This is a genomic window from Bifidobacterium imperatoris (assembly GCF_002860405.1).
GTDB lineage: Bacteria > Actinomycetota > Actinomycetes > Actinomycetales > Bifidobacteriaceae > Bifidobacterium > Bifidobacterium imperatoris.
In genome coordinates, this window is record NZ_NMWV01000001.1 from 57,672 (window position 1) to 112,365 (window position 54,694).

At 54.8% G+C, this 54,694-nt stretch carries 40 protein-coding genes, 1 other RNA gene and 2 pseudogenes (1 of these 43 running past the window's edge); 29 read left to right on the plus strand and 14 right to left on the minus strand.

Features of this window, described 5'->3' with window-relative positions; translation table 11 throughout:
* A protein-coding gene (locus tag Tam1G_RS00270; protein WP_165781839.1) for a GTP pyrophosphokinase crosses the window boundary here: on the minus strand, positions 1-223 show its beginning. 515 nt of this gene lie to the left of the window's left edge; 223 of the gene's 738 nt are visible here — the first part of the coding sequence; it begins with the start codon at positions 221-223; its stop codon lies beyond the left edge, outside the window.
* A 137-nt stretch (positions 224-360) separates the two neighbouring features.
* On the opposite strand from Tam1G_RS00270, the gene miaB reads away from it, so the two are divergent.
* Positions 361-1,815, plus strand: coding sequence for a tRNA (N6-isopentenyl adenosine(37)-C2)-methylthiotransferase MiaB (gene miaB / locus Tam1G_RS00275; RefSeq protein WP_165781840.1), 1,455 nt, complete (start codon positions 361-363; stop codon positions 1,813-1,815).
* A gap of 11 nt (positions 1,816-1,826) precedes the next feature.
* Complete coding sequence (gene miaA, locus Tam1G_RS00280) at positions 1,827-2,813, plus strand: tRNA (adenosine(37)-N6)-dimethylallyltransferase MiaA (RefSeq protein ID WP_101625026.1); 987 nt, start codon at positions 1,827-1,829, stop codon at positions 2,811-2,813.
* On the opposite strand, the gene Tam1G_RS00285 is transcribed toward miaA, so the two are convergent.
* Positions 2,814-3,560 carry a Fic/DOC family protein gene (locus Tam1G_RS00285; RefSeq protein WP_242689729.1) on the minus strand — a complete coding sequence of 249 codons (747 nt, stop codon included), beginning with the start codon at positions 3,558-3,560 and terminating at the stop codon, positions 2,814-2,816.
* A 135-nt stretch (positions 3,561-3,695) separates the two neighbouring features.
* On the opposite strand from Tam1G_RS00285, the gene Tam1G_RS00290 reads away from it, so the two are divergent.
* From Tam1G_RS00290 to rnpB, 8 genes are all read left to right on the plus strand, one after another.
* Entirely contained in the window at positions 3,696-6,617 is a 2,922-nt protein-coding gene (locus Tam1G_RS00290; protein WP_101625027.1) for an FtsK/SpoIIIE family DNA translocase, read from the plus strand.
* 66 nt (positions 6,618-6,683) lie between these two features.
* A complete protein-coding gene (gene pgsA, locus Tam1G_RS00295) occupies positions 6,684-7,352 on the plus strand; it encodes a CDP-diacylglycerol--glycerol-3-phosphate 3-phosphatidyltransferase (protein WP_101625028.1) in 669 nt (222 codons plus the stop codon).
* A 153-nt stretch (positions 7,353-7,505) separates the two neighbouring features.
* Positions 7,506-8,072: a CinA family protein gene (locus Tam1G_RS00300; protein WP_101625029.1), complete on the plus strand. Its 567-nt coding sequence runs from the start codon at positions 7,506-7,508 to the stop codon at positions 8,070-8,072.
* A 113-nt stretch (positions 8,073-8,185) separates the two neighbouring features.
* Entirely contained in the window at positions 8,186-8,695 is a 510-nt protein-coding gene (locus tag Tam1G_RS00305) for a helix-turn-helix domain-containing protein (protein ID WP_033890098.1), read from the plus strand.
* A 190-nt stretch (positions 8,696-8,885) separates the two neighbouring features.
* Complete coding sequence (locus Tam1G_RS00310) at positions 8,886-9,119, plus strand: DUF3046 domain-containing protein (RefSeq protein ID WP_033890184.1); 234 nt, start codon at positions 8,886-8,888, stop codon at positions 9,117-9,119.
* A 301-nt stretch (positions 9,120-9,420) separates the two neighbouring features.
* Positions 9,421-10,626, plus strand: coding sequence for a recombinase RecA (recA, locus tag Tam1G_RS00315; protein ID WP_101625059.1), 1,206 nt, complete (start codon positions 9,421-9,423; stop codon positions 10,624-10,626).
* Positions 10,627-10,628: 2 nt separating this feature from the next.
* Positions 10,629-11,318 (plus strand): regulatory protein RecX, encoded by a 690-nt coding sequence (locus tag Tam1G_RS00320; protein ID WP_423220490.1) that lies wholly within the window; start codon positions 10,629-10,631, stop codon positions 11,316-11,318.
* Between the two features lie 54 nt (positions 11,319-11,372).
* An RNA gene (gene rnpB, locus Tam1G_RS00325) (RNase P RNA component class A) lies at positions 11,373-11,746 on the plus strand.
* A gap of 96 nt (positions 11,747-11,842) precedes the next feature.
* Here the strand turns inward: rnpB and Tam1G_RS00330 are convergent.
* Both Tam1G_RS00330 and Tam1G_RS00335 read right to left on the minus strand, forming a co-directional pair.
* Positions 11,843-12,172 (minus strand): transcriptional regulator, encoded by a 330-nt coding sequence (locus Tam1G_RS00330; protein ID WP_165781841.1) that lies wholly within the window; start codon positions 12,170-12,172, stop codon positions 11,843-11,845.
* A 2-nt stretch (positions 12,173-12,174) separates the two neighbouring features.
* The gene (locus Tam1G_RS00335; RefSeq protein ID WP_101625030.1) at positions 12,175-12,954 is read right to left on the minus strand and encodes a hypothetical protein; all 780 of its coding nucleotides are present in this window, start codon (positions 12,952-12,954) and stop codon (positions 12,175-12,177) included.
* A 235-nt stretch (positions 12,955-13,189) separates the two neighbouring features.
* On the opposite strand from Tam1G_RS00335, the gene hpf reads away from it, so the two are divergent.
* Complete coding sequence (gene hpf, locus Tam1G_RS00340; RefSeq protein WP_033890100.1) at positions 13,190-13,852, plus strand: ribosome hibernation-promoting factor, HPF/YfiA family; 663 nt, start codon at positions 13,190-13,192, stop codon at positions 13,850-13,852.
* Between the two features lie 153 nt (positions 13,853-14,005).
* On the plus strand, positions 14,006-16,951 hold the full coding sequence (gene secA / locus Tam1G_RS00345; protein WP_101625031.1) for a preprotein translocase subunit SecA: 2,946 nt from the start codon (positions 14,006-14,008) through the stop codon (positions 16,949-16,951).
* A gap of 110 nt (positions 16,952-17,061) precedes the next feature.
* Here secA and Tam1G_RS00350 read toward each other — a convergent pair whose 3' ends face one another.
* Positions 17,062-19,317 (minus strand): extracellular solute-binding protein, encoded by a 2,256-nt coding sequence (locus tag Tam1G_RS00350; protein WP_101625032.1) that lies wholly within the window; start codon positions 19,315-19,317, stop codon positions 17,062-17,064.
* Positions 19,318-19,505: 188 nt separating this feature from the next.
* Here Tam1G_RS00350 and Tam1G_RS00355 point away from each other — a divergent pair, with 188 nt between their 5' ends.
* From Tam1G_RS00355 to Tam1G_RS00380, 6 genes are all read left to right on the plus strand, one after another.
* Positions 19,506-21,521 (plus strand): glycosyl hydrolase 115 family protein, encoded by a 2,016-nt coding sequence (locus Tam1G_RS00355; protein WP_165781842.1) that lies wholly within the window; start codon positions 19,506-19,508, stop codon positions 21,519-21,521.
* Between the two features lie 76 nt (positions 21,522-21,597).
* Positions 21,598-23,163: an MFS transporter gene (locus Tam1G_RS00360; protein ID WP_165781843.1), complete on the plus strand. Its 1,566-nt coding sequence runs from the start codon at positions 21,598-21,600 to the stop codon at positions 23,161-23,163.
* Between the two features lie 199 nt (positions 23,164-23,362).
* A complete protein-coding gene (trpD, locus tag Tam1G_RS00365; RefSeq protein ID WP_101625035.1) occupies positions 23,363-24,409 on the plus strand; it encodes an anthranilate phosphoribosyltransferase in 1,047 nt (348 codons plus the stop codon).
* A 195-nt stretch (positions 24,410-24,604) separates the two neighbouring features.
* Positions 24,605-25,537, plus strand: a complete 933-nt coding sequence (locus tag Tam1G_RS00370) for a carbohydrate ABC transporter permease (protein ID WP_207553050.1) — start codon at positions 24,605-24,607, stop codon at positions 25,535-25,537.
* A complete protein-coding gene (locus tag Tam1G_RS00375; protein WP_242689634.1) occupies positions 25,530-26,510 on the plus strand; it encodes a carbohydrate ABC transporter permease in 981 nt (326 codons plus the stop codon). The genes Tam1G_RS00370 and Tam1G_RS00375 overlap by 8 nt, the downstream gene beginning before the upstream one ends.
* Positions 26,511-26,533: 23 nt before the next feature.
* On the plus strand, positions 26,534-27,823 hold the full coding sequence (locus Tam1G_RS00380) for an ABC transporter substrate-binding protein (protein WP_165781844.1): 1,290 nt from the start codon (positions 26,534-26,536) through the stop codon (positions 27,821-27,823).
* Positions 27,824-28,003: 180 nt separating this feature from the next.
* Here Tam1G_RS00380 and Tam1G_RS00385 read toward each other — a convergent pair whose 3' ends face one another.
* A complete protein-coding gene (locus tag Tam1G_RS00385; protein WP_101625038.1) occupies positions 28,004-28,615 on the minus strand; it encodes a hypothetical protein in 612 nt (203 codons plus the stop codon).
* A gap of 51 nt (positions 28,616-28,666) precedes the next feature.
* On the opposite strand from Tam1G_RS00385, the gene Tam1G_RS00390 reads away from it, so the two are divergent.
* Positions 28,667-29,377, plus strand: a complete 711-nt coding sequence (locus tag Tam1G_RS00390) for a lysophospholipid acyltransferase family protein (protein ID WP_033890108.1) — start codon at positions 28,667-28,669, stop codon at positions 29,375-29,377.
* A 125-nt stretch (positions 29,378-29,502) separates the two neighbouring features.
* Here Tam1G_RS00390 and Tam1G_RS00395 read toward each other — a convergent pair whose 3' ends face one another.
* Positions 29,503-31,776: a Stk1 family PASTA domain-containing Ser/Thr kinase gene (locus tag Tam1G_RS00395; protein WP_101625039.1), complete on the minus strand. Its 2,274-nt coding sequence runs from the start codon at positions 31,774-31,776 to the stop codon at positions 29,503-29,505.
* Positions 31,777-31,884: 108 nt separating this feature from the next.
* A complete protein-coding gene (locus Tam1G_RS00400) occupies positions 31,885-32,988 on the minus strand; it encodes a polyprenyl synthetase family protein (RefSeq protein ID WP_101625040.1) in 1,104 nt (367 codons plus the stop codon).
* 191 nt (positions 32,989-33,179) lie between these two features.
* Between Tam1G_RS00400 and Tam1G_RS00405 the strand changes: the two genes are divergently transcribed.
* The 6 genes from Tam1G_RS00405 (at position 33,180) to Tam1G_RS00430 (ending at position 45,595) form a co-directional block, all read left to right on the plus strand.
* Positions 33,180-33,920 carry a DUF4192 domain-containing protein gene (locus tag Tam1G_RS00405; RefSeq protein ID WP_242689633.1) on the plus strand — a complete coding sequence of 247 codons (741 nt, stop codon included), beginning with the start codon at positions 33,180-33,182 and terminating at the stop codon, positions 33,918-33,920.
* Between the two features lie 200 nt (positions 33,921-34,120).
* Positions 34,121-35,575, plus strand: a complete 1,455-nt coding sequence (locus Tam1G_RS00410; RefSeq protein ID WP_101625041.1) for an RNA polymerase sigma factor — start codon at positions 34,121-34,123, stop codon at positions 35,573-35,575.
* Between the two features lie 65 nt (positions 35,576-35,640).
* Entirely contained in the window at positions 35,641-37,938 is a 2,298-nt protein-coding gene (locus Tam1G_RS00415) for a DNA gyrase/topoisomerase IV subunit B (protein WP_101625042.1), read from the plus strand.
* 280 nt (positions 37,939-38,218) lie between these two features.
* Positions 38,219-39,409: an MFS transporter gene (locus Tam1G_RS00420; RefSeq protein WP_165781845.1), complete on the plus strand. Its 1,191-nt coding sequence runs from the start codon at positions 38,219-38,221 to the stop codon at positions 39,407-39,409.
* A 181-nt stretch (positions 39,410-39,590) separates the two neighbouring features.
* Entirely contained in the window at positions 39,591-40,556 is a 966-nt protein-coding gene (locus Tam1G_RS00425) for a ribokinase (RefSeq protein WP_101625043.1), read from the plus strand.
* Between the two features lie 164 nt (positions 40,557-40,720).
* On the plus strand, positions 40,721-45,595 hold the full coding sequence (locus tag Tam1G_RS00430) for a DEAD/DEAH box helicase (RefSeq protein WP_101625044.1): 4,875 nt from the start codon (positions 40,721-40,723) through the stop codon (positions 45,593-45,595).
* Positions 45,596-45,695: 100 nt separating this feature from the next.
* On the opposite strand, the gene Tam1G_RS00435 is transcribed toward Tam1G_RS00430, so the two are convergent.
* Positions 45,696-46,835, minus strand: coding sequence for a 4-hydroxybutyrate dehydrogenase (locus tag Tam1G_RS00435; protein WP_101625045.1), 1,140 nt, complete (start codon positions 46,833-46,835; stop codon positions 45,696-45,698).
* A gap of 756 nt (positions 46,836-47,591) precedes the next feature.
* Here Tam1G_RS00435 and Tam1G_RS12065 point away from each other — a divergent pair.
* Positions 47,592-47,739: pseudogene (locus tag Tam1G_RS12065) on the plus strand (hypothetical protein); the annotation flags it as partial.
* 574 nt (positions 47,740-48,313) lie between these two features.
* On the opposite strand, the gene Tam1G_RS00445 reads toward Tam1G_RS12065, so the two are convergent.
* Genes Tam1G_RS00445 through Tam1G_RS00460 form a run of 4 tightly spaced genes read right to left on the minus strand, consistent with a single transcriptional unit; the run spans position 48,314 to position 51,990 of the window.
* On the minus strand, positions 48,314-48,703 hold the full coding sequence (locus Tam1G_RS00445; RefSeq protein ID WP_101625046.1) for a DUF1304 domain-containing protein: 390 nt from the start codon (positions 48,701-48,703) through the stop codon (positions 48,314-48,316).
* Between the two features lie 40 nt (positions 48,704-48,743).
* Entirely contained in the window at positions 48,744-49,385 is a 642-nt protein-coding gene (locus Tam1G_RS00450; protein ID WP_101625047.1) for a PIN domain-containing protein, read from the minus strand.
* Positions 49,382-49,738 carry a hypothetical protein gene (locus Tam1G_RS00455; protein ID WP_101625048.1) on the minus strand — a complete coding sequence of 119 codons (357 nt, stop codon included), beginning with the start codon at positions 49,736-49,738 and terminating at the stop codon, positions 49,382-49,384. The genes Tam1G_RS00450 and Tam1G_RS00455 overlap by 4 nt, the downstream gene beginning before the upstream one ends.
* On the minus strand, positions 49,735-51,990 hold the full coding sequence (locus Tam1G_RS00460) for an N-6 DNA methylase (protein WP_101625049.1): 2,256 nt from the start codon (positions 51,988-51,990) through the stop codon (positions 49,735-49,737). Before Tam1G_RS00460 ends, Tam1G_RS00455 begins: the two co-directional genes overlap by 4 nt.
* A 274-nt stretch (positions 51,991-52,264) precedes the next feature.
* Between Tam1G_RS00460 and Tam1G_RS00465 the strand changes: the two genes are divergently transcribed.
* Positions 52,265-52,927 (plus strand): hypothetical protein, encoded by a 663-nt coding sequence (locus Tam1G_RS00465; protein WP_101625050.1) that lies wholly within the window; start codon positions 52,265-52,267, stop codon positions 52,925-52,927.
* An 18-nt stretch (positions 52,928-52,945) separates the two neighbouring features.
* Complete coding sequence (locus Tam1G_RS00470; protein ID WP_101625051.1) at positions 52,946-54,007, plus strand: DUF2442 domain-containing protein; 1,062 nt, start codon at positions 52,946-52,948, stop codon at positions 54,005-54,007.
* A 144-nt stretch (positions 54,008-54,151) separates the two neighbouring features.
* Here Tam1G_RS00470 and Tam1G_RS00475 read toward each other — a convergent pair whose 3' ends face one another.
* On the minus strand, positions 54,152-54,361 hold the full coding sequence (locus Tam1G_RS00475) for a GNAT family N-acetyltransferase (protein WP_101625065.1): 210 nt from the start codon (positions 54,359-54,361) through the stop codon (positions 54,152-54,154).
* A 120-nt stretch (positions 54,362-54,481) separates the two neighbouring features.
* On the opposite strand from Tam1G_RS00475, the pseudogene Tam1G_RS00480 reads away from it, so the two are divergent.
* Positions 54,482-54,694: pseudogene (locus Tam1G_RS00480) on the plus strand (integrase catalytic domain-containing protein); the annotation flags it as partial.

The following is a 54,694-nucleotide window of genomic DNA, read 5'->3' on the forward strand; positions in this document are numbered from 1 at the left end:
TGTGATGAATCGGGTCGTGGCTGAATCGCACCTGGAACTCATCGTCGAGAATTTCCAGTTTGGTGCTGATCTCATACATCGCACCCTCATACACCTGCATCTGATCGATGAATTCGGTGATCTCATCAGCGTTGAAGTTGCCCTCCGGCAGATCGATCATCTTCAGACGGGCTTTGAGATCGGCGGTATTGAGTCGGTTATGTCGGTCAAGTATCACGCCCATTAATATACCCGGCTTGTTTCCCTGAAACTGAGTGAAGACGGGGAATCTTCTAAAATGCTTCATCGTTTCGTGCTTGTCGGTAGCTTTACCGGTGCGACGCGCCCCATGACGAACCCGGCCGTTAGAATCTAGAACTTATGAATGAAGACATGATGACCGAGGCGGAGCGTGCCTCGATTGAAGCCAGCGGGGCTGAAACCGCAGCAGGGGAGCGAGGCAAAGGCGTATTCCACATTCATACGCTGGGATGCCAGATGAATGTGCACGATTCCGAACGCATCGCCGGCGTATTGAAAGCGGATGGTTATGTGCCGGCCACACAGGAGCAGATTGACTCCCATGATTTCGATGTGATTGTGCTCAACACCTGTGCTGTGCGTGAAAACGCTGCCGAGCGCATGTATGGCACGATTGGCTTGTTCAACCGTATTAAGATGCAGCGTCCGAACCTGCAGATTGCGGTAGGTGGTTGCATGGCTCAGCTTGACCGTGAACGTATCGCCAAGAAGAAGCCGTGGGTTGCTGCCGTATTTGGTACCAAGAACATCGAGGATTTGCCGAAGCTCCTCGATCAGAATCGCGTTACCGACAAGCCTCAGGTGAGAGTCACCGACCAGTTACAGGAATTCCCGAGCCAGCTGCCGGCTGCACGCGCATCTCGAGTGAGCTCGTGGGTGGCGATTTCCGTGGGCTGCAACAACACCTGCACGTTCTGCATTGTGCCTACCACGCGAGGCAAGGAGAAGGATCGCAGGCCGGGCGATGTGCTGGCGGAGATTCGCAAGTGCGTGGCTGATGGAGCCAAGGAGGTGACGCTGCTTGGTCAGAACGTGAACTCCTATGGTTACGGTATTGGCGACCGATACGCGTTCAGCAAGCTGCTGCGCGCCTGTGGCGAGATTGAGGGATTGGAACGTGTGCGATTCACGTCACCGCATCCGGCCGCGTTCACTGATGATGTGATTGCTGCAATGGCTGAGACGCCGAACATCATGCATCAGTTGCATTTCCCGTTGCAATCCGGTTCCGATCGGATTTTGCGCGCCATGCGCCGCTCCTATCGTTCCGCCAAATTCCTAGATATTCTGGGACGTATTCGCGAAGCTATGCCGGATGCGCAGATTTCCACCGATATCATCGTTGGCTTCCCCGGCGAGACGGAAGAGGATTTCCAAGCTACGTTGGATGTGGTGCGTAAAGCGCGATTCTCCACCGCGTTCATGTTCATCTACTCGCCGCGCCCCGGCACTCCGGCTGCCTCAATGGAGCAGATTCCGCGTGACGTGGTACAGGAGCGTTTCGACCGACTGGTGGCTCTGCAGGAAGAGATTACGCAGGAGAACATGGAAAGCTTCGTAGGTCGTGACGTTGAGGTGATGATTACCGGCAAACTTGGCAAGAAGGATTCCGATACACATCGCGTGTCCGGCCGTGAGAAGACCGGCGTTCTGGTACATATCGGTGTGCCGGAAGGTCAGCCGGTGCCAGAGGTTGGTGACTTCGTGACCGTAACCGTAACACACGCCGGCCGCCACAACCTGCTCGCCGACCCTGACCTCGCCGCCGGCCAAACCTATTCCGTCCGTCACTGAAGGAAGTACTCATGGATCAACGAGTGGTATCCATCGTCGGCCCAACCGCATCCGGCAAAACCGGCCTCGGCATCGCCATCGCCAAGCGTCTGGCGGAACAGGGAGAGCGAGCTGAAATCGTCAACGCCGATGCCTACCAGATGTATCGCGGCATGGATATCGGCACCGCGAAGCCGACTGCCGAAGAGCAGGCCGCCGTACCGCATCATTTGATTGACATCATCGATCCGGAAGAATCGATGAGTGTGGCCCGCTTCCAAGAACTGGCTCGTAAGACGATCGCCGATTTGCAGTCCCGCGGCATTCGGCCGATTTTGGTAGGCGGCTCAGGACTGTATGCTCGTGCAGCCATCGACGACATTTCCTTCCCTGGCACAGACCCTGATATTCGTAGGAAATATGAGGAGCGGGAGAAGACTGAAGGTGCAGGTGCGCTTTTCGAGGAACTTAAAGCCAAGGATCCTGCAGCCGCTGCTCGCATGGATCCGCATAACCCTCGCCGTACCATCCGCGCATTGGAGGTTATTGAGCTTACCGGTCGCCCGTATTCGGCCAGCCTGCCGCGCTATCGGTATGTGATTCCCTCAGTGCAGATCGGTTTGGATTTGAGCCGTGAGGATTTGGACCGGCGCATCGATGTGCGCACCAAGCAGATGATGACCAACGGTTTCGTTGAAGAAGTGGAACGTCTGCGCCCGCGTCTCGGTGCCACAGCCGTGCGCGCACTCGGCTACCAGCAGATTATTGACTTGCTGGACGGCATCTGGGATGAATACGATGCGTTCGCCGATATCGCGCAGAAAACCAAGCGTCTTGCCCGCAAACAGATGGGCTGGTTCGGCCGTGATCCGCGCATCCATTGGCTACAAGCATTGAATCCGAAACTAGTGGACAATGCGATGGCCATTATCGCGCATGCGGATGCCGGTGACTACGATCCCATTGACGCCCAAGCCGACGCATACGTTCAACATCATCTCGGCGACATCGCCGCATAATCAGTGTGCAGGGCCCTGATCCCAGCCGGCAATCAGGAACACGCGCGTCGGATTAGCCGGGCGCAACATGGCTTCGAACATACGCTCGAACGCGGCAATATCCCCGCGATACGCCGTGTGCTTGGCCGTGCGATACGCTTCGCGCGTCACCAAACCCCAATCCAAATCCCAACCGGCATCATGCGCGAGGCGGGAACCGAACATGCGCAGCACCATCGCATTGCCGCCACGGAACGGATGCAAATAGCCGAGCTCATCATAAATCGTGGCGAACTTGTGGATGAATACATCTCTATCCAGTGCATGCAGATTACGGTTCTCCGCCAGCTCCATCGCAATGTTATGCGCGCCGGTTTCAATCAAACCTGCCGGGAAGAACGCCTCCGGATTATTCGCGCGCGCACGGTCATTAGTCACCTCGCGCGTGGTATTGGACGTGCGCAGTTTGCCGGCATCATCAAACACGCCTTCAAATAGGCCCCGATGAATAGCCACTAATTCATCCAAATCGCCAGAAGGATTCCAACGGCGTTCAGCCAACAATACCGTGCGCGCGAATACTGCGTCCGCACGGTTTGCAGCATGATCATCCAAGGAACCATCCGAAAGCCGGTTTTCACCAGTCGGACCGACTGCGTTGATACGCATGGTGGTTTGCTCATCGGCCACGTCGATGAGATGGCTCACATCCTGGGTGCCTTGCTCGTAAGCTGCCGCGGCTCGCATCGTTGCTTCGCCCGGCGTCATGGCTTCCAGTGCGCAGTTCTTGAGTGCAAATGCGACTGCGCTCGCACGCTCTGCGGGTGTCATGCAACCCATGATAAGCCATGAATCGTGTCTGGAGTGGTCATGAGACCCCATACATGTAGAATCAAACGCGATATGGCACGTACAGCATCTTCAAACAGCAATAGATCACGCAAGTCCAAAAGCGGCGATGATGGATTCACGCATGATGGCGAGACCAAAGTCCAGCCGGAAATCGATCTTGAACCTGAGCCGCTATGGCAAAAGGTTCTGCTTGCTATTCCGCGCGCATTCGGTTCCGGTGTGCGCGCTGTTACTGGCGTAGGCGAATATGATCCTGCGTATAGACGTGATGGTCTGTGTTTCCTGCTGCTGATACTCGCAATCCTGTTTTGCGCATCCGAATGGTTCCGCGTGAATGGGCCGTTCGGGCAACTCCTGCATGCACTAGCCTCCGGTGTGCTTGGCATAATGAGCGTCGTACTGCCTGTGCTGCTCGCCGCCGTGGCCTTCCGGTTGATGCGTAACTCTGGCCGTGGCTCCAGCAATCCGCGTGTCATCACCGGTTGGGTGCTGCTGATGTGGTCGATTTGCTCGATCATCGATGTAGCGGTTGCCTCCAGTCACACCACGTTCGATATCACTGTGCTGCAATCGGCTGGCGGATTGTTTGGATTCTTCTTGGGCTCTCCGCTGGCTTGGGGACTTTCTGCCGCCTTTGCCATTGTGGTGTTCGTAGTATTCGGCCTGTTTGCCTTGATGATGATTACCGGCACGCACGTTACGGATTTGCCTGAGGATGCACGCAAATTGATGGCGTTCATCCAGCGCAAGCCTTATACGCCTAAGGGCGAGGAATCGGATGATAGCAGCAGCCCGAGCGGTCAGTTCCCCAATGAGGTTCGGTTGGGAGATGCCACGCTCGCATTTGCTGACGGTGTGCCTGCTCACGACGGCTCGGATGATGAGACCGACGATGAGGGGGAGGGCAGTGGCAAACTCAGCTGGTTCTCTCGTTTGTTCGGGCACAAGCCCAAGGATGAGGACGATAAGACACTTGACCGATATGCCGCTGACGATCCGTTCGACCGTGCGGCAAGTCAGCATGGTGCTACTGCGGAGACGCCGGTGGTGGATTCCGCGACAGGTGAGATTCTCGATGGCGCTGGGAACTCTGGTATGGGCGGGCGCACAATTGCCTCGTCCTCTTATGATGGTCGCCCGCATGTGGCGGGAAACGCTCCGTTCTCCGATGATGCGGCGCCGCGCGTTATCTCCGGTGGTGCGACTGTGGCTATGCCTTCAGACTCCGGCCCGGACGGTACTACGGTGATGCCCTCGGGCAATGCTGCGAGCGATCCGTGGGCGCCGAGTGCTGCGGCTGCTGCCGGAGCAGCTGGGGCAGCAGCCGCAGGTGGGAATGCTACGGCACCATACGCTGGTGCTGATGCGGATGGCAGCGGCGTAGGCCAGTCCGGTGCCGTTGCCGATGGTGACGCGTCTGCTGATGGTGATGATGAGATGACCCGTCCGTATCAGCTGCCTGATTTGAACCTGTTGACCAAGGGACAGCCGCATGCGATGCGTACGCCTGCCAATGACCGTGTAATTCGTGCGCTGACTTCCACGTTCGAACAGTTCAATGTGGATGCCAAGGTGGTGGGCTTCCTGCGTGGCCCGTCCGTAACCCAATATGAGGTGGAGCTCGGTCCGGGTGTCAAGGTGGAGAAAGTTACCAACCTGCAGCGCAATATCGCGTATGCGGTGGCCAGCTCCGACGTGCGCATCCTTTCTCCTATCCCGGGCAAGTCCGCTATCGGTATCGAGATTCCGAACGAGGACCGTGAAATCGTGCATTTGGGCGACGTGCTGCGTTCCGACAAGGCCGTGAACGATCCGAACCCAATGCTTTCCGGTATTGGCAAGGATGTGGAAGGCCATTTCGTCACCGCCGATCTGACCAAGATGCCGCATTTGCTGGTGGCTGGTGCCACCGGTTCCGGTAAGTCCAGTTTTATCAATTCGATGCTGACTTCCATCATCATGCGTGCCACACCTGAGCAGGTGCGTTTGATCATGGTCGACCCGAAGCGCGTGGAACTCTCCGCCTATGCCGGTATTCCGCACCTGTTGACTCCCATCATCACCGATCCGAAGAAGGCTGCACAGGCCTTGGAATGGGTAGTCAAGGAGATGGACGCCCGCTACTCTGATCTGGAATACTTCGGATTCCGCCACGTCAAGGACTTCAACGAAGCCGTACGTGCTGGCAAGGTACATGCGCCGCTTGGTTCCAAGCGTAAAGTGGCCCCCTATCCGTACATCCTTGTGGTGGTGGACGAGATGGCTGATTTGATGATGGTCGCCAAGAATGATGTGGAAAGCTCCATCCAGCGCATCACCCAGCTGGCACGAGCTGCAGGTGTGCATCTGGTGCTCGCCACGCAGCGCCCGTCCGTGGACGTGGTGACCGGCCTCATTAAGGCTAATATTCCTTCCCGCCTGGCATTCGCTACATCGTCTGCCACCGATTCCCGAGTCATCTTGGATACGGTTGGTGCGGAAACCCTGATTGGTCAGGGTGATGCTCTCTTCCTGCCGATGGGTTCCGCCAAGCCGATTCGTGTGCAAGGCTCATGGGTTTCCGAATCCGAGATTCGCAAGGCTGTGGAATTCGTGCGTACACAGCGCAAACCGAAGTATCGCGAAGACATTGAGGAGATGGCCAAGGAAGCCGAGAAGAAGGGCGGCGCCGATATAGACGAGGAAATCGGCGACGATATGGACGTGCTGCTGCAGGCCGCTGAACTCGTGGTCACCTCGCAATTCGGTTCCACTTCCATGCTGCAGCGTAAGCTCCGCGTCGGTTTCGCCAAGGCTGGTCGACTCATGGATTTGCTGGAATCCCGCGGCGTGGTTGGACCATCGGAGGGTTCCAAGGCTCGTGAAGTGCTCGTGCAGCCTCAGGACCTGCCACAGGTCCTCGCCTTCATTCGTGGCGAAACCAACTCGCTCACTCCATCCGCTCCTGCCCAAGGTGAACTTGGCGGAGAGTAGTCAAATCCCAGAGAATATTCAGCTGGTAGTCACTCAAGGTATAAGTGTAGGGGTAACGTGAACAGTATGAGTAGTGAATCAACGGAAAAGCAGGCTGAAGTGCAAGCCAAAGCCAAGGCATCGATTTTTGATGGTTGGAATGCGCCGCCGAACTTGGTCACGTATTCGCGCATCGTGCTAGTGGTTATCTTCCTTGTATTGGATGTTATGGCTGGCGAATGGGGAGCGGACAACACCACGTTGCGTTGGGTTGCGGCAGTGCTGTTCATCATCGCCGCATCCACCGATAAGATCGACGGCTGGATGGCCCGCAAATACAATCAGGTCACCGAAATGGGCAAGCTCATGGACCCGATTGCAGACAAGCTCCTGACCTGTGGCGCCATGATCGTATGCTCTGTATTCGGCGAGCTCGGCTGGTGGGTCACCATTCTGTTTCTGATTCGCGAGATTGGTATCACTGTGATGCGTTTCTTCGTGATGGAACGTCCGGGTGGCAAGGTTATTGCCGCCGCATGGCCCGGCAAACTCAAGACTGTATTCCAGTGTGTGGGTCTTTCCATGCTGCTGTTGCCGATGTGGACGTTTGAGACAGGCGCTAGCACTCCGTTGTGGCTCACCGCCTATTATTTCCTGACCTACACCATCATTTACGTGGCGTTGGTTCTGTGCTTGTATTCCGGTGGCGTGTACCTGTACAACACGTTCGTAGCGCCGAAAAAAGCTGAACAGTAAAGCGGTATTCAGCTTTGGCTTGGTAGACGAATGAGATGGGATGCGGCATGGCTGCATCCCATTTTCATAGCAAGATGTTGCATAGAGGCAAGTCGCTCAAGTGCGTTGTTTGAGATGAATTGCCGGAAAGATCGCTTGAGAAGGGTTAAGGCAATGTGCAATACTGCGAATTTGGATTCGAATCAGCTGCGCCAAGCTTGCGATGATGTGGCAGCGCGGATTTTGAAGATTTGCGAGGTGTCCAATGTGAAAATCGCCTGCGCAGAATCGCTGACCGGTGGTTTGCTTGCGGATGCTTTCGTGCGTATTCCCGGTGCTTCGAACGTGTTCCTTGGGTCTGCGGTTACGTATGACATTAAAGCCAAAGCATCGGTGTTGGGCGTTGACCGTGACTTGCTGGAGCGCGAGGGTGCCGTGCATCCCGAAGTTGCGCGGCAGATGGCGGCGGCAACGGCGCAGCTGTATGATCAGTCGGAGTATTGCAGGCGAGTCATCGGCCTTTCCACCACGGGCGTGGCAGGACCCGGGCCAGATGGCGATAAGCCAGCAGGATTGGTGTATATCGGGTTCTGTATTCCAGCCGGGCTGTCCGCAGCGAGAGCGGCCGGTGTGGAGCCGCGAATCGAAGCCGTGGAATTGCGACTATCTGGCACTCGCGAAGAAGTCCGTGAGCAGACGATATTGAATGTGCTGCAACACCTCAGCACGCTGCTACTGTAACCGCCTCAGCCAAACTTGAGTCTATTCACAGCAACTTTTCAGGAATAAAAACAGGGGTAAGCGGTGTTGAACCTTATGGAAACACTGAACAGGCCTGGAAGGGGGCTAAGGCGATGGAAACGATGACGCGAGCAGATGAACAGATGGATGTTGCCGTCAAGAACCCGATGAAAGTACAGCCGGGAGTTGCCCGTATGCGTGAATTGACGCCGGCCCAGCGCCGTGCGGTGATGTTTGCGCAGCAGCAGGTGCTCAAGGCTCAGGCTGCGAAGAAAGCCAAAGATGAGCGTACGGCGGCTCGTATGCGCATGTGGCAGGAGGAAGAGGCCGGTACCAAGGCGCATGCTGCCGTAAAGAGTGTGGCGGCCGAATCTGAGACCCATGATGTGTCTTTGCGTGAGGCCATTGGTCATGTGTTGCGCGAACTGCGCACCCGTGACCGTCGTACGTTGCGTGAGGTGTCTGAGAAGGCCGGAGTCTCTTTGGGATATCTTTCCGAGGTCGAGCGCGGGCAGAAGGAAGCCAGCTCGGAATTGCTGAGTTCGATTGCTGATTCTCTCGGCGTAAGCACTGCGCAGATGTTGCGTATGGTGGCCGATTATCTGGATTCGGTCAATGAGTAAGTGATGACATGTGTCTGATGCGGCGATGGTTGTTGCGATGAATGGGCTTGTGATGCTGTGCGTCACAAGCCCATTCGTTTTATGGGGTGGAATTGCGGAGCTTTGCAGATTGCTGAGGAATCATGACAATAGGTTTTGGCTGCAAGGCGCGTGTGGCTAAGTGTTGCAGGGTGGTGGCACACTGGCGGGTATGCGCGAACGTGAATTTTGGGAACTTCTTGAGGAAGTATTTGGCCGTAGTTATGGACGGTCGCTTGCTAGAGACCAGCGAATGCCGAAATTGGCGAACATGACTGTGTTGGAAGCGCTGGATGCGGGTGAAGAACCTCGCGTGGTTTGGAATGTACTGTGTGATCAAATGGAGGTGCCGGATTCCAAACGTTGGGGCCGAGACCATAATGCTCCGCCTCTGCCGGCAGCCTAAAATGCTAGGCGACGCGCCCGAACATAGTTGTGACAGCAGGGTTTTCGACTATTCAAATCACTAGTTCGAACAAATGTTCGTGTGTTGGTCTATAGTTATCCACAGTGAGATAAATGCGTAGCCGTATACACAATCTGTCTGCGACTGGCGCAAAGGCTTATGGCAGTAGTGCTGAGCTGCTGTTGCATGAAAGATGCAAGAAGCTCGGACCACATAGGTCGTTTGCGCTTGCCGTATGCTGATGCTTTTGCGTACGGTGGAAAGCAATCGACCGCAACAGGACTTCAATAAGGAGAAGATCATGGCACAGGAGACCAAGTCGGCGCAGAAACCGTCAGGTACTGCCGAACACGAGCTTGATCCCAAGCGCAAGGCGGCGCTTGATGCCGCACTGGCCCAGGTTGAAAAGAGCTTCGGCAAAGGCTCGGCAATGAGGCTGGGGGATAGGCCGGAACAGAATGTTGAGGTGATTTCCACCGGCTCGTTGGCGCTTGATATGGCCCTCGGCATTGGCGGATTGCCTAAGGGCCGTATTGTGGAGATTTATGGTCCTGAGTCTTCAGGTAAAACCACGCTTGCACTGCATGTGGTGGCCAATGCGCAGAAGAAGGGCGGTGTTGCTGCATACATCGATGCTGAGCATGCGCTTGATCCCGCGTATGCGCGAAAGCTGGGCGTTGATACGGATTCGTTGATTGTTTCTCAACCAGACAATGGCGAACAGGCTCTGGAAATCGCTGATATGCTGATTCGTTCCGGTGCTTTGGACGTGATTGTTATTGATTCGGTGGCGGCCTTGGTGCCGAAGGCTGAGATTGATGGCGATATGGGAGATAGTCACGTTGGTCTTCAGGCGCGACTGATGAGCCAGGCGTTGCGTAAGATGACCGGTGCGCTGTCGCAGGCTGGCACCACCGCCATTTTCATCAACCAGCTGCGCGAAAAGATTGGCGTATTCTTCGGCAATCCGGAAACCACCACGGGTGGTAAGGCACTGAAGTTCTATGCGTCTGTACGTATGGACATTCGTCGTATTCAAACCATCAAGAATGGTGATGAAGCGGTCGGCAATCGTACGCGCGTCAAGGTGGTAAAGAACAAGATGGCACCGCCTTTCAAGTCTGCCGAATTCGACATGCTTTATGGCGAGGGCATCTCGCGTGAAGGCTCGGTTATCGACATGGCACAGCAGGTCGGTGTGGTCAAAAAGTCCGGTTCTTGGTTCACCTATGAGGGTGATCAGCTCGGCCAAGGCCGCGAGAAGGTTCGTCAGTTCCTGAAGGACAATCCGGCAATTACCGAAGAAATTGAGAACAAGGTCAAGGCTCAGTTTGGCTTGATTGCGCCGTCCGATCAGTTTGCGGAAGATGAAGAGGCTGCGGCGGCTGCGGCGGCTAGTGAGGCTGCGGCGGCGGATGCGGCTAAAGATAGCAAGGCTGCCGCTGCCAAGTCTGGTACTCGGGCGCCTAAAACCGCATCCGATAAGGCGCCGGCAGCTAAGGCCTGAATGTGATTAGTGCTGAAGCGTTCCTGCAGTGCAACCCGGTTGTGCTGCAGGATGTTGGTGAGCGAGAGCCGGAAAACGATTCTTCTCTAAACGCAGTTGAGGGTATGCCTCCTCGAGATCGCAGCGTATCCAATAATTCTGGGTATGAGTCTGAAGTGTTGTCTGATGCAACGCACATGCGGAAGGCATCTTCGTGGAGATCGCGATCCGTTCAAGCCGCAGTTGTCGAAGATTCTGGTGACGTGGATGCATGCCATGAGGCGGCGTTGCGATTGCTGGATGCGGCACCACGTTCGTCCGGCGCATTGCGTGATCGTTTGTTGGGCAAAGGATACGCTGAAGATGTGGTTGAAGGTGTGATTGATCGCCTGATTGCCGTACATCTGATTAATGACCTCGACTATGCAGAGTCGGTGGTTCGTGTATGCGCAAATCGTATGATGGGCCGTCGTGGCACCATGATGGAACTTGCCCGTAAGGGTGTCGACCGCAAGCTAGCTGAGCGGGTGTGCGGCGAAGCCGAGCAAAACGGCATCTTTGAGGAAGCCGCATGGGAATTGGGCCGCCGTGTGGCGCGCAAGACGGAAGGCTTGGAACGTCAGGTGCGTCAGCGCCGGTTCTGGTCGGCGGGCGGGCGTAAGGGCCATAATCCGGCAACCTTGCGTGAAGTCGCAGCTGAGCTACTGGGATAAGTGGTGCCGCCCTTGTTTCCACTCTTCTCCACACCATATGTATAATTGCACGCTTGAGACCTCTTGATGGCCGCGGCCGTGAACTTCATTGGGAACGGCTGAGGAACTTCCGGGCTCCATAGAGCACGATGGCGGATAACGTCCGCCCAGGGTGACCTGAGAGATAGCGCAGCAGAGAACAGACCGCCTGCGTAAGCGGGTAAGGGTGAAACGGCGGTGTAAGAGACCACCGGGCCTCTGGTAACAGCAGGCCGCATGGCAAGCCTCATCGGGAGCAAGGCCAAGCAGATGGCGGTAAGGGCTGCTCGCCCGTGCCATCGGGTAGGCTGCTAGAGCCTGGCGGCGACGTCAGGTCGAGATGGATGGCCATCCGTGTTACGCGTTCACGCATAACACGACAGAACCCGGGGTATAAGAGGTCTCATTTCCTTTTTTCATTCTGCACAGAAGAAATCTCTTGAAATCGCATTGCCGATCTGTTTGGCTTGTACAACACAACAACACGGAATCAGCGGTAGTCGATATCAGCTGGCAATGCCGGCGGCTATGCGCTTGAGCTCGGCGATATGGGCGTCAAATGCGGCATGGCCCGACGATGTCATGGCATACCATCGCACCAGATGCTCGCTGTCCGCTGCCTTGCGCTTGTCGACAACAACGTAACCGCAGTCGATAAGAGTTTTTAAATGCTTGGAACATGCGGCATCGTTAATGCACAACGTATCGCGAATGGCGGCGAAAGATAAATCTTCCGTCACCGACAACATGCCGCAAATGCGTAATCGCATCGGCTCATGAATCACCGGATCGAAACGATGTGCTGCTGGGTGTGATGGAATTATGACGTCGGGCATGGTTACAGCTCCGTCAATGTTTTTGCGGCAAGCCGGTCATATGCTGTCTCGCTCACCACGAAAACCATTGACCACAGTGCGGTTGCCACCATAACCCACCATGTACTGCGGAATGGATTATTGCTGTTCCAATTGATATATGTAAGCAATCCCGCATACAAGGCAAGTGCGATGTACATGAAAAATTGCAGTATATGCATTCGAGTGTTCATTGGCTTTACTCCAAAGGTGAGGAACCAAGGCCATAGCAGTGGAACGCGAATGCCTTGCTGGCTACCAGCCCCCTGCGCATTGGCCAACCAACGCATCAGTTGATATGCGATGATGATGCAGAACAGGTCGATGACCAGACATAGCCAAACGCACCATTGGCTGTATTCGCTGTATCTCAGCATGTCGTTGATTAATGGCTGAAAATAGGCGTCGATTTCTTCGGTGGAAATGTTCCGGGATGAAGCCTGACCGAGGGCCATGTCATATGCATTTCTCAGGGAGGAAAGCTGATTCCATGTCCAGGAGTCGAATGCGCTGCTGATGTGAAGACTCAGCACATCAAAAGCGATAAGCAAAGCAATGGTCGGATACAGCCACCGTGGAGGGGTTAACCGTGCCGTCAATGCTGAACGGTCCTGCTTGATGCTATCCAACATGTGTTGTGCCGCTGAGGCATCCAATGAGTTGATTTGTGCGGTGACTTGTGATTGTGGAATGGGCTGAGTCATGACAAGTTCCTTTTTCTTGATAATCATCGTCGCATCGACATTGATGGCGATATTCATCATCAGGATGTTTTCCTTATAGGAAAGTATAAGTCTTTCCTATAAGGAAAACAAAACCAGACGCTCAGCTTATGTTGCAAGGTGTTTCAGGATTATGTCGACAAAGAGTGAGTTTGCTCTGGGCGAGTTGCCAAGGATTTACGCATTGTTCGTCTACAATGAAACTTACCCAAGCGGTGATGATGCCGTTTGGACCACACATAGCGGGCAACACCGCTTGAGTCATTAGGAGGTCAACATGGAAATCGTCGTTACCGGACGTCACACGCAGATCAAGCAAAGGTTCCGTGATGTTGTTGAGTCCAAGATGAATCGTGTGACCGCTATCGCCCCGGATGCTCAGCGTGCACAGATTGTGCTGACTCATGAGGGCAACCCGCGTCAGGCTGATACCGCCAAGCGCGTGGAGATCACTGTTATCGCAGGCCGTACCGTGGTGCGTGCTGAAGCGTCCAGCACGGATGAGTTCAGCGCACTGGATATGGCACTCGACAAGCTGACGCTTCGCCTTCGCCGTACTCGCGATCGTCGCAAGGATCATCGCCGTGGCTACACCAACCCGGTGCCGGTCGATTTGGGTGTCGCAGCTCCGGAGCCTGAGGTCGAGGAGGCTGAGGAAGAGCCGAACAACAGCCCGGCCGCTGCAGTTGCTTCCGATCTTGGTCCTGGCGAGTCCGTGGAAGTCCAGGTTGGTGATACGCCGATTGTCATCCGCCGTAAGTTGCACATCGCCGAGCCGATGAGCATCGATGAGGCTCTGTATGAGATGGAACTCATCGGGCATGACTTCTTCCTGTTCGTCAACAAGGAAACCGGTCGTCCGTCCGTGGTCTACCATCGTCACGGTTGGAGCTACGGTGTTTTCGAAATTGACACTCCGGAGAACGTCAAGAAGGACTGACTCCCGCTGTAAAGCAATAATCGAATAGCTGATAGGCCGCTTCCCCGAATAGGGAAGCGGCTTTTTCGTAATTTGGCCGAAAAAATCGCGCAAGCTAGAGGACAGGCGGTATTCTGATACGCGGAACCACCGAAATCAATCAAGGGAGAACTAGTGGTCGATATTGTTGACAAAGCCCTACGTATGGGCGAAGGTCGCCAGATCAAGAAGCTTGAGAATGTCGCCAAGGCAGTGAACGCTCTGGAAGACGAGATTTCCGCCCTGTCCGACGAGGACCTCAAGGCCCAGACCCCGAAGTTCAAGCAGCAGCTGGATAACGGCAAGAGTTTGGACGAGATTATGCCGGAAGCCTTCGCCACCGTGCGTGAAGTCTCCAAGCGCACCCTTGGCCAGCGCCACTTCGATGTGCAGCTTATGGGTGGCGCCGCTCTGCACTGGGGCAATATCGCCGAAATGAAGACCGGTGAAGGTAAGACCCTTGTGGCCACCCTGCCGAGCTACCTCAACGCCCTCGAGGGCAAGGGCGTGCATGTGGTCACCGTCAACGACTATCTGGCCAGCTACCAGAGCGAGCTGATGGGTCGTATCTACCGCTTCCTCGGCATGAACGTCGGCTGCATCATCACCGAGCAGAAGCCGCCGGAGCGCCGCAAGCAGTACAACGCCGACATCACCTACGGCACCAACAACGAATTCGGCTTTGATTATCTGCGCGACAACATGGCTTGGGAGAAGGCCGACCTGGTGCAGCGCGGTCACCACTATGCCATCGTCGATGAGGTCGACTCCATCCTGATCGATGAGGCCCGTACCCCGCTGATCATCTCCGGTCCGGCAGAAGGCGACGTGACCCGTTGGTACCGTCAGTTCGCCAAGCTGGTGCTGAAGCTCACCCGCGACGAGGATTATGATGTCGACGAGAAGAAGAAGGTCGTCGGCATTCTTGACCCAGGCATCACCAAGGTTGAGGACTTCCTCGGCATCGATAACCTGTACGAGCCGGCCAACACTGCTCTGATCGGCTACCTGAACAACGCCATCAAGGCCAAGGAACTGTTCATCAGGGATAAGGATTACGTCGTCACCCAGGGCGAAGTTCTCATCGTCGACGAGCACACCGGCCGTATTCTGCCGGGCCGCCGCTACAACGAGGGCCTGCATCAGGCCATCGAAGCCAAGGAAGGTGTGGAAGTCAAGGCCGAAAACCAGACCTTCGCCACCATCACCCTGCAGAACTACTTCCGTATGTACGACAAGCTCGCAGGCATGACCGGTACCGCAGAAACCGAGGCCGCCGAGTTCATGAACACCTACAAGCTGGGCGTGCTGCCGATTCCGACCAACAAGCCAATGATTCGTAAGGATCAGGACGACCTCATCTTCCGCACCAAGAAGGAAAAGCTCGCCGCCATCGTCAAGGACGTTGCCAAGCGTCACGCTTCCGGCCAGCCGGTGTTGCTCGGTACCGCTTCCGTGGAAAGCTCCGAAGTGGTCTCCACCCTGCTTGACGTCGCCAAGATTCCTCATCAGGTGCTCAATGCTAAGCAGCATGAGAAGGAAGCCGCGGTCGTGGCCGTGGCAGGCCGCAAGGGCGCTGTGACCGTGGCCACCAACATGGCAGGCCGTGGTACCGATATCATGCTCGGCGGCAACGTCGAATTCCTTGCCGATGCCAAGCTCAAGTCTGAAGGCTACTCGCCGGAAGACACTCCGGAAGAGTACGAGAAGCGTTGGCCGGGCACCTTGAACGAAATCAAGGCTCAGGTCAAGGACGAGCATGAGGAAGTCAAGAAGCTTGGTGGCCTGTACGTGCTTGGCACCGAGCGCCACGAATCCCGCCGTATCGACAACCAGCTGCGTGGCCGTTCCGGCCGTCAGGGCGATCCGGGTGAATCCCGCTTCTACCTGTCCCTTGAAGACGACCTGATGCGTCTGTTCAACACCCAGCTTGTGGCACAGGTCATGGCCAAGGGCATGGAGGAAGGCCAGCCAATCGAATCCAAGTCCGTGACCAAGGGCGTGCGCACCGCACAGAAGGCCGTGGAATCCCGCAACTACGAGATTCGTAAGAACGTGCTGAAGTACGACGACGTGATGAACAAGCAGCGTACTGTCATCTACTCCGAGCGTCAGGCCGTGCTGAAGGGCGAAGACATTCACGAGGATGTTGAGCGTTTCATTGCCGATACCGTTGAGTCCTACGTCAAGGGTGCTGAAAAGGGTTCCGACAAGCCCAAGGATTGGGATTGGGAAGGCCTGTTCAAGGCGCTCAACACCGTGGTGCCCACCAAGGTAACTGTTGAAGAAGCCAAGGAAGCTGCCGGTAAGCTCAAGGGTGAAAAGGCCGTTGAAGCCGTGCGCGACCTGATCGTTGAGGACGCCAAGGAAAAGTACAGCGAGCTGGAGAAGACCATTGGCGAGAGCGGTCTGCGTGACCTCGAGCGCCGCGTTGTGCTTGCTGTGCTCGACCGCAAGTGGCGTGAACACCTCTACGAGATGGATTACCTGAAGGACGGCATCGGTCTGCGTGGCATGGGTCAGCGTGATCCGCTGGTCGAATATCAGCGTGAAGGCTACCAGATGTACAACTCCATGATCGAAGCCATCAAGGAGGAATCTGTCCAGCTGCTGTTCCACATCGACGTCAAGCAGGTTGCCGCCACCCAGGATGACAACACCACCGATGATGAGGATGCCGCTGTGGCCGCCGCTGAAGGTGCAACCGGTGTGACCGCAAGCTCCGATGGTGCTGATTCCGCCGCAACCGTGGCTGCCGGTCCGGATGAGGATGGCGAGAGCGAAGAGGAAGCCGCCGAAGGCGAAACCGAGGAAGAATCTGAAGAGGATTCCGAGGAGAAGCAGGCCATCGCTGATTCCGCCGCTGCATCTGCTGCCGGCGACGCCACGCTGCCGGTGGCGGGTCCGGCTCCGATTAGCCACGCTGAGGGCAAGGTTCCGGCTGCCAAGCGTCCGAAGAGCGACGAACTGAAGACCCCGTGGGCCGACGGTCGCACCTTCCCGGGCACTGGCAAGAACGCTCCGTGCCCGTGCGGTTCCGGTCGCAAGTACAAGATGTGCCACGGCCAGAATGAGCAGTGATCTGCTGAGCTCTACAGCGCAGTAAGACAGAAGACTGAGGGGAGTTCTCGCATAATGCAAGGCTCCCCTCAGTCAGTTTTGCTGGTAGCTCCCCAGCTAGTAATGAGTGATTACTTCACTGCGAAGCCTTGGGAGACCGCATAGATTTTCAAGCGTCGTTCCCATTCATCAAACAGATCCTGACTGCGGCCTCCCGGCTTCAAAGCTGGAACAATCAGACGGGCGAATTCTGCATCAAGTTGACTATAGAACGGCAGATTCTCCCAATCCCTGTTAACTCGTGCGGCCGATTTGGCATAGACGTCATAAATCGGCTGATCGAAATACGGATCGATGGTGCCGCGGCGAGTCAAATCTTCTACATATCCGGCTGCTGCGGATACGCCACCAGGCGCGCGCAATTCCACCGAAACTGGATCGAGCTGGAACCATTTCAGGAATGTCATTGCGGCACTCAGTCGTTTGGGGGACAATCCGGCACTGATGGCCAACGTTGAGCCGCCGATTTCAGCAGTGGCCACTTGGCTCGGATCGGCGAATGCGGGCGGTAGCGTAACTTTCCACAACCCCTGATCAGCTGGATATGACATCGAAAGAATCTTGCCAAGCCAATTCGCATACGTCACTGTTAAATACGTGCCGGATTTGGCGCGCATGTACCGGTTATCCCACATGGGTTCAGTGTTCAGCACCCCATCGTCAATACACTGTTGAATGAATGTGGCTACGTTGCGTACCAAATCATTGCGCATATGGAAAACAATCGTCGAATCATTCTCCACTGTCCAAGGTCTCACTCTTGCCGAGCGGAAGAATGAAAGATAGTGCTGCACGTCGGTGGTATCAAGCACACCCATATATCGGTTGGGATTTCGTTTATGCAATGTCACGCCGGTCTCGTAGAAAGCATCCCAGGTATCCGGTACTTCGAGCTGATAATGATCGAACAAATCGGCTCGGTAGAACATGGCAGTTTGTGATTGATCACCTGGAACACTGTAGAGTTTGCCAGCATAATGAGCCGACTGCCATGCCGCTCGATCTACTTTGGGCCCAAGCTCCTGTTCAATTGCCTCGCTTGACAAATCTTGCAATGCGCCGGAAGCTGCCAGCTGGGGGAGAGCGGTTCGTTCGACATTGATAATGTCCGGTACTGAACGGTGATTGATGACTCGTTCCCAGTACAGCGATAACGTATTCTCCTGTGTGCGCCCCTCAATCGGATCGATGATGATATGCGGGTGCGTGCGCATGAATTCATTGATGCGAGGCATGGTTTCGTTGAACGCGTTAGACAACATGGTGAGCACGATGGTGTCGCTTGCACGCCTGATTTCCGCATATGGACCCAGTTTCATCGTTGAGCGTTTATGCGGATTCAGCGAATCGCGCTTCACAAACTCGGCGGTTAACGTGATTGGCTCAGGACGAATTCCTTCAGGGTTGCGAATAGCATTGACCAATGCATCTGCTGCGCGTTCGGCCAATTGCTCGCTCTTCATGTCAATGGTGCTCAGTGTGGGTGTGAGTAGTGAAGACATCTGCGTGTTGTCGAACCCGATTACCGACACATCCTCTGGAATCCGTAGACCGTTGCGGCGTGCTGCGGTGATAAAACCTGCCGCAAGTTCATCATTGAAGGCGAGTACAGCATCTGTGGGACGAACGAGATACTGCTCCACTGCGGCCTTGCCGCCGGCAACGCTCGGTTCGCATTCGCGCACCACGCGATAGGTCATGTCATAACGGAAGGCTGCAGATCGGATATACCGACGTCGGTATTCGTTCGACCATGAACTGGCAGGACCTGCCAAATAGGTTATGGATGAGTGCCCGCTTTCCTTAAGCGCGTGCACCGCGTCATCGATGGCTCGTGCCATGTCCACAACAACACTGTTTAAACCTGGGGCAGTGCGATTCAACACGATGACCGGTCGAACCAACATAATACGGCGAATATCGGGTTCGCTTAAACGGGAGGACAGCAAGGCTACGCCATCTACGTTGCGCATCACATATGACATGGCCTTGCGCTCAACCGACGGTTTCTGATCGGTGTCCAACGTGATCAGACCGTAGCCTTTGGTCTCCAAGCGTCGCTGCATTGCATTGACAGTGATGGCATAGAGCGGATTCGTCAGTGTCGGCACGATAGCCGCGATCATGCCAGTGGAGGGGAGCGATTCGCCGGTCGCCTGTACGGATTGAGTGAGATAGCCAAGCTGCTCGGCTATACGACGAATACGGAATTCGGTTTTGGCAGCGACTCTACCTGGTTGTCCGAGTGCCCGAGACACGGTTGAGGGATTGACTCCGGCTTCTCGGGCGATGTCGTAAATCGTGGCTTTATGCTGTGCGCGTTCCATAGTTGGCTCCCCTCCAACAGGTATTGATGGGCAAACATCAATGTTTGGCAATATTATGGCAACCTTTGGCAACAAGCGCAACGAGCTTGCCAGAGTGGACGAATATAAAACATGTCAGCGATATGGACCGCGTGGAAGCGGACAGTATCGCAGGAAGCAACCAACAGACAAGTTCACCTGGAGGAACCATGTCTATTTCCATCACAGCCACCACGAAAGTGACTGGTGCGATGCCCTCCAAAGCCGTGGCATACGCGGTCGAGGACATCGAACGTGACTTGAAAGCCACGGTGCTGCCATCCGAACAGCAGGGTGCAAACATCGTGCTGGTCGAAGGACCGCATAATCCGGAAACCTATGAAGTGCGTGTGTCGGACGGCAATCTGGAAGTCCACGCCGGCGACGACTTCGGCTTCATCTACGGTCTGTATGCAGTCAGCCGTGAAGTGCTTGGCGTCAAGGATTTCTGGTTCTGGAACGATCAGCGTTTTGAGCCGGTTCCGAGCATCGAGATCGCCGACGATTTTGCGTTGACCAGCAAGCCGACCGCCGTCAAATACAAGGGCTTCTTCATCAATGATGAGGTGCTGCTGGAAGACTGGAAGTTCGATAATGATTCGGATAAGACCTGGCGTTTGGCCTTCGAAACGGTCTACCGTCTCGGCGGCAATATGGTTATCCCCGGCTCCGGCCAGCGTGGAGAGCCGCATTTGAAGCTTGCTCAGGACATGGGCTTCTATATCAACCAGCATCACGCATGCCCGCTCGGTGCTCGCATGTTCGCTGCTGCCTATCCGGGCGTGCAGCCCAAGTGGCCTGAGGAGGAGCATCGTTTTGAAGCTTTGTGGCGCGAAGCCATTGAAGCTCAGAAGGGCAAGCGCACCGTGTGGACCCTTGGTTTCCGAGGCCAGGGCGATCAGCCGTTCTGGAACTTCGACCCGCGTTACGCTACCGATGAGGCACGCGGCAAGCTGCTCTCCGAGATCATTCAGCGCCAATACGACATGGTGCAGGAAGCCGATCCGGGTGCCCAATGCGTGATCTATCTGTACGGCGAAGCTATGGAACTCTACCGTGCCGGAGTTCTGACTTACCCGAAGCAGGTGGCCAAGATTTGGGCCGACAACGGTTTCGGCCGCATGGTCTCCCGCCGTCAGGAGAACAACAATCCGCGCGTGCCTGCCATGCCCACCAACGATGGCGACAACGGTATCTACTATCACGCCAGCTTCTACGATCTGCAGGCCGCCAACCATACCACCGATATCACCAACGATCCGCGACTTGTAGCCAAGGAACTGGAAGACGTGATTGACAACGGTGGCGACGATGTGTGGATTGTCAACGCATCCAACATCAAGCCGCACGTCTACTTCCTCAACTTCATCGCAGCCATTTGGCGTGAAGGCAAGATCAACTTCGAGAAGGTGGCCAAGCAGTACATTGCCGACTACTACGGCGAAGAGAACGTGGATGCTGTCTTCAACCTGTATGAGGAGTATTGGAAGGCAGCCGTGCAGTACGGTCCGAACTGGGACGATCATGCCGGCGAACAGTACTTCAACCATGTACCGCGCATGCTCATTACCCAATGGCTACGCGACAAGCAGGCTCCTGCACAGGATTTGCGCTGGATGCACGACGGCAAGAATCTCAAGGAACAGATCGACTTCTATCGCGATTTGATTGCCCCAGCTGTTGACCGCTACGCCGACCTGGCCGACAAAGTGGAGCTAGCCGCTATTTCCGCCGAACTGCGCGGTGAGGAAGATGCAGCCGAATTGATTCGCGATTCCATCGGCGTGGAAGTCGGCATCTACGAACATTCCGTGGCCGCCTCCGTACACGTATGCGACGCTTTGCTCGCAGGATACGACGAAGACTGGCAGCACGCGTTCTATGACGCCGGACTTGCCGCCGAGGAATTCACCGCCGGCGACCATGCGATGCGCGACCGCGAACACGGCAAATGGGAAGGCTTCTGGCGCAACGACTGCCTGACCGACATCAAGCAATCCGCTTGGGTGTGTGAGCAGCTCATGGGCTACTTGCGCTGCGTAGGCGATGGCCCACACTACTTCCAGTGGCTGCGTGACTTCATGTACCCGGCTTGGGAGAAGGATGTGTTCGTGATTATGAACATGGAAAACCACCCAACCGACCGTGAGATCTTCGCCGCCATGAAGGCCAAGTGGGGCAAGTAATCCTCATAATTCGTAACAGTCAATGAACGATTATCGGCCCGGCAATGTTGGGCCGGACAAAGAAAGGAATGCTGCAATGACACAGCAGGCAGCAGCTCCTGAGGCTAAGGCGCCTCAAGGACGCAAAATCAAGCTCATCAACGCAATCGGATACGCGTTCGGTGATTTCTACGGTGGTGGCTTCGGCCAGATCGCCACGTACCTAACCCTCTTCTGGACCACATTCGCTGGACTCAAGGTGGCCCAGGCCGGTTCCATCGTCGGCATCGCCACCATGCTCGCCGCATTCTCCGCACTGGTGTTCGGCACTCTGTCCGACAACCTGTACAAGTACAAGATCGGTCGTAAATTCGGCCGCCGTCGTTTCCTGATTCTGCTTGGCGTGCCGACCCTGCTCGTCACTATTCTGATGTTCGTGCCGGGACTGCCGGTGTGGGCCTACTTCGTGGTGTACGCACTGTGGATCATCGCCAACCAGCTGATTATGACCCCGTACTCGGTGCTGCCGAACGAAATGACCACCGACTTCAACGGCCGCACTATGCTCTCCACCACGCGTATGCTGTTCTCCGGCATCTCCACCGCCGTGATTCCGCTGGGCATGGCCGCCTTCCTGAAGGCTTTGGGAGATAAGCAAAGCTCTTCCTACACCATTTCGATGGGCTTCTTCATCGTACTGTTTGCCGTGTTCGTGTTCATCGCCTACAAGTCCACTTGGGAGCTCACTCCTGAAGAGGCAGGATTTGACGAGGCCGCTATCGAGGCGGAAAAGAAAGAGCCGTTCAACTTCGGCAAGTGGCTCAAGGGCGTGGCTGATATCTTCGTCGGTTACTTCTCCACTCTGCGCAACAAGACCTTCCGCAAGCACATCCTCATCTACCTGCTCGGCCAGTCCTTCCTGGACATCTTCGGCCAGGTGTGGCTGTTCTTCGTGCTTTACAACCTCAACAAGCCGGTCGCATTCGGTTCCGCCCTGCTCGGCATGGCATTGATTGGTGAGCCGCTCAAGCCAGTGTTCGGCTGGATCTTCGCCAAGCTCGGCCCGCGCAAGATGTTCTCCCTGAACTTCGCCGGCGCCATCCTGGGCCTCTTGGGCCTGTGGGGTCTGTGGCAGACCGCATCCCAGAACAACACCACCGCATGGAACGTGGCACTGTACGTAGTTATGATCTGGTGGCTGATCTTCCGCGCCATGACCTGGTTCATCCCGTGGAACGTGTTCCCGTTCATCCCGGATGTCGACATGATCATGGCAGGCGAGAACCGCGGTGGCCTCTACATCGGCTTCCAGCAGTTCGCCCGCAAGATCACCGCAGGCCTGTCCGCAATGGCTTGGGGCTGGTTCCTTGGTGCCAACGGCTTCGTGGAAGAAGCGTTCAAGGCTGGCAAGCCGCAGCCTGAGCAGGCCGTGAACGCCATCGGCACTGTGCTGGTCTGGTGGATCATCGCTGGTCTCGCCGTCGCCTGGATCATCTCCTTCACGATGAAGCTCGACAAGAACACCGACGCCGTGCTGCTGAAGGAAATCGACCGACTGAAGGCAGGCGGCAAGAAGGCCGACGTCGATCCCGCAACCAAGAAGGTCGTCGAACAGCTCACCGGCATCAAGTACGAGCAGTGCTGGCCGCAAACCACCGAGTGATGTGGCAGGATTGACTGCTTGATACTGAATAATCAGCCAATCGCAAAATAGCTGATGAACGCACTGGCTCCCCTTCCCTGAGGGGGAGCCTTTTGCGTCATATTTTGCAATATGGAAGTTTGCGTCTCGAGAAACGTGCGGCCATTACAATGAGCCGCGTTACTAGCTATCGGGCGCTAATGTGCGTCAAGGAGGAACAATGGCAGAGATCACATGGAAGTCGATTCTCACCAAGCTGGTCGGGGGAGACCACCTGAGCGCCGAGGAATCCGAGTGGTTCGTTGATGATCTGATGAAGGGCAATGCGAATCCCGCAGCAGTGGGTGCGGCGCTCGCCATGCAGCAGCAGCTGGGCCTGACCGCTGAAGAAGTGTCGGGTGCAGCCAAGGCTATGGTGTCTCATGCTGTGCCGCTGAATGTTTCCGGCGAGACCACGGATATCGTGGGCACTGGTGGCGACGGCTTCGCCACGGTGAATCTTTCCACGATGGGCGCGGTGGTTGCTGCCGCAGCCGGTGTGAAGATCGTCAAGCATGGTAACCGCGCCGCATCCTCGAAGTGCGGTGCCGCCGATGTGCTGGAAGCTCTGGGTTTGCCGCTCGATTTGAAGCCGGAAGCTGTGGGTGAGGTCGGTGACGAAGTGGGCATCACGTTCGCCTTCGCCCGTACCTTCCACCCGGCAATGCGTTTTGTGGGCCCGGTTCGCGCGGCCCTCGGCATCCCGTGCGTGTTCAACGTGCTGGGACCGTTGACCAACCCGGCTAAGCCGGCACATGTGGCCATCGGTTGCGCCAACCGTGTCATGAGCCCAATCATGGCAGGCGCTTATGCGGCGGCCGGTCAGTCCGGCATGGTCTACACCTCGCATGAGGGCATGGATGAGCTCGCTCCCACCGGTCCGGTCTCCGTCTGGGAGATTCGCGACGGCAAGGTTACCGAAACCGACTTCGACCCGACCGTTGATCTCGGCCTCGCCAAGATCGATGTCGCCGACCTGAAGGGCGGCGAACCTGAAGTCAATGCTGCCGCATTCCGCGATTTCCTGGCCGGAAAGGATGTGCCGTCCCGCTCCACTGCATTGCTCAACGCCGCCTCCGCCATCGTGGCTGACGGGCACCTGGTGGGTGATGGTTCGCTGGCTGAGCGCTTCGCTGAAGCCTACAAGATTGCCGAGGATGCTGTCGATTCCGGCAAGGCCGAAGCGCTGCTGAACAAGTGGATTGAGACCGCCAAGTCCAAGGCCTGATTGCATAGCGGTCAAGATGTACGGCCAATCATCATTGGTTATCGAGCTCCCCTCATGCGAGGGGAGCTTTTTTATATCTCGATATTGATGCAATCATTTTGGCAACAATGGCAACAATTAGGATGAATGGGAACGCAAACGTTATCCTTAAACCATATCCGGCCGATGACGGCGTGGAATCATGGGAGGAACATCGTGAGTTCGTTTTCGGAATTCGGGTCGCTGGTCAAAAACCGGCATAAGCCGAAAGACAAACCGACTGACACGAAAGTGGCATTGGGTTTTCTGGCACCTTGGTTGATTGGCGCGTTGTTCCTAAGCCTGATTCCTATGGTGTATTCGTTGGTGATTTCTTTCACCAAATACAACATGATTAAACCGCCTCAATTTGTCGGTCTGATGAACTATCGGCATATGCTCGCCGACCCCAGATTCATCAATTCACTTACTGTCACGTTGATTTACGTGGTTATCTCTGTACCGTTGCAGCTTGTTGCCGCTCTCGCCTTGGCTGTACTGCTGGACCGAGGCATGCGCGGACTTGCCTTCTACCGTTCGGCGTTCTACCTGCCTTCGATGTTGGGCGGCTCGGTGGCCGTGGCGGTGCTGTGGAAGATGGTCTTCGGCTCAGACGGCCTGTTCAATGCATTGTTGGGATTGCTTGGTATTGATACATCAATGTCGTGGATAGCCAACCCTGATACCGCCAACTGGACGCTCATCGCCTTACACGTATGGCAGTTTGGCTCGCCGATGGTCATCTTCCTTGCCGGTCTGCGTCAGATACCGCGCGAGCTTTACGAGGCAGCCAGCGTGGATGGTGCCGGCAAATGGCGCCAATTCCGATCTATCACCTTGCCGATGCTCAGTCCGATTATCTTCTTCAATCTGGTGATGAGCGTGATCAACTCGTTCCAGACCTTCACGCAAGCGTATGTGGTTTCCGGCGGCACTGGTGGACCATCTGACTCCACACTGTTCTACACGCTGTACCTATATCAGCAAGGTTTCGCCTCATTGCGTATGGGATACGCGTCCGCGTTGGCTTGGATCATGGTGCTGATCGTGGCCGCGCTTACTGGAATCAATTTCGCTCTTTCGAAGTTCTGGGTGCATTACGATGACTGACGTTGCAACGATGAATGCCATGCTGAATCCTCCTCAATCCATCAAGGAGACCACTATGCGTGAGATGCGTGAACGGATGCGGCAACAAGCGTATGCCGAACTTGGTTCCGGTGCGGGGATGCAGCCCCATCGCGGCCGTAGTATTGCGCGCGTAGTGGGTTCTGTTGCCAAGCAGATTCTGATACTGTTGCTCGCAATCCTGATGCTGTATCCGATTCTGTGGATGATTGCAAGCTCTCTGCGCCCGCAAAGTGAGATATTCACCAATATGGGGTTGCTGGTCACCAAACCAGTCTGGGAAAACTATGTTGCCGGATGGAATGCATTGAGCTACCCGTTCGGTCGGTACATTCTCAACTCGCTGATTATCGTGGTATTTGCCATCATCGGCAACATCCTCACCTGTTCGATGGCTGCCTACGCATTCGCCCGTTTGAACTTCCGATTCCGCGGCATGCTGTTCGGATTCATGCTTCTGATGCTCATGATTCCGATTCATGTGATTGTGATTCCTCAGTACATCATGTGGAATTCGCTGCACCTGATCAACACCTTTGTGCCGTTAATCGTGCCGAAGTTCTTGGCTATGGATGGGTTCTTCACCTTCCTCTTCTACCAGTTCCTGCGCGGACTGCCGCATGATTTGGATGAAGCCGCCAAAATCGACGGTGCCGGTCATATTCGTATCTTTTTCCAGATTTTGCTGCCGTTAATGAAGCCCGCCATCGGCACTTGCGCGGTATTCACATTCATCTGGACATGGAACGACTTCTTCAGCCAGCTGTTGTACTTGACCAAACCGGATATGTACACCGTGCCGATCGCATTGCGTACATTCATCGACTCACAATCCCAATCCAGCTATGGACCGATGTTTGCCATGAGTGTGGTTTCGTTGATTCCGCTGTTCTTGGTATTTACATTCGGCCAAAAGTATCTCGTTCAGGGAATTGCCACGACGGGAGGCAAGTGATGAATCGTGTGTGGAAGAAAGTAATGGCAGCTGGATTGGCTACGGTGACGTTGTGCAGTGCCGCTGCGTGCGGTAGCTCAGTTGGCGCTTCTGATGTGCCGGTGGTACCGGCTGATGGCGATGTGACGATTCGTCTCAACTGGTGGGGTGGCGACGCCCGCATCAAAGCCACCGAGCAAGCGGTTAAGGGTTTCGAAGCCGAGCATCCGAATATCCATGTCGATATGGAATACTCGGATTGGACCGGCTACTGGGACAAGCTCGCCGTGCAATCCGCAGGTGGTAACGCGCCGGATGTGATGCAGATGGACGAGCTGTATCTCGCTTTTTACGGTTCTATGGGCTCACTGCTCGATTTGAACAAGGCTTCTCAATATTTGGATTTGAGCACGATGGATGCGTCGCTTAAATCGATGGGGCAAGTCGAAGGCGAGCAGGTGGCGGCTCCAGCCACAACCGCACAATACGGTGTCATCGTCAACAACGATGTGCTAGATTCTCTGGGCCTTACACTACCGGATACCGACCAATGGACATGGAATGATTTTGAAAAATTCGCTCAACAGGTAACTGAACGTTCAGCCGGGCAATACATCGGATCGATTGCTCCAAACAATGGATACGGCTTGCAATTATGGGCACGTCAGCGTGGTGAGAGCCTGTTTAAGGGCAATGCCATTACCATCTCGCCGAAAACGCTGGCATCATTTCTGCAATTGCCTGCTGATTGGGCGAAGAATGGTATTGAAGGCAATGCTGAACGTTGGAGTGAGAACACGGCAGCCAGCTTGAATGATACGGATTTTGGCAAAGGCAAGCAAGCCATGATGATTACGCAGGCAACGATGATTACACCATACGCTGAGGCTGCGGGTACACAGAACATGACGGTGGTGCCTATGCCTCAGGTGACTCCCGGGGCAAAGACCATGTACTTGAAGCCCGGCATGTATTGGGCCATTTCCTCCGGCTCGCAGCATCCCGCCGAGGCGGCCATGTTGATTGATTATCTGATCAATAACAAGCAAGCAGGTGCGGTCCTCGGCACCGAGCGCGGTATACCGGCGAACAACGATATTCGTAAGATGCTTGCCGGCAGTGCCTCGGGTACTGACAAATCAGCACTGAATTTTGTGGACGATATTCAAGCCACCATCGGCAAGGCTCCGGCAATCACGCCAAACGGTGCATCCGAATTGGACAAGACCATCGTGCGCTATCAACAGGATGTGGTCTTTGGCAAACGTAAACCACTGGAAGCTGCCAAGTCGATGATCGCCGAGCTTCAGGAATCCATCGATTTTGCCTCATAAACCGATATTCCTCGATCAGCCTCAACTAGACTGTAGGTTTTTCAACACTGACTGTAGGATTTCTGACACTGACTGTAGGATTTCCAACGGAAAACGTTCAAAAACCTACAGTCAGTGTTGAAAAACCTACAGTCAGGATATGTCAAAAGAGAATGGTGCTTGAGCGTGAACCTGCCGAGGCTACACGCGTGCGCCGTCGTCGAAATAGCCGCCTTTGTCTCCGGGACGGTTTTTGCGAGTGAGCGCTTTGTACATGAGATTGCCAAGGCCGATGATTGTGCATACGCCAAACGCAATGTTCAGTATGGTGCTGAGCACTGGAATGCTGTATAGCGCGGGCACGAGAATCATCACCAAGATGCCAACCACGCCGATAACCAGCAGAGCCACCGATAATACGGTCGAAGCGTGAGCCGGCCCCAAATCCGGGTTCGGAGGGGTGAAACCGCCATCATCGTAACGGTCCATCACATCATCGGTATCAAGCCAACTCGAGCCGGTGAAATCGCGCGGGCCTCGGCTCTGCTGTGAACGCTCGTGAAATGGGCGAACGCCATCAGTGAAAGCGCCAGCATCCAAATCGTCCACGGAAAGCAGTGCCTCCTTCTCCCGCTTCTTGGCCTGCTTCTCGAATTTCTTGGCTTGCCGAGAAGACGCCACATCATTGAGATCGGCCTTATGCTCGGCTTCGAATGCCGCCCAAGCGGCATCGAGATCATCATGCTTTGCGCCATCATCCGGCGTGGGCGTTGTCGGCTCGTCAGCTGCGTTGGTATTGTTGAGGTCAGTCATATACACCACTCTAATCTGATGCCCCAAACCGCGCAGGGAGGGAAACGCCAAGTGCTGTACTGGTTCTTCGTTAAAGTTTTTGGTCCTATTGCTCGTCATCGTCTCGGCCCCACCGTTTCCGGCTTGAACAATGTGCCGCGCTCCGGTGGCGCCATTATTGCAGCAAACCATCTCGCTGTGATTGATGATGCGCTGATTCCTATCACCTGCCCTCGTATGGTGCATTTCATGGGCAAAGCCGAATACTTTGAGGGTAAGGGACTGAAGGGCAAGTTCAAGAAGTGGTGGTTCACTTCCGTGGGCGTGTTCCCTGTGGATCGTTCCGGTGGCAACAAGTCGCTTGGTGCACTCGAGCATGCGCGTGAGATCATTGAAGATGGCCACCTATTTGGCATTCACATCGAGGGAACTCGTAGCCCGGACGGACGCATGTACAAGGGGCACACCGGTGTGGCGCGCCTCGCTTTGGAAACCGGTTGCCCGATTGTGCCGGTGGCACTGATTGGTTCGGATTTGCTGCAGCCGATTGGTACTTCGATTCCGAAGAAAGGCAAGACCCAGGTCAAATATGGTAAGCCGATTGAGGTTTCCAAGAAGTCTGCTGATGAAATCACCCACGCTGAACTTCGCGAGTTGACTGATCGTGTGTCTGCCGCCATTCAGGCCATGAGCGGTCAGGAATACGTGGACGAATACGCTCAGAAGGTCAAGGCCGAAATGAAGGCTGCTAAGGAAGCAAAGGAAACTGCGGCAACTGAGTAAATCGTCAGCCTTCACCAAGGGTCACGAATAAACCGCTAATACTAATAATGGCTCCCTCGCCATCGTGAGGGAGCCATTATTAGTATTCACAGCATTATCTGCCGCAAAAACTATATATTGTCGAGTCACACCACGGTCAGTGTGATAACGGTTGGGGTACCGTTTTCGTCACGCAGTCGCACGGTTTCGCCAGCCTTGGGGCTTTGGATACGAACTTCATGCGTCAAATCGCCAAGAGGCGCAGACTTCTTCACCGTGAACCCGAGCTTCTCCAATTGCTTGGCAGCATCGTCATAGGTCATGCCTACCACATTGGGCAAAACAGTGGTTTCCGGTCCTTTGGAAATCACCACATCAACACTATCGCCCCATTTGAGCTGCGTTCCAGCCTTCTGCGAAGATGAAATCACAGTGCCGGAAGCAATTTTATCGTCAAATTCCTCAGTGATATTCGCAGTGAGCTTCAGATCACTGAACGTTGAGAGCATCTCATCCTTGGTCTTACCGACAATATCGGGCATGCTGACCGGCATAGGACCTTTACTCAGCGTGATGGTCACCTCAGCATCATGCTTTACTGTAGTGCCGGGATCGGGGGAGATGGTTAATGCTGCGCCTTCCGGAACATCCATCGAATACTGATCGCCAGATTCATCATGGGTAATGTTGCTGAATCCCGCGTTCTTCAATGCGTTCAGTGGATCCTTGCCATTGGCTGAAGTCGGATCAAGAATATCGTCCGGCACAGTAACCATGTGTGCGCCCTTGGATACCACGATCTCAATCTGCTGATCGCTGCGCTTGCCCACATGGCTGTGCACAAATGCTTCAGTCTTATCGATGGTTGCTGAAATAATCTTGCCCTTATCGACGGTATCGCTGAACTGCTCCGAAGAGGTATACGGGATGCCGGCCGTTTTAAGCAAGCTCTCATAGGTAGACCAGTCCGCTCCGGAAAGCGAGCATTGGGTATCGTCAGTAGTGCAGGACACATCTTCAGGCTGTGGCACACTCCAGTAGCTGCCGGGGCCCACATACCACCACCAGCCAAAGCCTCCGCCCACGCATACGAGCACTATTGCTACGATGGCGGCGATAATCAGCGCAATCTTGCGATGTGATTTTTTCGTTGGATGGTCAGGGGAGGGTACTTCAGATGTGGACTCGCCAACCGCATGAATGGTGCCGGATGAATGCAGCGCCTGAGTGGGTTCGCCCGCCATTTGGGGCAACACCTGCGTCTCGCCGTCATCAGACGCACTGTTTTGACGCATCACGCGAGTTTGCCCGATGCCATTCGCATTGGAGGAAGAAGCTGCAGTGGAATCGAGTGCAGTGGTAGGGGCAATCGGAGCGGAAGCCGAAATGTTTCCAGCTGCTCCCGGCTGATTGATTGTTGCCGATGCCGGTGGCACTGGCGGCGCCAACGGTGCCGATTGCATGGCCGTAAGATGTTCCGCGGACTTACCGATGGCGCCCACCAATGCCGGTGCCGTGGCATCATTACGATTCGATCCAGCCGTTTCAGCATGGAAACGATATTGCCATGCCTCCAACGGCAGTTTCGCAGCCAATTGCCGCAATTCCGACGCGGCCTCAGTACCGTCTTTTGGTCGAGCTTCGACAGCACGCGCAGTCAAATGCGAGATGAATGCCGCCACCGTGGGGTCGATGCCGGAGCAAACCGTGGCAATGGATGGCACATCCTCATGCACATGCTTGAAAACCAGGGTCACCGGATTATCGGAATCAAAAGGCACTTTGCCGGCGAGCATCTCCCAGGCCATGATGCCCACCGAATACAAGTCACCTTGCGGCGTGGCCAGATTGTTCTCAATCATTTCCGGCGCAAGATAGGCAGCCGTGCCCAGCAGCATGCCGGTCGAACTGAGAGTGGCCTGACTAGCGGCTTTGGCAAGACCGAAATCAGTAATCTGTACATGGCCGCGATCATTGAGCAGAATATTCTCCGGCTTGATGTCACGATGCACCACGCCGATACGATGCGCGGAAGCTAGACCATCCAGCGTTTCCGCGATGATGCGCAAGGTTTCCCTCACCGAGAACGTACCCTGCACATTCATCTCATGGCGCAGATTAATGCCATGCACATATTCCATGACCAGAAAATCAAGACCATTGAATTCGCCGGTATCATACACCTGAACGATATGCGGATTGGCGATGGCTGCAGCGGAATTAGCTTCGCGACGGAAACGCTCAACGAATTGGGCGCGATGAGGTCCCTGAGCCAGCTGCGTATGCATCACTTTGATGGCCACAGTGCGGCCCAGACGCTCATCGACCGCTTCATACACGGTAGCCATGCCACCTTCGGCGATATTGCGCACAATGCGGTAGCGTCCCTCAATCATCTGCGCGGGCTCGTTCTCACTCATGAAATCGTACGGTTCCTTTGACTACAGCTGAACATGGTTCAGTTTACATGGCACGGGCTACGCTACTGGGCGAGGCCGGCATGAAACAATGTGGCAGAACACTGCCGACTATCGCAAATCGATAGGAATGAACCGCGCGCATGCTTCGGTGAGACGGCGTTTGCCTGATTCATCCAGTGATTCATTGAGCTCAAGATCGGTGATGGCTGTCTGAGATTGCTTCCACAATGTGCTGATACGCTCGCGAGAACGATCAATGGCACCGGTCTTACCGAATAATTCGATGGCACGTTTCACTTGCTGCTCATCGCGGTGGGCAGCTTCGAACATATCGCGCAGTTCCTGCTGGTCGGATGCGTCTGCCGCGCTTAGCGCGTCTGCCAGCAGCACGGTGCGCTTGCCTTCGCGAATATCGCCGCCCACCGGTTTGCCGGTATTGCGGCTCGAACCAATGACGTCCAACAGATCGTCGGCAAGCTGGAACGCCAGTCCTAAGGGTTCGCCGACGGCAAGTGCTTGCTGCTGAGCTTTGGCGGGTTCGACTCCTGCGGCCAGCAGTGCGAATAGCAGTGGTGCAATAGTGGTGTAACTTGCGGTTTTCCAGCGGAATACGTTGAGTGAAGCGGCAGCCAATGCTTGAGGATCGCTTAACGGTGTCATTTCCACGCCGAGATCCAACACTTGGCCGATTTCCACCTCACGCTGCATCGTGAGGAATGATTCGATGATGGCATCGCCATTATTGAGATGCCGGGCCGCTCGTCGGGCGATTTCTATGCATGCCGTAGCCAGAATGTCGCCCAGCATCAGGCCAAGGCCGCGCCCAATGGAAGCGTTATGTACGGTGTGCTCCAATGCCCGGTGCGCGGAAGGTTTACCGCGGCGCAGATCGGATTCGTCGATGATGTCGTCATGCACCAATGCGGCTGTTTGAAACACCTCGATGGCGCAGGCCAAGTCAAGCATGGCGGTGTGCGCCGAGGAGCCAGTGTCATGATGGCTGGCGGTCAGCGCATCAAATGCGTCAAGACTCAGCAGTGCGCGCAGACGCTTGCCACCCTGGCTTGAAGCGACGGCCTGATCGATGACTTCGCTCATCACCGGTCGTAAAGCGTCGGCCACTCCTCCTGTAGCGGGTGCATCGGTCAGCTCCCGGACCAATTCGCAGATGCGTGGTTCGATGATAGTGAGGTCATTCATGGTTGTGCACATGCTTTATAACTTATCCACAGGTTGTGATGAACACAACAACGTTGGAAATATTGAGCTTTGAAGCTAGAACCACATACCTTGTTTTTCGCTCTGTTCTGCGCGCGTTTCATGCATAGTGGACCCACATCCATTCGAATCGAGGCCGGTTGCATGGCTCGAATTCATTTGTTTTGGTCAAGGAGGACAGAAACATGGCAAACAGCAGTAAAAAACATGCGCGGCGCAACGCCAATACGGCTGGCAAGCGTACGAATGATTCCCATCGTAAAGGCCGGCATAGCGGCAAGCAATATGAATCGCAGCCGATGCTGCCGCCAGAACCATTCGACATGGAAGACTTGGATATGTTGTCCAGCACTTTTCATGCTGATCGTCGTGAACGAGGCCCGCAACAAGCGGATGCGGATTGGGTGGGGGAGCCCTTGGACGAGTGGCTTGCTTCGCTGGACGAAGGCATCGCCGATCTGAATCCAGAAACTATGGCGGCGTTTGCCGTGGGAATGAATGAGGCACTCTCTATTCGCGATGCTCTGATTCTTTCGATAATCATTGACCGGGACGTATGTCCCAGAGCACAACTCATTGAATTTGCTTCAAAACCGCATAGCGCTCACGCCCAACGGCGGATGAGCCAATTGCTGACTGCAGCATTTGAAGATGAGAGCATCATGCCTGATGAAGATCGTTGCCGCACTGGTGTGGACATGCTGCTCAATATCGCCATGATTTCACCTATGCCGTACTGCATTCAGCCTTTGGCCGTTGCCGCCTACACGTTATGGTGGCTGGGAGATTCCAGCGCCGCGGCATTGGCGCTGCAATGCTTGATGCTGGATGAAGATTGTTCGCTAGCGGCGATGGTGTTTTCTGCAGCAGACCGCGGAGTATTTCCCGCATGGTGCGCGTGTAAGGTGCAGGAAATGGCTGTATAGCAGGGTTTCGCAATGAGAATTACGGGTGATGCGTGCGGTTTCGTAAGCGTGTATTGGTTGTGTTTGCAACACTGTTTTTGCGATAAATGGGAATAATCGTCCGCGGAAGGTGATTTACTCACATAGTTGACGATTTGCCCTTGCCAGAAGTGTGCCCATGTGGTATGTGAACTTCAGGCGAGAGATCAGAAGGAGCAGTTTTGGCCACGAAGGAAACGACGGCAACCAAGCAGACGGAAGACTCCAGCGAGGAGACCGAGACCAAGAAGAAGGCCAGCTCTACGACCACCGCACGCAAGACCTCCACGCGTAAACCTCGCGCCACGAAGTCGACCAAGGCAGCCGCAGGCGAAGCCGGCGAGAAGCCGGCGAAGAAGACTACGCGCCGCACCTCGGCCAAGAAGACCTCCGCCAAGAAGAGCGAGGATGAGGATCTTCTCAAGACCGAAGATGAGCAGAGCGACGATCTCGATGATGACGTGGTGGATGAAGACGACCTCGACGTTGATGATCTGGATGAGGACATCGATGACGTTGACACCGACGACTCTGATGATCTGGACGAGGACGACCTCGATGCCGACGATGTAGATGACGAAGACGATGAGGATGAGGACGCCAAGCCGAAGCTTCCGGAGAAGCCGAAGGAAAAGGGCGCCTACGTGGTGTCCGATACCGATGATAACGACGAGAACATCATCCCTGCAGGCAATCCGAAGCGTCGTGTGATCGCCGCGGGCGCCACCGCCGATCCGGTCAAGGATTACTTGAAGCAGATCGGTCGTGTGAGCCTGTTGAACGCCGAGCAGGAAGTGGACCTGTCCGAACGCATTGAGGCCGGTCTGTACGCCCAACATCTGCTTGATACCCAGTCCGATGGCATGGAGTTCAAGCGTAAGCGTGAGCTCAAGTGGGCCGCGGCCGACGGCAAGAAGGCCAAGGACCATCTGCTGGAAGCTAACCTGCGACTCGTGGTCTCGCTCGCCAAGCGTTACACGGGCCGTGGCATGCTGTTCCTCGATTTGATTCAGGAAGGCAACCTGGGCCTTATCCGCGCTGTGGAGAAGTTCGACTGGAAGAAGGGCTTCAAGTTCTCCACGTACGCTACATGGTGGATCCGTCAGGCCATCACCCGTGCTATGGCTGATCAGGCCCGTACCATTCGTGTGCCTGTGCACATGGTTGAAGTCATCAACAAGCTTTCCCGTGTGCAGCGCCAGATGCTGCAGGATTTGGGTCGTGAACCTACACCGGACGAGCTGGCTCGCGAGCTGGATATGCCGGTGGAGAAGGTGCAGGAAGTACAGAAGTACGGTCGTGAGCCGATTTCCCTGCACACTCCGCTTGGTGAGGATGGCGATTCCGAGTTCGGCGATCTGATTGAGGATACCGATGCCATCGCGCCGTCTGATGCCGTGGCCTTCTCCCTGCTGCAGGAACAGTTCAAGCAGGTGCTTGAAACCCTGTCTCCGCGTGAAGCCGGCGTGATTAAGATGCGTTACGGTCTTGAAGACGGCCAGCCCAAGACCCTGGATGATATCGGTCGTGTCTATGGCGTGACCCGTGAACGCATCCGCCAGATTGAGTCCAAGACCATGTCCAAGCTGCGTCACCCGTCTCGTTCTCAGACGCTGCGCGACTTCCTGGATCAATGATCGATCGCTTGGCTTCCCTCCACTCGAGGGAAGCCAAGATGGTATTAGAGAGAAATTAAGGATTTATGGCCACAGAAGATTATGGCGCGAAGGATCTTGCCGTCCTTGAAGGCCTTGACGCAGTGCGCAAGCGCCCAGGCATGTATATCGGCACCACCGACTCACAGGGTCTTATGCATTGCCTGTGGGAAATCATCGACAATTCCGTTGATGAGGCCTTGGCTGGATTCTGCACGGATATCACGGTGACGCTGCACTCCGATGGTTCGGTTGAAGTGGCGGACAACGGTCGAGGTATTCCTGTCGATAAGGAGCCGAAGACCGGCCTGTCCGGTGTGGAAGTAGTACTCACCAAGCTGCATGCCGGCGCCAAGTTCGGCAATTCCTCCTATAACGCGGTTGGCGGCCTGCATGGTGTGGGTTCCTCCGTGGTAAATGCGTTGAGCTCTCGACTAGACGTGGAAGTCGATCGTGACGGCAAAACCCATCACATGGCGTTCCATCAAGGCCATCCCGGCGTTTATACAGATGCCGACTCAGCCAACCCTTCGCCGGACTCTCCATTCAAGCGCACCCGTAAGAACCGGCCAACCGAGTTGGAAATCATTGGCAAGGTGAGTCCGAAGACCACTGGTACGCGAATCCGTTACTGGGCTGATCCGGAGATTTTCAACAAGACCGCCGAATTCTCTTACGAGCAGCTCGTGGACCGTGTGCGCCAGACCAGTTTCCTGGTTCCCGGTCTCAAAATCACCATTGTTGACGAAAATGTGCCTCAATCAGCTGCCGATTTAACGGCTTCCACGCAAGTGTCGGAATCTGCTGAACCATCTCCGTTGCCCGAAGACCAATCCATTGCGGCGGATGATGTCCATGAACTGCCGATTAACAATGGCAACAACGATAGCGAAGAGGACTTTTCGCTGAATACGTCCAGCGAGGTTGTAGATGGCGCGTTCGGTGAACAGCCGGCGCATCCGCGTGTGGTGGAATTCCGCCACACCGGTGGTGTCAAGGATTTCGTGGACTTCCTCTCCAAAGGTGAGCCAGTCTCTGACATTTGGCGTATTCAGGGTGAAGGCACCTACAAGGAAGAAACCCAAGCAGTGGGTGAGGGCGGCGAACTGCACGCTCAGGAAATCGAACGCACCTGCGGCATTGATATCGCTTTGCGTTGGGTGAACGGTTACGACACCACTATTCGTAGCTTCGTGAACATCGTGGAGACGCCGGGCGGCGGCACCCATGTGGATGGCTTCATGAACGGCATCACCAAGCAGATTCGCAAGGCTGTGGAAGACAACGCGCGCAAACTCAAGGTGAATCTTAAGGATTCCGCCATGAAGGTGGAGCGTGACGACATTCAGGCTGGTCTCGTGGCCGTGGTCACCGCCCGAGTGGCCGAACCGCAGTTCCAAGGCCAGACCAAGGATGTGCTCGGTACCGCGCAGGTCAAGCCAATCGTCACCAGACTCACGGATAAGCAGTTCGGCGAGATGATCACCGGTTCCAAGCGCGGATACAAGGAGCAGTCCGGCCGCGTGCTGGAGAAGATTGTGGGGGAGATGCATGCTCGCATCCAATCCCGCAAGGCCAAGGAAGTCACCCGTCGCAAAAATGCGTTGGAATCCGCTTCCATGCCGGCCAAACTTTCCGATTGCCAGCCCGGCAATGACGACATTGCCGAACTGTTCATCGTGGAGGGTGATTCCGCACTCGGTACCGCCAAGGCCGCGCGCAACGCCGGTTTCCAAGCACTGTTGCCGATTCGAGGCAAGATTTTGAACGTGCAGAAGGCGTCGATTACGCAGATGCTCTCCAACAAGGAGTGCGCGGCGATCATTCAGGTGGTCGGCGCCGGCTCAGGTCAGAGTTTCGACATCGAACAATCCCGCTACCACAAGATCATCATGATGACCGATGCTGATGTGGATGGCGCGCACATTCGCATCCTGCTGCTGACATTGTTCTACCGGTATATGCGCCCGCTGATCGAGCACGGATATGTGTATGCAGCCGTGCCGCCGCTGCACCGCATCGCATTGACCGGCTCGCATAAGGGCGAATACATCTACACGTATTCCGATGATGAGCTGGCCGGCAAACTCGCCGACTTGGATAAGCAGCACATCGGATACAACGATGACATTCAGCGCTACAAGGGTTTGGGTGAAATGGATGCCGACCAGTTGGCTGACACTACTATGGACCCGCGCACCCGCATGCTGCGCCGCATCCGTATGGAGGATGCCGCTCAGGCCTCCGAAATCTTCAGCCTGCTCATGGGCGATGATGTGCCGCCTCGCAAGCAGTTCATTGTGGACAATGCCGATGATTTCGACCGCTCCAAGATTGACACCTGATAGATCATCCTGACGCCTTTTAATTGCCCCCCTGCTGATCCAACATCATTTCGGTTCGACAGGGGGTTTATTGGAGTTGTTTGAAGAGCGATTACAGATCACTCACTATGGAAGTGCCCCAATGAATTCATATCGATATTCGGTATGCTTTGATGATGGCTCTCTGCAGCGCCGCAAAGGCGGGCTTTCTATCGGCGTGTTGATTACTTACCATTCGGTAAGCTAGATGACATCGTTGTCACGGACAGTGTTGTTTTTGATGGGTGGAGAGGTTGCAATTATGGCAAGTCTGCTGCTTGCGGTGATTTACATAGCATTTATCAGTCTTGGTCTTCCTGATGCATTGCTAGGTGCCGCTTGGCCAACAATGAGCCAGGATCTTGCCGTGCCGGTCTCATGGGCAGGTGGCATCTCGGCGGTGATTTCCATGTTCACCATCGTGTCCGCATTGCTTTCGGATCGTATGACTCTGAAATTCGGGGCAGGACGCGTCACCGCAGTATCCGTAGCGCTTACCGCAGCGGCTTTGGCTGGCTTCTCCATCGCGCCGAATTACTGGGTGCTGCTGCTGATTGCCGTACCCTATGGTCTCGGTGCAGGCGGCGTGGATGCCGCGCTGAACAACTACGTGGCCGTGCATTATGAAAGCCGACACATGAGCTGGCTACATTGCATGTGGGGAGTCGGCGCATCCATCGGCCCGTACATTATGGGCTTTGCGCTATCCCGCGGTCAGGGCTGGCCTTGGGGATATCGGTACATTGCCATCTTGCAGGTGGCGCTTACCGTGGTTCTGGTGCTGAGTTTGCCGTTGTGGAAATCACGCAAGCGCACCACCGCGGAAGAGCGAGCTGACGCCAGCACCGCTGCACCTGAAGGAGAGACTCGGAAGCCTCTGGGAGTGGCCGGAGTACTGGCCATTCGCGGAGCCAAGGAAATCCTCATCATGTTTTTCTGCTATTGCGCCATCGAGACCACAGCCGGCTTGTGGGCATCCAGCTACATGGTGCTGCACGGCGGTGTGGATAAGATCACCGCGGCAAGTTGGGCCAGCCTGTTCTATGTGGGCATCACTGTGGGGCGAGGATTGTCTGGATTCATCACCATGAAACTCTCCGATCCTGCGATGATTCGGCTGGGGCAGTCTCTGGTTCTGGCCGGCATCCTTGTTATGTTCGTGCCGCTGCCGCACCATCTGGGCATTGTGGTTGGTCTCGTGGTCGTCGGCCTCGGCTGCGCTCCGATTTATCCATGCGTTATCCATTCAACGCCTACGTACTTCGGTGAAGAAAACTCGCAGGCCATCGTTGGCGTGCAGATGGCATGTGCGTATATGGGCTCGTTGCTTATGCCTCCGGTGTTCGGCGTCATTGCTCAATACATCAGCATCTCGCTCTACCCGTGGTACCTGTTGCTGTTCTTGGTGCTGATGACGGTGATGCACGAGCGTCTGCGCAAAATTCGTGGATAATGCCGGGCTGATGGTGTTTGCGATGGGAGCTTGATTACGGCTGCTGCACGGTATGCATTGCATGGGCATAGTTCACCGGAATGTAGCCATTTTGTTATCGGCTGGTAGCCTCTGATTCGACCTTTGGGCCGTGGGCCTACTATGCTGTGCAAACATGGAGAAAAGTGAAGAACATGAGCAGATGCCTGAACCGGTGCGTGATCGACTGGAAGCACTGGGTAAGGCACAGGGTTCTGTGATTGTAGTTGGCTCCATGAACGCCGACTACACCGTGAGCACAAAACGACTGCCCAAGCCGGGTGAAACCGTAAACGGCGGAGCCATGAAAGTATTGCCGGGCGGTAAGGGAGCTAATCAGGCGTCCGCCGCGGCTAGGCTCGGTGCCAACGTACAATTGTTGGGCGCTGTTGGAGAAGACGCGAATGCGGACTTCTTGCTGAGCAAGCTTGACGAGGCAGGCGTGGATACCGCTGACATTCTGCATGTGGAAGGCCCGAGCGGCACCACGCTGATTACCGTCAGCGCTGAAGGCGAGAACACCATTGTCTATTCGCCTGGATCCAATTCCAAGGCCAGCGCTGGGTATGTACAGTCTCACCGCGATACCATCGCGCAATGCGCGGTGCTGGGTTTATGCTTGGAAAGCCCCATTTCCACGGTGATTGCAGCGGCTCAGACCGCTCATGATGCCGGGGTGACCGTGCTGCTCAACGACTCGCCATTCATGGACGAGCTTCCACATGAACTGGTGGAAGCCACGGATATTCTGCTGGTCAACCAGCATGAAGTCGCCCAGCTGTTGGGCTTGCCGGACACCGAAAGCACCGATGATTACGACTGGTATGAAGTGGTGGCCCGCTTCACTGACTACGGCTTCGACCGCGCCATCGTGACGCTGGGTGCATCTGGATCCATCGTAATTGAGGATGGCCGTTGGCATCGCGTTTCCGCAGCGCAAGTCGATGCGGTGGATACCACTGGATGCGGTGACTCCTTCATGGGTACCGTGCTCGCCGGTTTGGCCGCGAAGTTCACCTTGCTGCAATCCGCGCAGATCGGCTCCTATGTTTCCGCATATGCTGCCACCAAGCTTGGTGCGCAAAGCGCTTATGGTACGGCTGAAGAAGTTATTGAATACTTCAGCTGATTTGATGCTGTTGCTATTGATTTAGCGCGATAAATTCGCATGTGAACCGACAATGTGCCCCGCTGGCTGCTTGCTAGCGGGGCACATTTGCTATTGAGTCGAGGTTTTGCTCTGTTGGATAGGCATTGTTGCCATTGTTGATACCGCGGACTAGGCTCGAACATATGTGCGAAAGTCTGAATCTATTTGCCGAACCTACCCAAATATGGTTCAAGCATGCATTTGGGCAGCCTACTGAAGCACAGAATCAGACTTGGCCGGCTATCAAAACCGGTGACAATGTACTTGTCATTGCGCCCACGGGTTCCGGTAAAACACTGGCGGCATTCCTGGCTGCCATCGACCGACTTATGGTGCATGATAAGAGCAAGCACACGCAGTCGCAGCGCGCTGGTGTGCGAGTACTATACATTTCACCGTTGAAGGCGCTCGCAGTCGATGTGGCTAAAAACCTCGAACGGCCACTCGAAGGCATCGCCGTACAATGCGAGGCACAAGGTCTGGCCGCGCCCACAATCACCATTGCCACTCGTTCCGGAGATACGACCGCGCAAGAACGACGGCGCATTGCTTCTCATCCGCCGGACATTCTGGTTACAACTCCGGAATCTCTCTATTTGTTGCTGACTTCGAAAGCGGGCCGTATTCTTTCCACGGTGGAAACGGTGATTGTGGATGAGATTCATGCCATAGCCGGTACCAAGCGTGGCGCACATCTAGCATTAAGCCTTGAGCGATTGGAAAACCTGGTTGCGGAAAGCCGTAAGCGTGAGGTGATGGATAAGTCGCACGATTCCGCTAAGGCCAAGGGGGCGGGTAATGCGCGCAATGAACGGCATATTCAGCGCATCGGACTCTCCGCCACGGTGAACCCGCCTGAAGAAGCCGCCCGATTTCTGGGCGGTGGCAGGCCGGTAACCATCATCAATCCTGGTGGCAGGCCGGCTATGGATTTGAAAATGGTCGAGCCGCTGGAAAACATGCGGGATTTGCAGTCCGTAAACGCTAAGCATCGTGCTGGCGGAGTGGATGCGGAGAAAACGCCGCACATCAGCGGAGTCACTCCAGCGATGCAGCGGCTGGCCGAGCGCAAGGGCATCGTCGAATCCGATTCCTCGGCGATTATTGGTGCTCGTGGCGACCGTACCTCTGGTTCGATATGGCCAGTGGTGGAGCGTAGCATCTTGGATGAGATTCTGACGCACCACACCACGCTGGTATTTGTGAATTCGCGTGGCGTTGCCGAAAAGCTCACCGCCCGATTGAACGACATGTACGCCGAACAGCGAAACGATGCGCTGACACAGCATGATGCCGTCAATGATGACTCGTGGTCTGCAGGGCCAGATTCTCCTGAAGGGCGTGAAGGCTTCGCGAAACATTATGACGCTGTAGTGGGCTCTACCACCATGCTGGTTGGCTCGCATGAAGGCGACGATGTGATTGCGATGGCCCATCACGGTTCCGTTTCTAAAGACCGCCGCAAGATGATCGAGGAACGGTTGAAGCGTGGCGAATTGCGTTGCGTGGTGGCGACTTCCAGCCTGGAGCTCGGCATTGACATGGGTTCCGTGGATTTGGTGATTCAGGTGGATACTCCGCTATCCGTTTCCTCTGGTTTACAGCGAGTGGGCCGCGCCGATCATCAGGTTGGGGGAGTCTCCCATGCGCTGTTCTATCCGTTGACCCGACAGCAGATTGTCACTTCGGCGGCGAGTTTGGAATCGATGATGGCGGGCGACATTGAGTCACTTGCCGTACCGCGTAATCCGCTCGACGTGCTCGCACAGCAGACAGTGGCTGAGGCGTCCATGCATAATCTCAAGGCAGATGAGTGGTATGCCACAGTATGCCATAGTGCGCCATTTGCCGGACTGCCGCGCGACATGTTCGATGCGGTGATTGGCATGATGTCCGGTGCGTACAACACTGAAGAATTCTCCGCGTTCAAACCGCGGCTTATGTGGAATAAAGAAGAAGGTGTGATTTCCGCACGTCCGGGTGCGCAAAAGATTGCCGTTACTTCGGGTGGCACGATTCCCGATCGCGGTCTGTATACTGTGGTTCTTCCTGAAGCCGACGCTGGCAAAGGACAGCGCCGTGTGGGTGAGCTGGATGAGGAAATGGTGTATGAATCGCGCGTAGGCGATGTGATTACGCTCGGTACGTCGTCTTGGCAGATTCAGGAGATTACCCGCGACCGTGTGGTAGTGACACCTGCACCCGGGCGTACGGCCCGTCTGCCGTTCTGGCATGGAGAAGGCGCGGGACGTGATTATGGCTTCAGCCGAACCATCGGTCGATTCCTGCGCGAAACCACCGCCGGATTGGAACTACCTTCTGGCTCCACTCAGGAGGAGAGCTGTCACCGTACGGCGGCTGAAGGGAGACTCCAGCCACACTTCATCCCAGCCATCACGCATCGCCTTCAACATGACGGCCTCGACGCCAACGCCATCACCAACCTTGCGAATCTGCTTGCCGAACAGCAAACCGTCACCGGTGTCGTGCCCGATGACAGAACCTTGGTGGTAGAACGTACGCGCGACGAAGATGGCGGTTGGCGAGTTGTTTTGTTAAGTCCCTTTGGTCGCCGCGTGCACGAACCGTGGGCTATGGCCATCAGTCGTAGGCTTGCCGCCCGATACGGGTTCGAAGGCCAGGCCTATGCTGCGGACGATGGCATCGTGATTCAACTGCCGGACGGCGAAGGACACATCCCGGTAGCCGATTTGTTCCTGTTCGACCCTGAGGATTTGCGCTCCGATGTGGAGCGGCAGGTTGGCGAATCGGTACTATTCGCTGCACGATTCCGCGAATGTGCAGCACGCTCCCTATTCATGCCACGCTCCGATCCGGGGCGGCGCGTGCCGCTCTGGCAGCAAAGACTCCGTGCCGCGCAACTGCTGCAATCGGCTCGGACCGCGAAGAACTTCCCATTGCTGTTGGAAACCGCGCGCGAATGTCTGCAGGACGTCTACGACATGCCGGCTCTGCATACAGTGATGACTGGGCTTGAGACGGGCAACATCATCATCAAGGATGTAGAAACCGAAACACCTTCACCGTTTGCGGAAAACATTCTCTTCGGTTTCGTGGGTGCGGTGATGTACCAGTATGACCAGCCTCAAGCCGAGCGCAATGCGCAACTGTTGTCTCTTGATCCGCAAGTGCTCGAACGCCTACTGGGCAGTACGAATATGGCTCAAGTTTTGGACCCTGAAGTGATTCGTACCGTGGAACAGGAACTGGGTGAGCGCACTTTCTGGAACGAGCTTGCCGCGGATGATATCGTCGGCAGAATAGCCCGGTATGCGAAAACTCATGGTCCTTTCACCACCGAGCAAATCATCGATGAACTGGGCATTAGCGCAAATGATGCGGTACATGAATTGGACAGATTGGCCAGTCTCGGAGAGCTGCTCAAAGGGCATTTCGTCGATAATGATTCTGCAGCTGATTCAGTTTCTGATGCCCAAAATAACACTCGGAATCCTGAACAATGGCTGCACAAGGATGTATTCCGCCGCATCCGTCAGCGCTCGCTTGCCAAAGCGCGCAAGGCAATCAAACCAGTGGAGCTGGCTGCTTATCAGATGTTCCTGCTTGACCGCCAAGGTGTGGGACCTGTCGGCGGTGAACGGTATGAGGGCGTGGACGGTTTGATGCGAGTCATCGAGCAGTTGGAAGGTTTGGCTTTGCCTGCCGCGTTATGGGAATCCTCCATATTTCCCGCCCGTGTGCGTGACTATCAGCCGGCGTTATTGGATGAACTGCTCACCTCCGGGGATGTAGTATGGGTGGGTTCTAAAGCCGGTGCAACAGGCGCGATGGAGGCGGGAGAAATCAGCTTCCATCCAGCGGATTCTGTGCTCTTGTCTGATGCATCGAACGCTGCGGATTCCATACAGAGCGGTAGCACTGATAATGGGTCAGCCACGATGCCGCAAGCTATTCTTTCGGCACTTTCGACAGGCGGGGCTTTCCATGCGCGTCAACTGATGGACGCCGCCAAACATATCTGGAACGAGACCGCCGAACCGGATATCAATCCAGAAACCGGCGAAATCATTCCTCAGGAGTGGAGCGAACAACAGTTCAAGGATGCATTATGGAGTCTGGTCTGGCAGGGCAACATCACCAATTCGAGTTTCACGCCTGTTCGCGCTCTGATGTCTGCGGGGCAAAACAGCCGGCATAAAACAACGGTCTCGCGCAGGCGGGGTCGGGTTGCGCCGATTCGCCGCGCGACTACCGATATGTCCCTGTCCGGGCTGTGGTCGTTAACGATTGTGCAGATACATAACGACGACGATGCTCAAGTGTCTGAAACTGCGCAATCCATACAAGCCGAGCGTGTGCTCGCCACCGTGGACGTGCTGCTCGACCGATATGGCATTATCGCCCAGCCGTTGGTGGATCAGGAAAAGCTGCCAGGTGGATTCTCGGCGTTATATCCGGTGCTGAAGCGCATGGAAGAACATGGGCGATTGGTTCGTGGCATGTTCGTGCGTGGCTTTGGCGCAGCCCAATTCGCCGAACGGGAGACCGTGGACGCGTTGCGTCACTCGCGAGAAAGCCGTGAACAAACTGTGGTGGCGTTAAGCGTATTGGATCCGGCGAGCCTCAGCGGCGCGGCAATCGACTGGCCCCAGGTGAGTAGTGAAGCTATAAAGCCCACACGACGAGCCGGCTCACTTGTGGTGTTGAGCGCACAAGGCCCACTGTTATACGCTACGGTGAAATCCAAGCATCTGACGGCATTCCCATCGCAGCCTCAATCCGCTGATAACAATAAACAAGACGCCAATGCCTCTGACAATATTCCAATCGATACCATGATGCGCAAAGCCACCGCGGAACTGGCCTATGCATTGCAACGTGCAAGTGTTGGCACAGGATTCGGTGCCGGTAGCGGTCCTGTGACAGTAACTTTCAGCGATGTGAACGGCGAGCCACTAAACGCTCGCCATCCATTCGCGCGCACGCTCCACCAAGCAGGCTTCGTCCCCGTGCCTCAAGGCATGCGATTGTATTAGCGGCATTCCAAAATCTGCCATGCTCGAAAAGAAGCAGGTCTGTCTCCCGGCAGAATCCAGAGGACAGACCTGCGTTTGAATGCGGTTTGTTATTTGCGGCTCAGTACAACTCTTCGAAAATCTTGCGCACGCGATCGGCGTCGAGAGGTACGAAATTGTTCCGCATCAGTCGTGCCTGAGTGGTCATCACACGTTCCGTGAACTCCGGTAGATCCTCGCGCGTCACGCCGTATTCGTGCAGAGCCTTCTTCGGCAACAGCTGGTTGATCAGTGCTTCCAGCTCGTCATACACATTGGCCACATCACAGTCAAGCAAGTCGGCAAGCACGGCGTTCAGCTTCGCGATCTCACCATCCGACTTGATCTCCATGTAGTTGCGCAGCACGCCGGTGAACATCGCATAGTTCGATTCGCCGTGCGGCACATGATACTTACCGCCCAACTGGTAGCTCAGCGCGTGCACAGCCGCGCAACCGCCGGTATCGAAGCTGATGCCCGCGTAATCAGAAGCGATGAGGAAGTCATTCATCAGTTCATTGCGCTTAGTGCGGCGCTCGCTGCTGCCGGCAGGGCCAGCCGCAACAATCGCCTTATAGCCGTTGACGATCATCTTCATGGCCTCGTATCCGAACAGACGCGTGTACGGCGTGGAGTTGGGGGAGAGCGTCGACTCGACCGAATGCACGAGCGCATCCAGAGAGCTCGTCATGAACACATGGTCCGGCAAACCATAGAGCAGCTCGGGGATGAGCACAGCGTGATCGGCGAACATCTCCGGGCTGGCAATACCAGCCTTGCAGCCGAGACGCGTGCGGTTGATGGCCGCGATTTCGGTGACCTCGCTGCCGGTGCCGCAGGTGGTGGGCACGAGAACCAATTCGACCGTGCGCTTGAAGTCCGGCAGATGGTCAATCACATCATCGATGCTGGCGCCGCCGGCCACGGCCACGATCTTCGACATATCCATCACCGCGCCACCGCCGATGGCGACGATGCGGTTGTAATCAAACTGGCCGGCATCCTGGATGATGGCGTCGATCATCACATCGGTCGGCTCCTGATTGCCGTACTTGTCCACCAACAGCACGTTTGCGCCGTTGAGGCATGGCTTCAGGAATGCGTCATGAATCATGCCGATGCTGACCACTAGATCATTCGGGCCAAGCTCAAATGCTTCGGCGAATTCCTTGACCGTGGCGAACTGGTAGATGTCTTTCGGCCCTACGGTGAGCATCTTCATGGTGTAATCCTCCGTTGTTTGGATGATGTTCGGATATTGCGCCCGATGCTAATCCCGGTTCATGTCCGCGATGTTGCTTTGCGTAATACAACAAAAACGGCTGACGTTGTAGTCGGTCTTCCGAGTGTCCATTCCAATACAATGTGGCAGAATTATATGTTATCGATTTCTGACGTTGAAAGAGGTGTCATGGGTATTAGGACGCCGAAACAGAAATCTCGTTTATTCCAACAGCGTCAGCGAACATGGTCGCAAAATAAGTCTTCAGATATATCGAGTGCGTGCGGAAAAGCTCGTTTTCGTACCGAGCTGGATGCGAAGATTGCTTTGGCTAGTGTTCAGCGCCAGCGACGTGGCCGCGTGCGAGACAAGGATGAGAAACGTTACTATCTTTGTCCACAATGTCATGGATACCATTTGACGTCAAAACCGAGGTATAGCGGGAAGTCTCGTTATAGTGAAAAGGACAAGCCGGTCGCTCGAGTGAATACCGTACCGGCGAAACTCAAAGGCGTTTCTGTCTTCATTGAACATATTGGTGAGGATTGGATTTACACGATTCCTGAATTTGACGCATACGGGAAGGCCGCATCGCAAGAAGAAGCGAAACAAACTGTTCGGACGATTATGAACTTTGTGGATGATTCCATTACCGCATCGTTCCGTTATTATTCGGATGATCAGAATATCGAATTGTTCTATGCCCAGCAGGTGGCTGGTTCGCAGAACTCATGTACAACGGAAAAACCGTCATATATGGAGCCTTTGCTGAGGCAATTGAGATCCATATTGTTCCGTAACGGTTTTCGATTCAGAAAGTATGATTCGCGATATCCTGGGCCGCCAGATATCGTGTTGCCAAAATATCGCACCATGGTATTCGTGGATTCCTGTCTGTGGCATGATCGGCAGGAGTGCTGTCGCAAGGCGTTGCCACCTGAATCACAACGCATTTGGCAGGAAACCCATATTGATGAATGGCGGCGGATGGTGGAGGAACGCCAGCGGTTGATAGATGAGGGCTGGACTGTTCTTTCATATTGGGAATGCCGTTTTTGCGATAATCGCAAACGCGCAAAGCGGTTGAACTCTTTCCTGAATGATGTGCGCAGCGTTGCGAACGATTTAGGAAAGAGTTCTTAAGCATGGTCTTGTTGCCGAGTGTGCTTATTCGATAGCTGTCGACTCTTTCTCATTGCGAAGCTGGAGAGCGGTAGCAGTGGCCCAAGTCAGAGTCGTTAAAACGCGCATCGTGATACGCGTAGGATTTGGTTTTTCCCTCACGCACTCGAGGATTGCTGACGCTGCGTTAAGTGCAGTCGTAATCATGTACAAGGTGGAAATCTTAGGAATTCTCATGATTGTTATTGTAAGTAATTTACTGGATGCCGAACGGCTATGGCGCTGTTAATTTCTGTGGGCTGGTCTTGTTTTTTGATGGTTGCTTGTTCATGCTCGTTGAGAATGAGCTGCCGCAATTACAGGATGAAGGAGACGATGAGGAGAACTAAGGAAAGGGCTGGTAGCGTGAACTGTTTGACGGCGGCCGCGCGCTTGTCTGGGCTGCCGGTGAACAACACCAGCGCGGCAAGCACCATGGATGCTGTGCCGGCTGCCATCAGTGTGCTGCCAATGGTTTGTTGACCGAACAGGATGATTACTGCGCCGACTGCAGCCATGATGCCGAGGAAGAGGTTGTAGAAGCCCTGGTTGTAGGCCATCTCCTTGGTTGCTTCGGCTTCTTCGATTGAGGTGATGGAGAAGGTTTTCATGGTGCTCGGTTCAGTCCACCGGAATGATTCCAGAACAAAAATCAGGACATGCAACAGGCCTGCCAGTACAGCGAAAACACATGATGCGATAAGCATAAAATACCCTTTCCTCTCTCAAACTTGGGACGGCTAGAGTCTAGCAATGAAATGGTGGTTGCGCCATGCCGTCTATGAGCTTGGCGAACATCGGGCATTGTGCGCGCCTAAGGTCCGATACCATGCGTGAATATGGCGTTGCATTGGTGGAGACATACCGTTCGAACTGGTAGTTCAGCGCTTTTAACAATGTGGAATTATCTTCGGCAAGAGAGCACAGAAACATGTCTGCGGTCATGACCTCGTAGCCCAATTCTGCTCGTTGAACGTCGCTGAGCCATCCATAGAGTTTCCTGTCGTTGGTCACTAGGCAGCTGCATTCGTTGCATACCATTATCGAATGTAGGAACATATCGCCGCGGTCGGAACCTATGAAACTATCGCGAGTAAGACGACGATCTGTACGTGGAGTAAGTTCCGCAATGTTTTTGAGCAATAATGGGAGTGCGTTGTTCTCCTTTTCCGGGATTTTCCATTGCCTGTTTTTGCCATACTTTTCTCTGCGTATTCGCGCTAACACTATGCTGGTTTCGCCGGCAAGCTGACGACTGGTATAAGGTTCGAATGGAGCGTCTTCACGGTAGAAGGCGTAGATCCATTTGCGTACAGTGGAGTTGACGAGAATATTGGTATCGAGCAAAACTCGGCGTATGCAGTCGCCATGCTTGCCGTAGTCAATCACAATCCCCACCTTTCCAACAATTCGTCAAGCTCATCCAGTGCCTCGAGCTTGTTGTGCCGAAGCTGTTTCTGCAGAAGCAGTACTTCTTCTTGCGGATAGAGCTTTTGGTTGTCATGCATAATGAGAGGAACGTTTCGTTCCTTTAAGCCAGTCTGAATAGTTTCGCTCTGCAGACCAGTCATTTCGATAGCCTCATCGAGACTGATTAGGGGAGAAGAGCTCGAATTCGAGGTTTGAGTCTCGTTACGGTGAGCAGTCTTGCTGCTGCGAATGGCATTGATATAGGTGCCGATGGCAAAGCCCATGATTACCGGTAGCGAGAACGCATATACGTACAGTAGTGAACGCTTCATTGCTCCTGATCGCTCCTTGACTGTTTGCGGGTATTCATGCCGATAGCTGCACCGTATCGAATGGCGCTAGTCACCGTACTGAGTTGACTACGGTATAGTTCCGCGCTCTGCTGTAGTGTTTCCACGGCGCGCGCATAGGCGACTACACGGTTCTGCTGATCCAAAGGCAATGCGGGAATCTCCAGTTGAGCCGGGCGAATGCCTTTAACAAATATGGAAGGTGTCTGCCGGTCGCGGTTCCAAGTACCTTCTGCCATCAATGCCACATATTGAGGATTCCAGCGCTCCTCGTCCATCAGTCTGACGATGTGCACATTTTTATGTACGCGGTGTCCGCCGGACTCATCCACCACAGCTTTGGCAAGTTCGCCGGAAATCAGCAGAATATCATTCGTTGCAGTAATTCTGCTACCTTCTTCAGAATCCTGCGTTGAATCCAACTCTCGCAGTTGATGAGCGCTCACATCGTCTGGAGTGACCACATCTTCCGGCGTAACTTGTTCGTGCAACGCATACCCTGATTTGCGCTCTGGCTTATAGTCCCCTTGCTTTATCGTGGCGATGTTTCCCAAGCGGACAGTGGTAATATCACGGCAATCCAAACCCTGTGCGTCGAACTGTCGTAAAGTTTCAAAAGCTTTGGATGCCAGAACGTTCATAGGTGTCAGAGCATTCTGCTGCTGCGTATAAGTAAGTTCGATTTCGTCCGGGTTCTGTTTGTCTGCGTCGAGCCATTGCGATGGCGACAAAGTGACCTGTGGATCGCCTAACAATTCAATCGAACGAACAGTTCGAGCTATAAGAGGGCGTGTGGGAAGCAAAGAACCGTGCGCGAACCATTTCAGTGCCTGTTCCATCCATTCGATTGGTTTATCCTGCACACCATATGCATCACTTTCCACAGTCATGCTGACCATGCTCACCGTATCGCGGGTCTTGTTCGGAGGAGTCAGCACCCAGAGGAACGTAGGAATTGCCGTATTGACATACAGATTGGAAGGCAATGCAATAATCGCCTCTACGCATCCTGCGGCAATTAGAGCACGCCGCACATCGGTTTCGGAACCTGTTCTGAACAATGGGCCTCCAGAGGTTACGACAAATGCGCGCCCGACGTCGGAAAGATGTGCGAGCGCATCCTGCACCCATGCCAAAGCTGAATCGTTTTTCGTGGGCATGCCATATCGCCAACGCAGATCCATGTCATTCGGCTCCCATCGCAGGGCGAACGGTGTCTCCAATACAACGACATCCGCTCGGGTGCGAGGAGAAGGATCCTGTACAAGGCAGTCTTGCGTATGGATATCGAGCGAAATGCCTGTGAGATTGGCAAGAAGGAATCGGCGTGCGGCAATGGTCGATGTGCGAATGTTGATATCGGCGCAATGGAATTCGACGATGCGCTCGCTATTGCTTTGTTGATTATCTCCGACTGCAGGCTGCTGCGTGTTGGTGTCTTTGTCTATGATGTTGCCTAATTGAAGCAGACTTTCAAGGATGCCGCATGCGGGATCGTATGCGATGATGGATTGTTTGCCGGATTCATGTTTGTTGATGTGCGCAGCGGCAAGTTTGGCTAGCAAAACCGATACGCGTGATTTCGGGCATCCGAATTCACCGTTCATACGTCCTTGGCTGATGATGGTGCGTTCAAGCATCATTGAGACGAGCTGATTCATTTTGTCGGAGCCAAGGGCGAAGAGATTGTTTGCGAAATGAAGCAGTTCAGCTAATTCGTCTGGTTGCAACTGTTCGATTTCGGATGGAGGCGTTAGGGCAAGGCGGGCTGCGGCGGTGGAGTTGCCGTCGTATGCGTTGAGCAAGGAGTTGACCAGTTGCTGGCATGCATCCGTATATGATTGCTCGGTGTCGACCTTGGAAAGAAATGCTTGCCATTCGGTTTCGCAATGGAAACTGTTGGCTGTGCTGCGAACGCAAAGAGCCCACAGCAGCAGCGACATCATTGCCATTGGGTCAGCCTGATTGCGCCAGCGGTCGAAGAACGACCAGGCTGCTTGTTCCATGCGAGTGTCTTCGAATGCGATGTTATTGCTGGTGAGCCATGCGGCCACCTCGTCGTAGTCGAACAGAGGGCGACCGTCTTTGGAGTCCACGGGCTTCGGAAAGTTCTTGTTTTCTCGATTGCGCCAGTTCGATACTGCGGATGGGCGTACGCCGGCCATACGGGCAATATCGGCGGAGGAGAGCGTGTTCTCGGTGAATGACCACTTCGCAGGCTTGTCGTGTTCCATATCCACTGTGGCTCCTATGTTGTCGTGCTCTGTGTGACCCTATTCACAGGTTATGATGTGAGTATATAACCGAAGTTTCAAAAAAACATATGTGAATGTGGTTCACATACATGTTTAATGTGTGATAGTATTTGGAATTGGTGGGCATGACAAAGCTCTCCTTAGGGTAAAAAGAAGGTCGGCGCGGTGTATTGCCGCGCCGACCTCGAACTCATGTTTTAGGGCGTAGTGTGCTTGTTAAGCGCAGTATTGCAAGTTCAGAGAGGAGCCGCCTATGGCCAATAGTCGAAACAACGGGAACAACAATAACGGTAATGATGAGCTGACGAAGATGTTGCGAGCCATTCCGAAACCCATCGGGAAAGCGCTGTGGAAGGCGACTGATGTGATGGGGATTGTTGTAGATCCCATAATGAAACGGTACCGTGATACTTGCGCGGAATGGTATCGGATTCAACAGCTGAGAACCAATGGTTTTACCGACGAAGACGTCTGGGGTGTGGGGCGCAAGGAAAGTCTGCGTATGTCGAAAATGCTCGCCGCAATGGAAAAGCGATGCATGGGAAGCCCGCGGGGGTATGACGATAAATCCCGGTGGTTGATACAACGCGATGATGCGGATTTGGAACGATGGCTGGATTCTGAACCGGGATGGGCGCTCTTGGAGCGGATGGATAAGCCGCGATTTTACAAAGAACGCTTGTCGGTGCGAGAGCTTGGAATCGCTTACTGCGCATGGCGTGAGGATTTAGAGTACGCGTCCAATGTGCTTGCGTTAGCGGATAAATGGCTTCCATATGGAGTGGATTCGCGTTACCGCGAATACTGCCGGGTCTTTGGCATGAAAGAAGCCGAGAAGATTTCCAACCGCATTCGCGCCGAAGCGCAGCGCGCCTGGCATTGGATTGCCGACAACATTTACGATTTATGGGCCTAGTGGAATTGAGGTGTGATTATGGCAGATAACGTGATTGTTCAAGTACCGGTCGATGTGATGACTTGGTATCGAGCCAATAAAGCAATGCTCATGAAGGGCACGACTTTGGAAAGCAAGCTACGTGAGTATATGCATTATCTTGCGAAGCAGAGTCGTGATTATGTGCAGGCGTCTGAAAACCCTTCTGAAAGGTTGGATCCGAAACCCCCGAAGCGCTCCGGTGTGCGGTGCTATGACAAATATGCGCATAGGGTGATTGACACTAGTGAGATTTGGTCAGGCGGAACTCCTGAAGTGGTCGAAGCGCTCCCGTTGGAAGACTATTGGATCGAAGTGCGATTCAATGACGGGCGTCATGGTGTATTCAACATGCAGCCATATCTGGGACGTCCTGCATTCGCAAAACTTAAGGATGTGGAAGTTTTCAATCAATTATTTATTCGCGACGGTGTGGTGTGCTGGTCTGAAGATCTCGATATCGCAACGGAACGCATGTGGACAGATTGCGAACCTGTAATTGAGCACTGGACGTATCCGGAAGATTGGCCGAAGGTGGGCGATAAAGGCCCCGATGGCTCTCCGATTGTATTTGTAACAGATAAAGGCTTCCCTGTTGCGGACAAGCTAGAGGACAAGTGGGGCGAAGAAGCAGACCGCGCTGAATGGATGTTTGAACCTGGAGCTCCGTTGCTTCCTGGTCCGATGCCTTCCTCGGATGAACTTGAACGCATGGATCAGGAAGAACGAAAGAAGAAGGCTGGGAACCCAGGGACTGAGATTGAACAGTTGAGGAAAGACTCTACTCGGTTTGGCAGAGAGTCGGATTCCTTGGCAAGCCGTAATTTTGCACAACAGCAGCAGATATGCAAGCTCCTGCTCTCTATGCGTAAGCATGCGGATGTCAGCTTGGAGGAGATGTCAAAACGCACTGGCATCTCGGCCTCAGAGTTGTGGAAGGCTGAAGACGGTTCTAGCAGGGCCAGTTTGCTTGACTATTTGGCTGACTACTGCACCGCGCTCGGCAAGACCTTCACCATCAGCTTTGATGATTGCGAGGAAGCTGGCAAAGAGCGCAACTAGTGGTTATTGAGCTCTACGAGGCCTTAAAGTGCTGGGATTGGTGTGCTTCCAAACATACCGATCCCAGTACTTTTCTTCTGATAGTCGGAATGGCACTACTTTTTGATTGTCATCCACGTTTTTGAGTACTGCTACAACCGATATTTACGCCAGTTTGAGATACATGCTATCGTTGCCGGGAATTGGTCTGAATCCGAAATGCTCATAGAATGATCGGGCGCTGTCATTATAGGGGTCAACGATTATGGCTCGTGAGCCAAGTTGTTGGCTGATGGCGCGAGCTCGGATGATGGCATCCTGTAGCAGTTTCCATCCCAATCCCTCTCCTTGAAATCGCACGTCGACGCCAAGCATACCAATAAGAATCGCGGGGATTCGATCGGCGACGTGCCTCACGTTTTTTGAGCGCGTAGGGTGTGGTGGTGCCTCATCGGGAATGAGCGCGAACGGTATCGGTCCTGTTTGGCTTGTCTTATGGAAGACAGGATCAGCATGGCGACGAAGCGGCAGGTCACCCTGAGATTCAGGGATGAATACATGAAGGCGTCGAAGAAGGACAAGGGACGCATCCTCGATGAGATGTGCTCCGTGCTGGGAATCGGCAGGAGCACCGCGAGACGCAGACTCACGGAAGCCGGGCGCGGCAGGCCGTCGATGTCGCCCGCGGAGCGGCCGAAGCGGTATTCG

Coding starts and splice junctions, on each gene's coding strand:
- Tam1G_RS00375 (WP_242689634.1), top strand. CDS start 25,530: ATGACTGACGTTGCAACGATGAATGCCATGCTGAATCCTCCTCAATCC.
- Tam1G_RS00475 (WP_101625065.1), bottom strand. CDS start 54,361: ATGCTTGGCGTCGACGTGCGATTTCAAGGAGAGGGATTGGGATGGAAA.
- Tam1G_RS00420 (WP_165781845.1), top strand. CDS start 38,219: ATGGCAAGTCTGCTGCTTGCGGTGATTTACATAGCATTTATCAGTCTT.
- Tam1G_RS00400 (WP_101625040.1), bottom strand. CDS start 32,988: ATGTGCACAACCATGAATGACCTCACTATCATCGAACCACGCATCTGC.
- miaB (WP_165781840.1), top strand. CDS start 361: ATGAATGAAGACATGATGACCGAGGCGGAGCGTGCCTCGATTGAAGCC.
- Tam1G_RS00430 (WP_101625044.1), top strand. CDS start 40,721: ATGTGCGAAAGTCTGAATCTATTTGCCGAACCTACCCAAATATGGTTC.
- Tam1G_RS00445 (WP_101625046.1), bottom strand. CDS start 48,703: ATGCTTATCGCATCATGTGTTTTCGCTGTACTGGCAGGCCTGTTGCAT.
- Tam1G_RS00470 (WP_101625051.1), top strand. CDS start 52,946: ATGGCAGATAACGTGATTGTTCAAGTACCGGTCGATGTGATGACTTGG.
- Tam1G_RS00405 (WP_242689633.1), top strand. CDS start 33,180: ATGGCAAACAGCAGTAAAAAACATGCGCGGCGCAACGCCAATACGGCT.
- pgsA (WP_101625028.1), top strand. CDS start 6,684: ATGAGTAGTGAATCAACGGAAAAGCAGGCTGAAGTGCAAGCCAAAGCC.
- Tam1G_RS00395 (WP_101625039.1), bottom strand. CDS start 31,776: ATGAGTGAGAACGAGCCCGCGCAGATGATTGAGGGACGCTACCGCATT.
- trpD (WP_101625035.1), top strand. CDS start 23,363: ATGGCAGAGATCACATGGAAGTCGATTCTCACCAAGCTGGTCGGGGGA.
- Tam1G_RS00360 (WP_165781843.1), top strand. CDS start 21,598: ATGACACAGCAGGCAGCAGCTCCTGAGGCTAAGGCGCCTCAAGGACGC.
- Tam1G_RS00460 (WP_101625049.1), bottom strand. CDS start 51,990: ATGGAACACGACAAGCCTGCGAAGTGGTCATTCACCGAGAACACGCTC.
- Tam1G_RS00380 (WP_165781844.1), top strand. CDS start 26,534: ATGGCAGCTGGATTGGCTACGGTGACGTTGTGCAGTGCCGCTGCGTGC.
- Tam1G_RS00415 (WP_101625042.1), top strand. CDS start 35,641: ATGGCCACAGAAGATTATGGCGCGAAGGATCTTGCCGTCCTTGAAGGC.
- Tam1G_RS00455 (WP_101625048.1), bottom strand. CDS start 49,738: ATGAAGCGTTCACTACTGTACGTATATGCGTTCTCGCTACCGGTAATC.
- recA (WP_101625059.1), top strand. CDS start 9,421: ATGGCACAGGAGACCAAGTCGGCGCAGAAACCGTCAGGTACTGCCGAA.
- Tam1G_RS00425 (WP_101625043.1), top strand. CDS start 39,591: ATGCCTGAACCGGTGCGTGATCGACTGGAAGCACTGGGTAAGGCACAG.
- Tam1G_RS00305 (WP_033890098.1), top strand. CDS start 8,186: ATGGAAACGATGACGCGAGCAGATGAACAGATGGATGTTGCCGTCAAG.
- hpf (WP_033890100.1), top strand. CDS start 13,190: ATGGAAATCGTCGTTACCGGACGTCACACGCAGATCAAGCAAAGGTTC.
- Tam1G_RS00300 (WP_101625029.1), top strand. CDS start 7,506: ATGTGCAATACTGCGAATTTGGATTCGAATCAGCTGCGCCAAGCTTGC.
- Tam1G_RS00330 (WP_165781841.1), bottom strand. CDS start 12,172: ATGCCCGACGTCATAATTCCATCACACCCAGCAGCACATCGTTTCGAT.
- Tam1G_RS00310 (WP_033890184.1), top strand. CDS start 8,886: ATGCGCGAACGTGAATTTTGGGAACTTCTTGAGGAAGTATTTGGCCGT.
- miaA (WP_101625026.1), top strand. CDS start 1,827: ATGGATCAACGAGTGGTATCCATCGTCGGCCCAACCGCATCCGGCAAA.
- Tam1G_RS00335 (WP_101625030.1), bottom strand. CDS start 12,954: ATGATGAATATCGCCATCAATGTCGATGCGACGATGATTATCAAGAAA.
- Tam1G_RS00465 (WP_101625050.1), top strand. CDS start 52,265: ATGGCCAATAGTCGAAACAACGGGAACAACAATAACGGTAATGATGAG.
- Tam1G_RS00350 (WP_101625032.1), bottom strand. CDS start 19,317: ATGGAACGCGCACAGCATAAAGCCACGATTTACGACATCGCCCGAGAA.
- Tam1G_RS00290 (WP_101625027.1), top strand. CDS start 3,696: ATGGCACGTACAGCATCTTCAAACAGCAATAGATCACGCAAGTCCAAA.
- Tam1G_RS00285 (WP_242689729.1), bottom strand. CDS start 3,560: ATGACGCCGGGCGAAGCAACGATGCGAGCCGCGGCAGCTTACGAGCAA.
- Tam1G_RS00385 (WP_101625038.1), bottom strand. CDS start 28,615: ATGACTGACCTCAACAATACCAACGCAGCTGACGAGCCGACAACGCCC.
- Tam1G_RS00355 (WP_165781842.1), top strand. CDS start 19,506: ATGTCTATTTCCATCACAGCCACCACGAAAGTGACTGGTGCGATGCCC.
- Tam1G_RS00435 (WP_101625045.1), bottom strand. CDS start 46,835: ATGAAGATGCTCACCGTAGGGCCGAAAGACATCTACCAGTTCGCCACG.